50 protein-coding genes (2 of these 50 only partly in view) are annotated in these 57,671 nt (G+C 72.6%); 18 read left to right on the top strand and 32 right to left on the bottom strand.

From position 1 onward, the window contains the following. On the top strand, window positions 1-475 hold the 3' portion of the coding sequence (locus tag C8K30_RS07275; RefSeq protein WP_108492219.1) for an ATP-binding protein. 935 nt of this gene lie to the left of the window's left edge; only the last 475 of its 1,410 coding nucleotides appear in the window; the start codon falls outside the window, past its left edge; its stop codon occupies window positions 473-475. After that, entirely contained in the window at window positions 472-1,167 is a 696-nt protein-coding gene (locus C8K30_RS07270; protein ID WP_108492218.1) for a response regulator transcription factor, read from the top strand. Before C8K30_RS07275 ends, C8K30_RS07270 begins: the two co-directional genes overlap by 4 nt. Before the next feature lie 437 nt (window positions 1,168-1,604). Here C8K30_RS07270 and cobA read toward each other — a convergent pair whose 3' ends face one another. The 3 genes from cobA to C8K30_RS07250 form a co-directional block, all read right to left on the bottom strand. Further along, window positions 1,605-2,867 carry a uroporphyrinogen-III C-methyltransferase gene (gene cobA, locus C8K30_RS07265; protein WP_108492217.1) on the bottom strand — a complete coding sequence of 421 codons (1,263 nt, stop codon included), beginning with the start codon at window positions 2,865-2,867 and terminating at the stop codon, window positions 1,605-1,607. 168 nt (window positions 2,868-3,035) lie between these two features. Next, window positions 3,036-3,896, bottom strand: coding sequence for a phosphoadenylyl-sulfate reductase (locus C8K30_RS07255; RefSeq protein ID WP_108492215.1), 861 nt, complete (start codon window positions 3,894-3,896; stop codon window positions 3,036-3,038). Continuing rightward, complete coding sequence (locus tag C8K30_RS07250; protein ID WP_108492214.1) at window positions 3,893-5,638, bottom strand: nitrite/sulfite reductase; 1,746 nt, start codon at window positions 5,636-5,638, stop codon at window positions 3,893-3,895. Before C8K30_RS07250 ends, C8K30_RS07255 begins: the two co-directional genes overlap by 4 nt. Window positions 5,639-6,242: 604 nt before the next feature. On the opposite strand from C8K30_RS07250, the gene C8K30_RS07245 reads away from it, so the two are divergent. After that, window positions 6,243-6,596 (top strand): hypothetical protein, encoded by a 354-nt coding sequence (locus tag C8K30_RS07245; RefSeq protein ID WP_108492213.1) that lies wholly within the window; start codon window positions 6,243-6,245, stop codon window positions 6,594-6,596. Between the two features lie 27 nt (window positions 6,597-6,623). On the opposite strand, the gene C8K30_RS07240 is transcribed toward C8K30_RS07245, so the two are convergent. Further along, window positions 6,624-7,466, bottom strand: a complete 843-nt coding sequence (locus C8K30_RS07240; protein ID WP_158280954.1) for an arylamine N-acetyltransferase — start codon at window positions 7,464-7,466, stop codon at window positions 6,624-6,626. A gap of 92 nt (window positions 7,467-7,558) precedes the next feature. Here C8K30_RS07240 and C8K30_RS07235 point away from each other — a divergent pair, with 92 nt between their 5' ends. Then, window positions 7,559-8,041, top strand: coding sequence for a DUF456 domain-containing protein (locus tag C8K30_RS07235; protein WP_108492211.1), 483 nt, complete (start codon window positions 7,559-7,561; stop codon window positions 8,039-8,041). 29 nt (window positions 8,042-8,070) lie between these two features. On the opposite strand, the gene C8K30_RS07230 is transcribed toward C8K30_RS07235, so the two are convergent. Next, on the bottom strand, window positions 8,071-8,625 hold the full coding sequence (locus C8K30_RS07230; RefSeq protein WP_108492572.1) for a PaaI family thioesterase: 555 nt from the start codon (window positions 8,623-8,625) through the stop codon (window positions 8,071-8,073). A gap of 24 nt (window positions 8,626-8,649) precedes the next feature. Here C8K30_RS07230 and C8K30_RS07225 point away from each other — a divergent pair, with 24 nt between their 5' ends. The 3 genes from C8K30_RS07225 to C8K30_RS07215 all read left to right on the top strand — a co-directional run bounded on the left by C8K30_RS07225 (window position 8,650) and on the right by C8K30_RS07215 (window position 12,122). Then, on the top strand, window positions 8,650-10,707 hold the full coding sequence (locus C8K30_RS07225; RefSeq protein ID WP_108492210.1) for a S9 family peptidase: 2,058 nt from the start codon (window positions 8,650-8,652) through the stop codon (window positions 10,705-10,707). Window positions 10,708-10,720: 13 nt separating this feature from the next. After that, window positions 10,721-11,194, top strand: a complete 474-nt coding sequence (locus C8K30_RS07220) for a GNAT family N-acetyltransferase (protein ID WP_108492209.1) — start codon at window positions 10,721-10,723, stop codon at window positions 11,192-11,194. 118 nt (window positions 11,195-11,312) lie between these two features. Beyond that, a complete protein-coding gene (locus C8K30_RS07215; RefSeq protein WP_108492208.1) occupies window positions 11,313-12,122 on the top strand; it encodes a class I SAM-dependent methyltransferase in 810 nt (269 codons plus the stop codon). 75 nt (window positions 12,123-12,197) lie between these two features. Here the strand turns inward: C8K30_RS07215 and C8K30_RS07210 are convergent, their stop codons facing one another. The 6 genes from C8K30_RS07210 to C8K30_RS07185 all read right to left on the bottom strand — a co-directional run bounded on the left by C8K30_RS07210 (window position 12,198) and on the right by C8K30_RS07185 (window position 19,200). After that, window positions 12,198-13,652 carry a sugar transferase gene (locus tag C8K30_RS07210; RefSeq protein WP_108492207.1) on the bottom strand — a complete coding sequence of 485 codons (1,455 nt, stop codon included), beginning with the start codon at window positions 13,650-13,652 and terminating at the stop codon, window positions 12,198-12,200. A 441-nt stretch (window positions 13,653-14,093) separates the two neighbouring features. Further along, window positions 14,094-14,726 carry an acyltransferase gene (locus tag C8K30_RS07205; RefSeq protein WP_233257037.1) on the bottom strand — a complete coding sequence of 211 codons (633 nt, stop codon included), beginning with the start codon at window positions 14,724-14,726 and terminating at the stop codon, window positions 14,094-14,096. Window positions 14,727-14,754: 28 nt separating this feature from the next. Beyond that, a complete protein-coding gene (locus tag C8K30_RS07200) occupies window positions 14,755-15,057 on the bottom strand; it encodes an acyl carrier protein (RefSeq protein ID WP_108492205.1) in 303 nt (100 codons plus the stop codon). Between the two features lie 68 nt (window positions 15,058-15,125). Beyond that, window positions 15,126-16,388 (bottom strand): pyridoxal-dependent decarboxylase, exosortase A system-associated, encoded by a 1,263-nt coding sequence (locus C8K30_RS07195; RefSeq protein ID WP_199230388.1) that lies wholly within the window; start codon window positions 16,386-16,388, stop codon window positions 15,126-15,128. Further along, the gene (locus C8K30_RS07190; protein WP_233257036.1) at window positions 16,385-17,998 is read right to left on the bottom strand and encodes an acyl-CoA ligase (AMP-forming), exosortase A system-associated; all 1,614 of its coding nucleotides are present in this window, start codon (window positions 17,996-17,998) and stop codon (window positions 16,385-16,387) included. The genes C8K30_RS07195 and C8K30_RS07190 overlap by 4 nt, the downstream gene beginning before the upstream one ends. A gap of 251 nt (window positions 17,999-18,249) precedes the next feature. After that, window positions 18,250-19,200 (bottom strand): hypothetical protein, encoded by a 951-nt coding sequence (locus C8K30_RS07185; protein ID WP_199230387.1) that lies wholly within the window; start codon window positions 19,198-19,200, stop codon window positions 18,250-18,252. Window positions 19,201-19,434: 234 nt separating this feature from the next. Between C8K30_RS07185 and C8K30_RS07180 the strand changes: the two genes are divergently transcribed. Further along, entirely contained in the window at window positions 19,435-20,208 is a 774-nt protein-coding gene (locus C8K30_RS07180; protein ID WP_199230386.1) for a hypothetical protein, read from the top strand. Window positions 20,209-20,613: 405 nt separating this feature from the next. Here C8K30_RS07180 and C8K30_RS07170 read toward each other — a convergent pair whose 3' ends face one another. From C8K30_RS07170 to C8K30_RS07150, 5 genes are all read right to left on the bottom strand, one after another. Then, window positions 20,614-21,429, bottom strand: coding sequence for a glycosyltransferase family 2 protein (locus C8K30_RS07170; protein WP_199230385.1), 816 nt, complete (start codon window positions 21,427-21,429; stop codon window positions 20,614-20,616). A 104-nt stretch (window positions 21,430-21,533) separates the two neighbouring features. Then, the gene (locus tag C8K30_RS07165) at window positions 21,534-22,475 is read right to left on the bottom strand and encodes a glycosyltransferase family 2 protein (protein WP_108492201.1); all 942 of its coding nucleotides are present in this window, start codon (window positions 22,473-22,475) and stop codon (window positions 21,534-21,536) included. After that, on the bottom strand, window positions 22,475-23,128 hold the full coding sequence (locus C8K30_RS07160) for a polysaccharide deacetylase family protein (protein WP_108492200.1): 654 nt from the start codon (window positions 23,126-23,128) through the stop codon (window positions 22,475-22,477). The genes C8K30_RS07165 and C8K30_RS07160 overlap by 1 nt, the downstream gene beginning before the upstream one ends. 50 nt (window positions 23,129-23,178) lie before the next feature. Continuing rightward, window positions 23,179-24,513, bottom strand: a complete 1,335-nt coding sequence (locus C8K30_RS07155; RefSeq protein ID WP_108492199.1) for an O-antigen ligase — start codon at window positions 24,511-24,513, stop codon at window positions 23,179-23,181. Then, entirely contained in the window at window positions 24,510-25,331 is an 822-nt protein-coding gene (locus C8K30_RS07150; protein ID WP_132231255.1) for a hypothetical protein, read from the bottom strand. Before C8K30_RS07150 ends, C8K30_RS07155 begins: the two co-directional genes overlap by 4 nt. A gap of 124 nt (window positions 25,332-25,455) precedes the next feature. On the opposite strand from C8K30_RS07150, the gene C8K30_RS07145 reads away from it, so the two are divergent. Next, window positions 25,456-26,160, top strand: coding sequence for a hypothetical protein (locus C8K30_RS07145; protein WP_233257035.1), 705 nt, complete (start codon window positions 25,456-25,458; stop codon window positions 26,158-26,160). 3 nt (window positions 26,161-26,163) lie between these two features. On the opposite strand, the gene C8K30_RS07140 is transcribed toward C8K30_RS07145, so the two are convergent. The 10 genes from C8K30_RS07140 to C8K30_RS07095 form a co-directional block, all read right to left on the bottom strand. Further along, window positions 26,164-27,381, bottom strand: coding sequence for a glycosyl transferase group 1 (locus tag C8K30_RS07140; protein ID WP_108492197.1), 1,218 nt, complete (start codon window positions 27,379-27,381; stop codon window positions 26,164-26,166). 16 nt (window positions 27,382-27,397) lie between these two features. After that, window positions 27,398-28,657 (bottom strand): glycosyltransferase, encoded by a 1,260-nt coding sequence (locus tag C8K30_RS07135; protein WP_108492196.1) that lies wholly within the window; start codon window positions 28,655-28,657, stop codon window positions 27,398-27,400. After that, entirely contained in the window at window positions 28,654-29,835 is a 1,182-nt protein-coding gene (locus tag C8K30_RS07130; RefSeq protein ID WP_108492195.1) for a DegT/DnrJ/EryC1/StrS aminotransferase family protein, read from the bottom strand. Before C8K30_RS07130 ends, C8K30_RS07135 begins: the two co-directional genes overlap by 4 nt. Next, window positions 29,832-31,319 carry an oligosaccharide flippase family protein gene (locus C8K30_RS07125; protein WP_158280953.1) on the bottom strand — a complete coding sequence of 496 codons (1,488 nt, stop codon included), beginning with the start codon at window positions 31,317-31,319 and terminating at the stop codon, window positions 29,832-29,834. Before C8K30_RS07125 ends, C8K30_RS07130 begins: the two co-directional genes overlap by 4 nt. Continuing rightward, complete coding sequence (locus C8K30_RS07120) at window positions 31,312-32,490, bottom strand: glycosyltransferase family 4 protein (RefSeq protein ID WP_108492193.1); 1,179 nt, start codon at window positions 32,488-32,490, stop codon at window positions 31,312-31,314. Before C8K30_RS07120 ends, C8K30_RS07125 begins: the two co-directional genes overlap by 8 nt. After that, entirely contained in the window at window positions 32,487-33,167 is a 681-nt protein-coding gene (locus tag C8K30_RS07115; RefSeq protein ID WP_108492192.1) for a NeuD/PglB/VioB family sugar acetyltransferase, read from the bottom strand. The genes C8K30_RS07120 and C8K30_RS07115 overlap by 4 nt, the downstream gene beginning before the upstream one ends. Before the next feature lies 1 nt (window position 33,168). Then, a complete protein-coding gene (locus C8K30_RS07110; protein WP_108492568.1) occupies window positions 33,169-34,284 on the bottom strand; it encodes a DegT/DnrJ/EryC1/StrS aminotransferase family protein in 1,116 nt (371 codons plus the stop codon). A gap of 80 nt (window positions 34,285-34,364) precedes the next feature. Further along, window positions 34,365-35,450 (bottom strand): dTDP-glucose 4,6-dehydratase, encoded by a 1,086-nt coding sequence (locus C8K30_RS07105; RefSeq protein ID WP_108492191.1) that lies wholly within the window; start codon window positions 35,448-35,450, stop codon window positions 34,365-34,367. After that, a complete protein-coding gene (locus C8K30_RS07100; protein ID WP_108492190.1) occupies window positions 35,447-36,562 on the bottom strand; it encodes a Gfo/Idh/MocA family protein in 1,116 nt (371 codons plus the stop codon). The genes C8K30_RS07105 and C8K30_RS07100 overlap by 4 nt, the downstream gene beginning before the upstream one ends. A gap of 189 nt (window positions 36,563-36,751) precedes the next feature. Next, the gene (locus C8K30_RS07095; protein ID WP_233257034.1) at window positions 36,752-37,972 is read right to left on the bottom strand and encodes a glycosyltransferase family 4 protein; all 1,221 of its coding nucleotides are present in this window, start codon (window positions 37,970-37,972) and stop codon (window positions 36,752-36,754) included. A gap of 308 nt (window positions 37,973-38,280) precedes the next feature. Between C8K30_RS07095 and C8K30_RS07090 the strand changes: the two genes are divergently transcribed. From C8K30_RS07090 to C8K30_RS07080, 3 genes are all read left to right on the top strand, one after another. Continuing rightward, complete coding sequence (locus C8K30_RS07090; protein WP_108492188.1) at window positions 38,281-40,998, top strand: UvrD-helicase domain-containing protein; 2,718 nt, start codon at window positions 38,281-38,283, stop codon at window positions 40,996-40,998. A gap of 334 nt (window positions 40,999-41,332) precedes the next feature. Next, the gene (locus C8K30_RS07085; protein ID WP_108492187.1) at window positions 41,333-43,282 is read left to right on the top strand and encodes an acyltransferase family protein; all 1,950 of its coding nucleotides are present in this window, start codon (window positions 41,333-41,335) and stop codon (window positions 43,280-43,282) included. Between the two features lie 77 nt (window positions 43,283-43,359). Continuing rightward, entirely contained in the window at window positions 43,360-44,706 is a 1,347-nt protein-coding gene (locus C8K30_RS07080) for a hypothetical protein (RefSeq protein WP_108492186.1), read from the top strand. Here the strand turns inward: C8K30_RS07080 and C8K30_RS07075 are convergent. The 6 genes from C8K30_RS07075 to C8K30_RS07050 form a co-directional block, all read right to left on the bottom strand. Continuing rightward, window positions 44,682-45,416 (bottom strand): hypothetical protein, encoded by a 735-nt coding sequence (locus C8K30_RS07075; RefSeq protein WP_108492185.1) that lies wholly within the window; start codon window positions 45,414-45,416, stop codon window positions 44,682-44,684. The two genes, C8K30_RS07080 and C8K30_RS07075, sit on opposite strands and share 25 nt — an antisense overlap. Beyond that, complete coding sequence (locus C8K30_RS07070; protein WP_108492184.1) at window positions 45,413-46,033, bottom strand: hypothetical protein; 621 nt, start codon at window positions 46,031-46,033, stop codon at window positions 45,413-45,415. The genes C8K30_RS07075 and C8K30_RS07070 overlap by 4 nt, the downstream gene beginning before the upstream one ends. Next, window positions 46,030-46,842, bottom strand: coding sequence for a hypothetical protein (locus C8K30_RS07065; protein WP_108492183.1), 813 nt, complete (start codon window positions 46,840-46,842; stop codon window positions 46,030-46,032). The genes C8K30_RS07070 and C8K30_RS07065 overlap by 4 nt, the downstream gene beginning before the upstream one ends. 165 nt (window positions 46,843-47,007) lie before the next feature. Beyond that, a complete protein-coding gene (locus tag C8K30_RS07060) occupies window positions 47,008-50,772 on the bottom strand; it encodes a S8 family serine peptidase (protein ID WP_108492182.1) in 3,765 nt (1,254 codons plus the stop codon). Between the two features lie 167 nt (window positions 50,773-50,939). Continuing rightward, on the bottom strand, window positions 50,940-51,482 hold the full coding sequence (locus C8K30_RS07055; RefSeq protein WP_108492181.1) for a Clp protease N-terminal domain-containing protein: 543 nt from the start codon (window positions 51,480-51,482) through the stop codon (window positions 50,940-50,942). Next, window positions 51,482-51,691 carry a helix-turn-helix domain-containing protein gene (locus tag C8K30_RS07050; protein WP_108492180.1) on the bottom strand — a complete coding sequence of 70 codons (210 nt, stop codon included), beginning with the start codon at window positions 51,689-51,691 and terminating at the stop codon, window positions 51,482-51,484. The genes C8K30_RS07055 and C8K30_RS07050 overlap by 1 nt, the downstream gene beginning before the upstream one ends. 54 nt (window positions 51,692-51,745) lie before the next feature. Between C8K30_RS07050 and C8K30_RS07045 the strand changes: the two genes are divergently transcribed. The 6 genes from C8K30_RS07045 to C8K30_RS07020 form a co-directional block, all read left to right on the top strand. Beyond that, window positions 51,746-51,970: a hypothetical protein gene (locus C8K30_RS07045; RefSeq protein ID WP_108492179.1), complete on the top strand. Its 225-nt coding sequence runs from the start codon at window positions 51,746-51,748 to the stop codon at window positions 51,968-51,970. A 192-nt stretch (window positions 51,971-52,162) separates the two neighbouring features. After that, a complete protein-coding gene (gene sucC, locus C8K30_RS07040; RefSeq protein ID WP_108492178.1) occupies window positions 52,163-53,329 on the top strand; it encodes an ADP-forming succinate--CoA ligase subunit beta in 1,167 nt (388 codons plus the stop codon). A 37-nt stretch (window positions 53,330-53,366) separates the two neighbouring features. After that, a complete protein-coding gene (gene sucD / locus C8K30_RS07035) occupies window positions 53,367-54,263 on the top strand; it encodes a succinate--CoA ligase subunit alpha (RefSeq protein ID WP_108492177.1) in 897 nt (298 codons plus the stop codon). Between the two features lie 290 nt (window positions 54,264-54,553). Then, window positions 54,554-56,173 carry a DUF6350 family protein gene (locus C8K30_RS07030; RefSeq protein ID WP_199230384.1) on the top strand — a complete coding sequence of 540 codons (1,620 nt, stop codon included), beginning with the start codon at window positions 54,554-54,556 and terminating at the stop codon, window positions 56,171-56,173. 10 nt (window positions 56,174-56,183) lie between these two features. After that, window positions 56,184-56,828, top strand: a complete 645-nt coding sequence (gene purN, locus C8K30_RS07025; RefSeq protein WP_108492176.1) for a phosphoribosylglycinamide formyltransferase — start codon at window positions 56,184-56,186, stop codon at window positions 56,826-56,828. 119 nt (window positions 56,829-56,947) lie between these two features. Next, a protein-coding gene (locus C8K30_RS07020) for an ATP-binding protein (protein ID WP_108492175.1) crosses the window boundary here: on the top strand, window positions 56,948-57,671 show its 5' portion. 1,025 nt of this gene lie beyond the right edge of the window; the window shows 724 of its 1,749 coding nt (coding positions 1-724); its start codon is at window positions 56,948-56,950; the stop codon falls past the right edge of the window.

Below are 57,671 nucleotides of genomic sequence, written 5' to 3'. Positions count from 1 at the left end.
TGCCGAGCTGAAGGAGCTGGTCGCCGAGATCGAGGACGCCGTCGCGCCGCTCACCGTCGAGACGGTGGTGGTGGGCGACTGCCCGCCCACCGAGTACACGGCCGCGCTGCTGCAGGCCGCGCGCGAGGCCCTGCTCAACGCCTTCAAGCACGGGCGGCCGCCGGTCTCGGTCTACCTCGAGGTCACCGACGCGGTGGCCGAGGTGTTCGTCCGCGACCGGGGCGACGGGTTCGACCTCGACGAGATCGCGCTGGACCGGTTCGGCGTCCGGGAGTCGATCCTCGGCCGGGTCCGCCGGCGCGGCGGCACCGCCGAGGTCGTCAGCCGCGAGGGCTGGGGCACCGAGGTCCGGCTCCGGATGCCGCTGGAGAAGACGTCGGCGAACGGCGAGAAGAAGAACGACAAGAACGGCAGGGCGCGGGCCGCTACGGCTCCCAGCGCTGTGCCCACCACAGCGGAAGGCGCGACAAGATGACTACCCAGGCGACGGCGTCGGGCGGCGGGATGGTTTCCCTCCCGGTACCCGTGGTGCTCGTGGACGACCACCATCTGTTCCGCACGGGCGTGCGCGCCTCCCTGGACGACCGGGTGACGGTGGTGGGCGAGGCGTCCGATGTCGACACCGCGGTGGCGCAGGTGCACGAGCACCGCCCGCCCGTGGTGCTGCTCGACGTGCACCTGCCCGGCGGCAACGGCGGCGGTGGCGCGGAGGTTGTGCAGCGCTGCGCCGACCTGCTGGGCGAGGGCGTGCGGTTCCTCGCTCTCTCCGTGTCCGACGCCGCGGAGGACGTCGTCTCCGTGATCCGGGCCGGGGCGCGCGGCTACGTCACGAAGAACATCGCGCCGTCGGAGCTGTCGTCGGCGGTGGTGCAGGTGGCCGGGGGCGACGCCGTCTTCTCGCCGCGGCTGGCCGGGTTCGTGCTGGACGCGTTCGGCGCGTCCGCGAACGACATAGCCGTGGCCGACGACGAGCTCGACCGCCTCTCGAAGCGCGAGCAGGAGGTCATGCGGCTCATCGCGCGCGGGTATTCGTACCGGGAGGTCGCGAGCGAGCTGTTCATCTCGATCAAGACCGTGGAGACCCACGTGTCCGCGGTGCTGCGGAAGCTGCAGCTGTCGTCGCGGTACGAGCTGACGCGGTGGGCGGTGGCTCGTCGGCTTCTTTGAGCCGGGGTTGGGCGGGGGCTCCGTCGGCGCTGTTGCTGGGTAGCTGGCCGCGAGTTCGGTCGGCTGCTCGGTCGGCAAGTTTATCCACTGGTGAGGGCGTCCAATATGAATCTGATCCCGCTTGTCGTCGGCTCAGCGCTGGTCCTGGTCGGGGTGCTGGGACTTCGGCGCCCGGACGATTGGGGCGAGCGTTACCAGAGGTATTTCGACACCATGCCGCGGTACTACCGGAGTTCAAACGCGTGGAGTGGCACTCCACGAGAGCTGGCGATTCGGCTCTCAGTCACGTGGACAGTTGCCGGTGCATTATTTGCGGGAGCGGCGATCGCTTTGTTGTTCTGGCCGAGGTAGCGCGCCGTGCCGGTTCCGAGGAAATACGTTGAGTGCTGGGTTGTCCGCCAGGTTGGTGGCCTTCGCGCCGGCGGACTACCCAGCACTCAACGAGCTTGTTGGGCCCAGGCGGGCGAGAGGCGGACTACCGCGCCGACCACGATCACCGCGGGCGGTCGGACTCCGACTTCGGCGGCGTGCTCCGCGATGGTTGCAAGCGTGCCTACGGTGACGCGCTGGCCGGTGCCGTAGCCGTCCTCCACCACGGCGGCCGGGGTGTCGGCGGGGCGGTCGTCCGTGATGAGGGCCTCGGCCGCATCGGCCAGGTGGGTGACGCCCATGAGCAGCACGAGCGTGTGGTCAGGCCCACCCGGCACCTCAGCGGCGCCGTCGTGCCCGGTCAGGACGCTGAAGCCGCGCGCGACGCCGCGGTGGGTCACCGGGATGCCCACTGCCGCCGGAACGGACACAGCGCTGGTCACGCCCGGCACTACCTCGACCTCGATGCCAGCCACGCGGCAGGCCGCGAGCTCCTCGCCGCCGCGGCCGAGCACGTACGGGTCGCCGCCCTTGAGGCGCACGACGTCGCGCCCCGCCTGGGCGTGCTGGATCAGCAGCGCGTTGATCTCGTGCTGCGGCACCGGGTGGTTGCCGCTGGTCTTGCCGACGTCGATGACCTCGACCTCGGGCGCGAGCTCTTCGAGCAGGGCGCGCGGGCCGAGCCGGTCCACGATCACGACGTCGGCCTGTGCCAGGACCGCGCGGCCGCGGGCCGTGATGAGCCCCGGGTCGCCGGGGCCGCCGCCGACGAGCCAGACGCGGCCGAGGGGACGCTCTAACTCGCGGTGTCGGCGCAGCGGCAGGGCGCCCGACTGGAGCTGGGCCGCGACGGCGTCCCGGATTGCCTGCGCGCGGCGCGGATCCCGGCCGGCGGTCACCGAGACGGTCACCTCGCCGCCGTCGGTCAAAGGGGTGCGCGCTACCGCAGGGACCCACGCGGTGCCCACGGTCGCGTCACCAGCGCTGACGCAGAAGATCCGGGAGCGCTCGGCGTCGTCGGCCACCTGGCGGTCCGCCTCGGCCGAACCCGTCGCGGTGTGCGCGAGCCACGCACCCTCGAGGTCTCCCGTCCGGTACTCGCGCCGGACCCACTGCACGCTCGCCGGCTGCGGTTCATCCGAGGGCCCGAGGGTCTCGGACGCGACGGAGATCCCATGCTCGGCGAGGGCAGAGTGCGGCGCGACGACGCGCACCCGCGCGCCCGCCTCGACGAGCGACCGGACACGGCGCGCGGCGACGGGCCCGCCGCCGACCACGACGACGAGTCTCCCGGCAACCTTGAGCCCCAGCGGGTAGATCTCGTGGGTCATGAGCCCGCCCTCCCGGTCAGCGCCGCCGTCGGCGAACGAAGGTCCGCTTCCAGCAAGCACTTACGCATGCTCTGCGGCCCGAAAGCATGCGTAAGCGCTTGGTCGAAGCGGACCTCGCCGCTCCGGCCGTCTCGCCCGACCTGCCAGTCCAGGCCAACCCGTTCGGCGTCAGACATGGAGGCCGCACTCGTCCTTGTCGAGCCCGGCCCAGCGGCCCGAGCGCGCGTCCTCGCCCGGCAGCGGCCGCGCGGTGCACGGCTCGCAGCCGACCGACGGGTAGCCGTCGGCGAGCAGCGGGTTCACCACGAGGCCGTGCCGGCCGGCGTACTCCGCGACCTGATCATCGGTCCACGCGGCGATCGGGTTGATCTTCACCACGCCGTTGCGCTCGTCCCAGCTCACGAGCGGCGCGTTGGCGCGCGCCGCCGTCTCCTCGCGGCGCACGCCGGTGGCCCACGCCTCGTAGCCCTCCAGCGCCTTCTTCATGGGCGCGACCTTGCGCATCGCGCAGCATGCCTCGGGGTCGCGGTCGTGCAGCTTCGGCCCGTACTTGGCGTCCTGCTCGGCCACGGTCAGCTCAGGGCGCACGTCCACGACGTTCACGTCGAGCTCGATCTCGACAGCGCCACGCGTGCCGAGCGTCTCCGCGAAGTGGTAGCCGGTGTCGCCGAACAGGACGTCCACGAACGGGAACTGCTCGGACACGAGGTGCGACAGGACGGTGTCCTGCATCGAGGAGGCCACCGCCAGGTACGGCCCGAACTCGCGCACGGCCCACGCGATGACGGCGTGGGCGTCCGCCTCGGGGCTCTCGGACGACGCGTTGAGCTGCGCCTGCCCGCGCTCCACCACGGCGCGCAGCTCCTCGGCGGTCCGACGGCGGCGCTTGGCCCGGGCGGCCGGACGCATGGCACGGATGCTCTCGCGGGCGGCGGCGCGGGCGCGCACCCGCGCCAGGCGCGGGTTCACCCCCTGGCCCGGCCCGGAGAGCGAAAGAGAGGACGTCGGAGCTTCGGACAGAGCGGTCATCGCAGAGCCTCCTCGTCGGCGCGGTGTGCCCACTGGGCGAACGTCTCTTCACCGTCGTGGTCCGCGTCGTACCGGCGCACGACCCGCTCCACGTAGTCGCCGATCCCGTCGGCGGTCACCTTGAGCCCGCGCACCGTGCGCCCGAGCCCGGCGTCGTCCCGGTCCGGAGCCGTGAGGCCGCCGCCGAGGTGCACCTGGAAGCCGGGCACCTGGTTGCCGTCGTCGTCCATCACGAGCTGGCCCTTGAGGCCGATGTCGGCCGTCTGGATGCGCGCGCACGAGTTGGGGCAGCCGTTGACGTGCAGGCTCAGGGGCTTGAGGTTGTTCAGGTCCCCCAGCCGCTCCTCGAGCTGCGTGATCGCCGCTGCCGACGTCGCCTTGGTCTCGACGATCGCGAGCTTGCAGTACTCGATGCCGGTGCAGGCGATCGTGTTCCGGCGGAAGATGCTCGGCCGGGCCTGCAGGCCGAGCTCGTCCAGGCCGGCGACGAGCGGCTCCACCTCGTCCTTCGGGACGTCCAGGACCAGCAGCTTCTGCTGCGGCGTCAGGCGGACGCGGCGGCTGCCGTGCGCCTCGGCGAGGTCCGCGAGCTTCGCGAGCGTCTCGCCCGAGACGCGGCCCACGGTGGGCGCGGCGCCGATGTAGAAGAGGCCGTCGTGCTGCTCGTGGATCCCCACGTGGTCACCACGCTCGTCCGGGCCCAGCTCGGTGGGCGACGGCGGCGCGACGCCGTCGGGCAGCTTGCGGCCCAGGTACTCCTCCTCCAGGACCTGGCGGAACTTCTCGACACCCCAGTCGGCGAGCAGGAACTTCAGGCGCGCCTTGTTGCGCAGCCGGCGGTAGCCGTAGTCGCGGAAGATGCGGATCACACCGTGCCAGACGTCGGGCGCCTCCGCGGCCGTGACGAACACGCCCAGCCGCTCCGCGAGGCGCGGCGCCGTGGACAGCCCGCCGCCCACCCAGACGTCGTAGCCGATCCCCAGCTCCGGGTGGTCGACGCCGACGAACGAGATGTCGTTGATCTGGTGCACCACGTCCAGGCTCGGGTGGCCCGTGATGGCCGACTTGAACTTGCGCGGCAGGTTCGCCAGCGCCGGGTCCCCGATGAACCGCTCCTGGATCTCCTCGATCACCGGCGTCGGGTCGATCAGCTCGTCCTTCGCGACGCCCGCCACCGGGCTGCCGAGGATGACGCGCGGGACGTCGCCGCAGGCCTCCGTGGTGCTCAGCCCGACGGACTCCAGCCGGCGCCAGATCTCCGGCACCGCCCCGACCTCGATCCAGTGCAGCTGGATGTTCTGCCGGTCGGTGATGTCCGCCGACCCCCGGCCGAACTCGGTGCTGATGCCCGCGATGGTGCGCAGCTGCTCGGTGCTCAGCGCTCCGCCGTCGATCCGGACCCGCAGCATGAAGAACTCGTCCTCGAGCTCGTGCGGCTCCAGCGTGGCGGTCTTGCCGCCGTCGATCCCGGGCTTGCGCTGCGTGTACAGGCCCCACCAGCGGAACCGGCCGTGCAGGTCGTCGTCGGTGATGGAGGAGAAGCCCTCCTTGGCGTAGACCTGCTCGATGCGGTCGCGCACGGCCAGCGGGTCGGACTCCTGCTTGAACTCCTCGTTGTGGTTCAGCGGGGCGGTGCCGTCGACCTTCCACTGGCCGTTCGGGCGGGCGGGCCGCTTCGACGTCGTGGGTGTGCGACGGGCTGGTGCTTGGGTCTCGGGCGGGGTGGGGGCCGTGCTCACCATGGGCGGGGTCCTGTTCGTGCGGGGCGCGCGGGCGTGGAGCTAGCTGGGGGAGTTGTGCGCGTCGTACGGGCGCAGGAGGCCGGTTCCCGTGGATGACCAGGGACTCAGCGCTTCGGGCCGGCGGCGCGCGCTGACCTTGCAGGGGCGAAGGAGCGCGTCAGAGCTGACAGCTGCGACAGCCGTCGCAGGCACGTGTCGGCATGGCACACATTCGCATCTCGTGACGAGTGGTCACGAGGAGGATGCGCGCTGCCTTGGTCATGGCGACGACGTTAACCGCCGCTGATAGAGCGCGGAAGAGGTCGTCCACATAGTGGATGTCTATCGGCCACATCGATGTTGCCTATGTATTTCCCGACCAAACCAGTAGGAATTGGCGACGAGCGCCGTTGTCCAGCTCTCGCATGCCGCGCCCAGCAGGTTGCCCTGCAGCCCCCCTCGAGGTCGGCCGTTGGCATCGAGATCGGCACAGGCCTGGACCGATCTCGATGCCAACTGCCGACCTCATGGGAAGCTGTTCAATGCCTCGTGGCACATGTCACTACCGCGTCGGACGCGCGTTTTTCGGGGTCTGCGAACCCCCGCCGCGGATAGGCTGCCGGGCATGGAGTTTCTCTACAACGTCTTCGTGTTCCTGCACTTCGCGAGCTGGGCCCTCGTGTTCGGCGGCTCGATCGCGTCGATGCGCACCAAGGCCCTGTACAAGGGCGTCTCGCACGGCGCTATGGGCGCCGTGGTCGCCGGCGTGATCATGGTCGGCATCGCGGAGATGGGCGGCCTCTGGGACGACGGCGGTCCGTCGATGGCGAAGATCGGCGTCAAGCTGGTCATCGCGCTCGCCGTGGCCGTGCTGGCCGTGCTCGCCGTCCGCAAGGGCGAGGACGTGTCCCCGGGCCTCAAGGGTTCCGTGCTGGGCCTGACCCTGGTGAACATCCTGGTCGCGGTGTTCTGGAACTGATCGCCTGACGGCTGACGCGCCTCACCGCTACCTGGTCGCCATCCACTCCCGGTGGGCGGCCAGGCTGCGGACGAACAGGCCGCGCAGCGCGACGTCGTCAATGCCTTGCAGTGCGACACCCAGCGTCCGGAGTGCGTCCCGCCAGTCGTCATACGCCGTCAGCTCGACCTTCTCCGTGCGCGACCCGGTCCGGGTGAACAGGCAGCCTCGCAGGGTCTCCGCGGCGTCGGGCAGGCGTCGCTGGACGACCAGCTTGCGGGCATACGCCCCGCTGGCCGGATGGGTGAGACGGCGGTGCGCGGCCGTCTCCTGCTCCGGCGTCAGCTCCTCGTCGAAGAGGTCCACGGCACCGAAGCTGCCCTTGGCGTCGTGGTGGAACGTCCAGCCGCCGTCGCGCAGCTCGAGCCGATAGGTGAACGGGCCCTGCCGGTGCTCGCCCGCGATCAGCGGGAGCGGTTCGTGGAGGCCGTCACCGCAGCCGACGTCGGGCCACCAGAGGCCGTCGGGGTTGTCGTCGGTGGGGAGCCCCCGGACGTACAGCGCCAGATGCCCGACGTGCACGTCCCGCCGCTCGGCGTCGGTGTCCCAGTTGTGTCCCCACGCGGGCACGACGTCGTAGCCGAGTGCCCGCAGCGCCACGGTCATGATCCCGTTGTGGTGGAAGCAGTAGCCGGCGTTTCCGCCCGCCGCCACCCGGACCAGCGTCGCCTCCGCGTCGATGGCCGGCGGGCTACCGAGCATGGTGTGCAGGTTCTCGTACGGGATCCGCTCGGCATGCCGCCGGTGGATCTCGAACATGGTCGCGATGGTCGCCGGAGGCCGCTCGTCGAGGCCGAGTCGGGCCAGGTAGCCGGCCACTTCACGCGTCATGCCGAGCAGGGTAGACATGTTTCGCTCTGTCCGTTTTGATCGAGCAGCCGGGTTTGATCGAGCAGCCGCCGCGCGACCGCTAAGGTTCGGCCGTGGACGTTTGGGCAGAAGTACTCGTCGGTGTGGCAATCCTGGCTGGACTGGTCGGCATCGTCGTTCAGGTGTTGCCGGGCGCGGTGCTCGTGCTGGGTGGCATTCTCGTGTGGGCAATCTTTACCGGCGGGGTCGAGGCGTGGGTCGTGTTCAGCATCGCCGCTGTCGCGATAGCGGTCGCCGAGGTCGCCCAGTGGATCCTGGCCGGCAAGCACATGCGCAAGGCCGAGGTGCCGGTGCTGACGCTCGCCGTCGGCGGCATCGCGGGCATCATCGGGTTCTTCGTGGTCCCCGTGATCGGCCTGTTCCTGTTCTTCGTCGCCGCGATCTTCCTGCTGGAGTGGGCGCGCCGCAGGGACGTGTCGGCGGCCTGGGGCGCCACCAAGGCGGCCGTCCAGGCGACCCTGATCACGATCGGCGTTCAGCTTGCGGGCTCATTGATCGCCGCGGGCGCCTGGGTGGTTGGCCTCTTCCTCACCTGAGGTGTGTGAGCTGGAAGCGGACCTTCCTCTCACACGCGCGGGGCCGGGAGGTCGAACACCAGCAGCGTGCTCGACGCCGTGGCCACCACTGCGCCGCTCGCGTCCCGCACCACGCCCTCGGTGAACCCGACGCGGGAACCGGCCTTGGTCACCGTGCCCTCGGCGGTGAGCGCGCCGCCGTCGCCGCGCACGGCCTTGAGGTAGCTCACCTTGATCTCGACCGACGTGTAGCCCTTGCCCTGGGGCAGCACCGACTGCATGGCGCAGCCGCACACCGTGTCCAGCAGCGTGCACACGACGCCGCCGTGCACCGTGCCGATCGGGTTGTACGCGGACTCGTCCGGCGTGCACGTGAACGTGACGCGGCCCTCCTCCACGTCGACGATGTCGAGGCCGAAGTGCTCGGTGATCGGCGGCGGGGGAAGGACGCCGTCCCGGATCTGGCCGAGGAACTCGATGCCGGACATCAGCGGGACCTGGGCCGCGATCTGCATGGGGTCGTACCAGGTCAGCTCGCGGGTGCGCGGCTCGCCCCAGGCCGCGGGAGCGCTCGCCGAGGCGTCGGACTCTTGTGTTTCGGACATGGTGGCAAGGGTAATGTCCGGCTCATGCAGGCAGCCGACCTCCCCCTGATCCGCACCGTCTCCCGGCCCGCCGTCCACCCGGACGGAACCTGGGCAGTCGTGGCCGTGACCCGCCCCGACCTCGACGCCGACGCCGCAGTGGGCCAGCTCTGGCGGGTGCCCCTGGTCTCGACGGGCTCGGCCGGCTCGGCCGGCTCGGCCGGCTCGGCCGGCGGCGCAGGCTCGACCGGGGACACGCCCCGCCGGATCACCCGCGGCTTCCGCGACACCGAGCCGCGCTTCTCTCCCGACGGCGCCCTGGTCGCCTTCCTGCGGGCGGAGCCGCAGGCCGCCGCGCAGCTCTGGGTGCTGCCGACCGACGGCGGCGAGGCCGTGCAGGTGACGGACCGCAAGCTCGGCGTGACCGACTTCCGCTGGTCGCCCGACGGCAAGCGCCTCGCGTTCCTGAGCCGCGAGCCCGCGCCGGGCCGGTACGGCTCGGTGGAGGGCATCGCGCCCGGCGCGGAGGGGCCGCGCCGCATCACCGAGTGGAGCTGGACGCGCAACGGCCTGGGCTACCACCGCGACCGCCCGCAGCACGCGTTCCTCGTCGACGTGCCCGAGGTCGACGCCGAGCCCGTGGTCCAGCCCGTCCCGACCGCGCAGGGCCCGGCCGAGCCCCGGCCCACGGTGCCGGAGCCGCGGCGGGTGACCACTGACGACGTCGACCACAGCGGCATCGCCTTCACGCCCGACGGCGGCTCGATCGCCGTGCTCGCCGAGCGCGAGCAGGGCGCGGGGCAGGCGTTCCGCAGCATCCTGCGTGTGCTGCCGCTGGGTGCCGGTGCGGCCGGCGGCGGTTCCGAGGTCGAGCTCGGCGAGCTCGGCCCGCAGGCGATCGCGTTCGGTCCGGGCGGGGAGCTGTACGTGCTCGCGCAGGACCTCGGCCCCGAGGGCAAGGACTTCGTGGCCCGCAACGCCGCGCTGTACGTGGTGTCCGCATGGGCCGACCCCGAGCCGCGTCGGCTCACGGACCCCGAGACGCAGGAGCTCGGCGGTGAACCCCTGCCGCTGGCGGACGGCGGCGTGCTGCTCGCCCTCGCGAGCCGGGGCACCCAGCAGCTGGTCCGGATCGCCGACGACGGGGTCACAACCCAGCTGACCAGCGGCGACGTCGTCGTATCGGGGTTCGACGTCGGGGGTGGCACGGTCGCCGTCGCGTACGGGGACCCGGGCAGCTACGGCGAGCTGGCGGTCGTGGACCTGACCGGTGCCGGGGGCGGCGAGCCGCGGCGTCGGACGGACTTCTCCGCGCCGCTGCGTGCGGCCGGCGTCGTCACCCCCACCGAGCTGACCGTGACCGGGCGCGACGGGTATCCCGTGCACGGCTGGGTCGCGGTGCCCGAGGGCACCGGCACGCACCCGACCCTCCTGATGATCCACGGCGGCCCCTACGCGTCCTACGACGTGGGGCTGTTCGACGAGACGCAGGTGCTGGTCGACGCCGGGTATGCCGTCGTGTACTGCAACCCGCGCGGCTCGGCCGGTTACGGGCAGGCGCACGGCCGGACGATCCGGCAGGCCATGGGCACCGTCGACCTGAACGACGTGCTGGACTTCCTGGACGGGGCGGTCGCCGCGGACGGACGGCTGGACGGGTCCCGCGTGGGCGTTCTGGGCGGCTCGTACGGCGGGTACCTCACGGCCTGGACCATCGCGCACGACCACCGGTTCGCCGGCGCGATAGTGGAGCGCGGGTTCCTCGACCCGGACGCGTTCTTCGGGACCAGCGACATCGGCTCGTTCTTCGGCCTGGAGTACGTGGGCGAGAAGCCGGAGCGGGTGGTCGCGCAGTCGCCGCAGGCCGTCGCCGGGCAGGTGACCACGCCCACGCTCGTGCTGCACTCCGAGCTGGACCTGCGCTGCCCGCTGTCCCAGGCGGAGCGCTACTACTCGACGCTCAAGCAGCACGGCGTCGAGACGGAGCTGGTGGTCTTCCCGGGGGAGAACCACGAGCTGTCCCGGTCCGGGCGCCCGCGGCACCGGCAGCAGCGCTTCGAGGTGATCCTCGACTGGTGGAAGCGGCACCTGCCGGTCGGGTGAGAGCATCTACCCCGTGCAGATCATTACCACCCCGCTCGCCCAGCTCGACGTCACCATCGCCTATGGGGTCTGGAAGCTGCGCCAGGACGTGTTCGTCGTCGAGCAGGACTGCCCTTACGAGGACCTCGACGGGCGCGACCTCGAGCCCACCACCATGCAGCTGGTGATGCTCGGGGAGGCGGCGCCCGACTCCGTGTCCGACGGCGGGACCCGCGTGCTCGGCACCGCACGCGTGCTCGACGACGGCGACGTCTGGCGCATCGGCCGCGTGGCCCTGGTCAAGGGGGCGCGGGGCAAGGGCCTGTCCGACGAGATCATGCGCGCGGCGCTGAAGTACGTCGACGACGCGGGTGACGACCGCGACGTCCTGCTCGACGCCCAGTCACCGCTGACGCGCTGGTACGGCAAGCACGGGTTCGCGGCGGACGGCGACGAGTTCCTGGAGGACGGCATCCCGCACACGCCGATGCGGCTGGTACGGGGCTGACCTGCGGTCTTGGTTGTGGGCGTGACCGTTGCGACAACGTGTCCGTCATAGGCGCAACGGTCGCGCCCACAACAAAAGAGGTGGGTCTGGCTCCGTCGTCGGGCATAGCGTCGGGGCCGTGACCGACGACGCGCACCCCAGTGCCCACCCTGCCGACGACCCCGCCGACGGGCAGTTCCCCGAGAGCGTGGCCGCCGGCTACGACGGACCGGGCGGCGCGAACGCTCCGGAGGTCGTGACGCCCGCCGTCGACCTGCTGGAGGAGCTCGCCGACGGCGGTCCCGTGCTGGAGCTCGCCGTCGGCACCGGCCGCATCGCGGCGCCGCTGGCCGCTCGCGGCGTCCAGGTCGGCGGCATCGAGCTCAGCCGGGCCATGGCCGCGCGGATCGCCGGCAAGCCCGGCGGGCAGGACGTCGGCGTGACGATCGGCGACATGACGTCCACCCGGTTCGACGGGTTCGGCGACGCCGTCGTGCCGGGCGACTTCTCGCTGGCCTACCTCGTGTTCAACACGATCAGCAACGTCACCACCCAGGACGGGCAGGTCGACGTCTTCCGCAACGCGGCGGCGCACCTGCGGCCCGGCGGGCTGTTCCTCATCGAGGTCGGCGTGCCGGACCTGCGGCGCCTCCCGCCGGGCCAGGACACGGTCCCGTTCACGGTCGCGCCGGGTGCGGCGGGCGGCGGCTACGTGGGCTTCGACCGGTACGACGTCGTGACGCAGCTGTTCTCGTCGAACCACGTGACCGTGACCACGGACGGCGCGGGACGGTTCCGGTCGGTCCCGTTCCGGTACGCCTGGCCCGCCGAGATGGACCTCATGGCGCGGATCGCCGGGCTGCGGCTCCGGGACCGCTGGGCGGGCTGGGACCGGTCGCCGTTCACCGCCGACTCGACGGCCCACGTGTCGGTCTGGCAGAAGCCCTGACTGGTCTCGTGGTTGTGGGCGCGACCGTTGCGACTTCGTGCCCGGTTTAGGCGCAACGGTCGCGCCCACAACGAATCAGTAGGCGCCGCGGCCCGAGACGACCGCGCGGGCGGTCTGGCCAAGGATGGCCAGGTCCTGCAGCGGCGTCCAGTTCTCGGCGTAGTAGACGTCGAGCCGCACCGCCTCCTCCCAGGGCAGGTCGGACCGGCCGGAGACCTGCCACATCCCCGTCATGCCCGGCTTGACCAGGAGCCTGCGCCGCATGCGCTCCTCGTACTTCGCCACCTCGTGCGGGAGCGCCGGCCGCGGGCCCACGAGGCTCATCTGCCCGCTCAGCACGTTGAAGAGCTGCGGCAGCTCGTCGAGGGAGTACCGGCGCAGGATCCGGCCCACGCCGGTGATGCGCGGGTCGGTGCGCATCTTGAACAGCGGGCCCGCCGCGTCGTTCCCGGCGGCGAGCGTCGTCACCTCCCGGTCGGCGCCGACCCGCATGGTGCGGAACTTGATCATCCGGAAGATCTTGCCGTTGCGCCCCACGCGCTCCGACAGGTAGAACAGCCCGCCCTTGCTGGTCAGTGCCACGGCGAGCCCCACGCCCACCAGCGCCGGCGACGCGAGCAGCGTCAGCACGGCGGCGAGCAGCCAGTCCATGGTTTGTTTCACGCGGAACTTGGGCCCCTTGAACTCGGGCGCCGCCACGTGCAGCAGCGAGATGCCCGACGCGGGGGAGACGCTGACGCGGGCGGGCGCGACGTCGGCCAGCTCCGCGGTGAGCATGAGGTCGACGCCGACCCGTTCGAGCTGCCAGCCGAGCTGACGCACGACGTCGGTCGTGATGCTGTCGGACGCGCTCACCGCTACGGCGCTCGCGCGGACGAGCGCCGCCGCCTCGCCGACCCGGGACAGGTCGCCCAGCACGGGCACGCCGCCGACCTCGTCGCCGGGCAGCCCGTCCCAGGGCCGCGGCGTGCCGGACGGCGTCCCATCCGCCGAGGTCTCGTCGGACGGCAGGCAGGCGCCCACCACCACGTACCCCTGCTGGGGTGAGCCGTTGAGCCTCCTGATCACGCGCTCGGCCTGTTCGCGGTGCCCGACCACCAGGACGGGCGTCATGCAGCCCCTGCCCCGCCGCCGGGTGCGCGCCACCCACTGGCGCCAGGTGTAGCGGGACCCGATCAGCCCGGCGAGCCCGAGCGGCAGCGCGACGGCCTGCGCGAGCACGTCCCGGGCCTCGACGAACGTGGTGAGCCACGCCAGGAGCACGAGCACGCTCACCGACGTCCACGTGGCGCCGAAGATCCGCAGGTACTCCGTGTGGTCCCGGCCCACGACGCGCAGGTCGTACGAGCTGCGCAGGGCCAGCGCCGCGATCCAGACCGCCGCCACCATGGCAGGCACGGCGATCGACCGGAGCGGCCCCGGGTGCCCGGGCGCACCGAACAGCAGGGTCGCGTCCAGGACGTAGGCGACGACGGCGGAGCCGACCACGACCGCCGCGTCCGTCAACCGCAGCCGCAGGCGATACTGCATCTGCCATTGCGGGTGGGCGCGTGTGGCGCGGGGATCGTGAAAACCGCGCGACGCGTGATTCTTCACCCATTGCTCGGTCGTCTGAGGGCGAATTTCGAAACCGCCGTCTACCGTCTGGCTCGCCACGTCGAATCCTTTCTTCCCTCGGATCAAGGACAAGTTTTGGAGCGCATTCGAGCGCGGCGCGTGGAGCGCCTGTGGAGCCGGGGGTTAGTAGTCCGGGCCTGGTAAAGACAGCTTCGGGAGCGGTGTCTGCGTCCGGTTCTCTTGGTATTTCCTCATTCGATAATAAGAGGGCTGCGGCGCCCTGTCGCCTTATCGAGGCCGTTTCACCCGAGGCTTCACCCGTTTCGAAGAATGGGCGAAAAAAGGCCTGGAACAGGTGCGTGTGCTCTTTTCATCCACCCGTTACGAATCTGGAAAGAAATGCCGGATGAGCGTTCATTCGCGAAAAGAGACGCTCTTGTCCGCTTCGCGCAGGACCCCGTCCGCCTCGGTGAACTCGTCCCCGGTCGCGGGACACCGCCAGCCCTCCGGGCCGGTGCGTTCCAGCGGTACGCCGGCGCGGCCCACCCAGCGGATGCGGCGCGCGGGCACGCCGGCGACGAGCGCGAAGTCCGGCACGTCGGTGGTCACGACCGCCCCGGCCGCCACGGTGGCCCACCGGCCGATGGTCACCGGCGCCACGCACACGGCCCGGGCGCCGATCGCGGCTCCGGTCCGGATGGTGACGCCTACGGCCTGCCAGTCGTCGGTGGTCTTGACCGCGCCGTCCGGGGTGATCGCGCGCGGATACAGGTCGTTGGTCAGCACGACGGCCGGGCCCACGAACACGCCGTCCTCCAGCACGGCCGGCTCGTAGACCAGGGCGTAGTTCTGCAGCTTGCAGCCGTCGCCGACCCGCACGCCCGGCCCGACGTACGCGCCGCGCCCCACCGTGCAGCCGGCGCCGACGACGGCGTCCTCCCGCACCTGGGCGAGGTGCCAGATGGTGGTGCCGACGCCGATCGTGGCGCGCTCGTCGACGTCGGCCGAGCCGAGGATCCGAGCCGGTGCCGTGCTGTCCGTTGCCACCCTGCTGTCCGTACTCATGGCGCGCCCGTCACCGGGCCCGGTCGCGGACGAACGCGTGCAGGGTGCCGGCGGTCTCCAGCAGCCCCCCGGTGAGCTCGTCGTCGTCCACCGTTATCGCGAACCGGTCCTCGAGCGTCGTCACGAGCTCCAGGACGGCCAGCGAGTCCAGCTCCGGCAGGTCGCCGAAGAGGGGCGTGCCGGCGTCGAACGCGCCCACGCGGTCCTCGATCCCGAGGACCTTGCCGAGCACCTCGAGCACGTCGGCGAGCGTCACGTCGCCTGCAGTCCCACTGGACGGGCCGGCTGGGCCCTGTGTCACGTCGCTGCTCATCGTTTCTCCCCTGTCGGATGGTCGGTTCTCGGATGCTGCCGGGTGGAGGTCAGGCGGATGTCAGGTGGTCAGACCAGCACTTCGGCGGGTGCCGGGTGGCCGAGGAACGCGGTAGGGCTCGCGGTCAGGCCGTAGGCCCCGGCCTGGAGCACCACGACGAGGTCGCCGGGCTCTGCGCGGGGCAGCGGGACGTCGTCGGCCAGCAGGTCGAGGGGTGTGCACAGGCAGCCGACGACTGTCGCCTGCTCGGTGTCGCGCACCGCCATGTGGTCGCCGACGAGCACCGGGTAGTTGCGCCGGATCACCTGCCCGAGGTTTCCCGACGCGGCGAGCTGGTGGTGCATGCCGCCGTCGACCACCAGGTAGGTGCGCCCGCGCGAGACCTTGCGGTCGATCACGCGGGTCACGTAGTAGCCGGCCTCGCCGACGAGGTACCGGCCCAGCTCGATGTGGACGTCGGCGTCGGGCAGCGCCGGGGCTATTCGCTCGGCGACCACCGCCGCGAGGCTCTCGCCCACGCGGCCCAGGTCGACGGGCCGGTCCTTCGGGAAGTACGGGATGCCGAGGCCGCCGCCCAGGTTCACGTATCGCACCGGGCCGGGTACGTGATCGGCGAGCGTGACCACGAGGTCGGCCGTGGCGCGCTGGGCGTCGGCGATCCGCTCGGCGTCGAGGTTCTGCGACCCGGCGAAGACGTGGAAGCCGGTCATGTCCACGCCGGTCGCCGTCAGGTAACGGAGCAGGTCGGGGACCTGTTCGGCGTCGACGCCGAACTGCTGCGGGCCGCCCGACATGCGCATTCCCGAGCCGCGCACGGCGAAGTCCGGGTTGACGCGGACCGCCACCCGCGGGACGACGCCGAGGCCTTCCCCGGCGGCGACGACCCGGTGTGCCTCGGTCTGCGACTCGAGCTCGATCAGCACGCCTGCCGCGACCGCCGAGCGGATCTCCTCCGGCGTCTTGCCGGGACCCGCGAAGCTGATCCGGTCCGGTGTCGTCCCGGTGTCCAGGGCGGTGTGCATCTCCCGGGCGGAGGCGACGTCGAGCGCGTCGACGAGCCCGGCCAGGTGCTGCACGACGGCGGGCATCGGGTTGGCCTTGACGGCGTACCCGAGACGCACCGCGTCGCCGAACGCGGCCCGGACCTCGCCGACCCGGTCGCTGATGCGCTGCCGGTCGTAGGCGAAGAACGGCGTGGACCCCACGCGGGCCGCCAGGCGTGTCAGCGGCACGCCGCCCACTACCACCTCGTCGCCCGCCACCGGCACGGCCGCAACGGCCGGGTGCGGGGCGACAGCCTCGACCGGTGCGACCAGCGGCTGCGCGGTCACTTGGTCACCTGCGCGGTGACACGGGCGCGGACCGTGGGACGGTCGAGCTTGCCGTTCGGGGTGCGGGGCAGCGTGTCGACCAGCCGGACCTCCGCCGGCAGCATGAACGTGGGGAGCGACTGCCGCATCTCCTTGACCAGCCGGTCCGTGTCGACGGGCTCCGGTGCCGCGGCGACGAGCACGATCCGCTGGCCCAGGCGGGCGTCGGGCACGCCGAGGGCGACGACCTCGCGGACCAGACCGGTGCCGAGGGCCGCCTCCTCCACCTCGGTGGGGCTGACCCGGTACCCGGAGGTCTTGATCATCTCGTCCGCGCGGCCGACGAAGTAGAGGTATCCCTCGGCGTCCTGCACCACAGTGTCGCCGGACCACACGGCCGGCTCGGGGGCTGCCCGCCAGGGCTCGTCGTACCCGGGCACGGGGCGGAACCGCGCCGCCGTGCGCTCCGGGTCGTTCCAGTAGCCGAGCGCGACGAGGCTGCCGCGGTGCACCAGCTCGCCCGGCTCCCCGGGGCCGCACCGGGTGCCGTCCGAGCGCAGCACCAGGACCTCCGCGTTCGGGATCGCCCGGCCGATCGAGTCGGGCCGGAGATCCACCTGGGCGGGGTCGAGGTAGGTGGAGCGGAACGCCTCCGTGAGGCCGTACATCAGGTACGGCTTCACCGAGGCGGGGAACAGCTCGCGCAGCTCGACCAGGAGCGACCGGGGCATGCGCCCGCCCGTGTTCGCGAAGTACCGCAGCGCCTGCCGGGCGCGCTGCGGCCAGTCCACCGTCGCCAGCTGCGTCCACAGGGGCGGTACACCGGTGATGCCGGTGACGCCGTACTTCTCGCAGACGGCGGGGACGTCGCGGGGGAGCAGGTAGTCCAGCAGCACCACGTGGGCGCCGACGGCGAACGCGGTGGTCAGCTGGCTCAGGCCCGCGTCGAAGCTCAGGGGCAGCACGGCCAGCAGGACGTCGTCGGCCGTGTTGCCCAGGTAGCCGGAGACGCTGGTGGCGCCAACGACCAGGTTGCGGTGCGACAGGACTACACCCTTGGGCGCGCCGGTGCTGCCGGAGGTGTACAGGATCGCCGCGATATCCGTGTCGGGGCCCGACGGCGGTGCCTCGGCGGGTGGGGCGTCGACGGGGGGCGCGTCGCCGTCGGGCGCTGTGGCCCAGGAGCGGATGGTGAGGCCGTCCGGCTCCGCGCCCGAGCCCGCCGGGGCCGCGCCGTCGGGCTGGTCCACGAGCAGCACAGTGGTGAGCCCGGTGTCCCCGAGATGGTCGCGCACGGCGGCCAGCCGACCGGCCGAGGTGACCAGCACCCGGGCGCCCGAGTCGCGGACGACGTGGGCGACCTGCTTGCCCTTGAGCAGCGGGTTGACGGGGACGAAGACGGCGCCGGCCACCGAGGTGCCCCAGAGTGCCGCCACCGTCTCGAACCGCTTCTCCAGATAGACCGCCACGCGGTCGTGGCGAGCCACGCCGAGCCCGGCGAGATGGGACCCGGCCTCCTGAACGGCGTGCCACAGCTGTGCGTAGGTAAGGGTCGCGTCTCGGGCGGACAGTGCCGGGGCACCGGGGCGGATCCGCGCCTGCTGCTCCAGGAGCTGATGGATGGCGGTCACATGAATCACGGTAGAGCGAGCGCTGCCATTTCCGTCAGGCGGGCGCCGGGTGAATCAGGCCGAAAAGCGGGTGAACCGCGAAAAGGGTGAAAATGGATCGCTGGCCGGCATTGTTGGCGAGATGCGAATAGCTCGGGGTGAAACGCCAGAGGTGAATCTATGGAGAAGCGTTTGAATATAGCCCTGCCAAGAGGGTGATATGTGTCGTGAATTGTGCCTCAGGGCACTGGTTTCACCTTGCGGAGCGCATTTCACCACGGCACCTGGGTCAGCTCGCTGTACAGGTACGTGACCGATTCCGGCGGCTCCCCCGTGCGGCTCAGGTACATGGCCGGCCGCTGCGCGGACAGTGGCACTGAGTGCCATGGACCGGGGCCGGAGACGCGGGTCTGCACCAGGGTGAACGGCAGCCCGTGTGCGAGCAGGATGTGCCGGTACACCGCGGGTGCGGTGGCGCGGAACAGGTCGCGGTCGCTCACGTGCAGGACGGACGCGAACAGGCGGAGCCCCTTACGCCGGACCGCGCGGAACACCACCCAGCACGGTCGCCCGTCGACCACGGCCACCACGTGCCGCGCGGCAGGGGAGTCTGCGTGGTCGCGGTACGCGGCCAGGTCGGCGCCCGAGAGCACGGCCTCGATGTCTGCGCGCCCGGTCAGGAGGCGCACGCGCCGCCGTGTGGGCAGGGGGAGGTTGACCACCAGCGCGCCCGCCGTGTCGACGTGACGGAAGCCGAGCCGCTCGTTCAGGGGCACCACGGTGCCGCTCGGGGAGAGATCGGTCAGCTCGCGGTCGCGCTGGGCGAGCATCGCGCGCACCAGCCGCAGCGAGTGGTGGCGGAACTCGTCCAGGACGCACCACGCCGCGAGGTTGCACACCGCGCGCTGCCGGTCGTCCGCCGTCCGGGTCTCGGAGTAGAACGCGGCGTACACGCCGACGACCAGGCCGTCGGACTCGAGCAGGAACCCGTGGTCGGGGTGGCTCGTGGTCCACGTGGGGCGCAGCGAATGTGCCCATTGTCCGGGCGTGAGGCTGTTGTCGAGGTGGACGCTGAGAAATTCACCCACACGGGAAAGATCGTCCGTGGTGATCGGGAGGGTGAGAACATTCTGGGCGACCGGCACACCAGCAATTATCCCGCCGGTGCGCACTACCGGGAACGGCAGGAAGAGGGTGAAAGCGTGGCCTGCGGCGAAAATCATCCTGTCGTTGTTAGCCTTTTTCCGGTTGTCCGGTACTGAACGGCGTGCCAGCATGCCGGTGGAGGCGCTTCTATGTGGAAATTCCCTCGTCGTGCTGTGCTCGCCGGGATCGGTGTGCTCGTCGTCGCCGGGACGGTCGCGGCCTCGCAGCCTGCGCCGGCACCGGTGGCACAGGCGGCACCGCCCGCGTCTGCGGGGACGACGTCGACCGGGCCGCCTACCACGTTCCCCACCGTGAGGAGCGCGGGCCTCCCGCCCGGCTGGTCGCCGAAGAAGACCCACACCGGGGACCTCTGGATCCGCAAGGCGGGGACGGTGGTCAAGGACCTGCGGATCCGGAACGGCGTCGTCTACGTCGCCGCGCGGAACGTGACGCTGCGGCGGGTGCAGGCTGTCAACGCCGTGGTGATCAACGACGTGAACGGCAAGTGCGGGTCCGGGCTGCTGATCGAGCGCTCGACGTTCGTGAGCACCGGCCGCTCCGGTGAGACCGACCTGCCCGTCATCGGCAACGGGGGGTTCACCGTCCGCGACGTCAAGATCGACGGTGTCCCCGAGGGGATCCGGGTCGGGTCCAAGCACTGCGGCGGCGTGACCGTCGCCGACAGCTTCATCCGGATCGAACCGCCCCATGCGTGCCGGGACTGGCACGGCGACGGCATCCAGGGGTACAACGGCGGCCGGCTCGTGGTGCGCATGACGACCATCACGCTGCGCGAACGCGCCAACTGCCCCGGGAACGCCCCGTTCTTCTACCCGGACGGCCAGGGCAACACGTCGCTGTCGATCGATGGCCTGCTCGTCCGCGGTGGCGGCTACCCGTTCCGGGCGGGCACCCACGGGACGGTGCGCAACCTCCAGGTGGTCAAGGGCAGCTGGGGCTACGCCGCGGTCGAGGTCAGCTGTCCCGACGTCGCCGTCCGACGGTCCCATGTGGTGACCGTGACGGGCTCCGGTCGGACGAAGTCGGTGGGGGCGCTCGATCCGTGTCGCGGGGGCGGGTCCTAGCGGTTTGGTCGGGTCTCGGGTCTCGGGTCTCGGGTCTCGGGTCTCGGGTCTCGGGTCTCGGGTCTCGGGTCTCGAGTCCCGGGTCTTGGGTCTTGGGTCTTGGGTCTGGGGTCTGGGGTCTGGGGTCTCCGGTATCGGGTCTCGGGTCTCGGCCGGGCAAGCGTGCTGTGATCGGCCGCCACTGCGGTTCGCATGTCGAACCGAAACCTGCGCTCGCTCTGACGCGCCGAACCGAAACCTGCCTGTGCTCTCGTTTGCCGAACCGAAACGACACGCCGATGGCTGATGACACTTCGGCGTGTCGTTTCGGTTCGGCGGGTCCGACCGTCATCAACTTGCGGTTCGCGGTGATGGACAGGGACACGACGTTTAGGTTCGATGACGACCCGACGAGGTGACCACTGGTCACACCCGGGAGCTCGCGTCCCGCTCCCACGTGGTGAAGTCACCCTGGCGGACGGCGGTGCGGGCCCGGAACCGCCCGGCCAGCACGACGCCGAGGAAGAACGGGACCCGCAGCGCCAGCCCCGGCCGCTCTCGCACTACCAGCCAGAGGTCGCCGGGGGTCGTGCGCGCCTCGGGCGTGCGCAGGCCGGCCCGGTCCGCCTGGACGTTGCCGGTCGTCACGCGCGCACGGCGTCGGACGAGGTCACGCAGGGTGCGCGCCGGGTGCACGACGACCGCGACGTCGTCCACGATCGTGCGCTCGGCGGGCGCGAACGCCTCCGAGAGCACCAGGTCGTCGGCCATCATCTCGGGCAGCGCCCCGATCCGGCGCACGCCGTCCTCGGACATGGCCAGGACCCCGCGCCCGAACAGGCCCGAACGCACCGTCGGCAGTGCCTCCCACACGTCGTAGTACCAGCGGGCCGGAAGCGAGACCCCCGTGCGGGGCATGGTCCGCCGGGCGGCTGCGACGACCGCGCCACCCGGGCCGACGGCGGCCGCGAGCCGGGCCACGCCGTCGGCGGTGATCTCCACGTCGGCGTCGAGGTAGACCCGCGGGAACGCCTGGGCCACCTCGTCGGCGGCGCGCAGCGCGCGCGCCTTGGAGGGCTCGGGCAGGTCGAGCACCGTGACCGGGTACCGCGCGGCAACGGACGCAGTCCCGTCCGTGCACCCGTTGCACGCGACGACGACCTCCAGCTGCCCCGGGACGGCGCACAGGGCGTCGAGGAGGCGGCCGATCGTGCGTTCCTCGTCATGGGCCGGAACGATCACCGAGGCGACGGGCCGTCCGGGCGACGCCGGCTTCCCAGGCGATGCCGGCTCCCCGGACGATGCCGGTTCCCCGGGCGTTCCCGGCTCCCCTGACGCGAGGTGCCTCATCGCGGCAGCACCGCGTCGCTCGCGCCGAGCACCGCCGGGCGGAGGGCGGGGCGGACCAGCGCGCGCAGCGTGGGCCACGACGCGCGGTGGCCCAGGACGGCGCGGCGCAGCTCGATGAGCAGGGTTCCCGCGAAGTACACCCAGGCGGCCGGGGTCCCGCTGCGCCGTCGGACCAGCCGGACCCGGTTCAGCATCTGCATCGTGTGGGTCTCGTGGCTGGTGCCCGACCCGCCGCCGATGTGCATACCGCCGGCCAGCGGCGTGTACACGGTGGCCCAGCCCGCGTCCCGGGCCCGGAGCGCGAAGTCCGTCTCCTCCGAGTACAGGAAGTACGACTCGTCGAACCCGCCCAGCGTGTCGAAGCACTCCCGGGAGAGCAGCCAGATCGACCCGACCGCCCAGTCGACGGCGCGCTCGGCGGTGTAGGCGCGCGGGTCGTCGATCCGTTCGGCGAACCACGGGATGCGGGTGAAGCTCAGCCCGCCGACGCGAGCGACTGTCGGCGTGCGGCGCAGCGTCGGCGACAACCGACCGTCGGCCTCCCGCGTACGGGGCGCGACGATGCCGACGCCCGGCCGGCGCAGCACGCGCAGCATCCGGGGCACTGCCTCCGGGTCGAGCAGGGCGTCGGGGTTGAGCACCAGGATCGTCCCGGCCCGGGGTGCATGCCGCACTGCGCGGTTCATGCCGGCGCCGTACCCGTCGTTCACGCTCTCGACGACTGTGCAGTCGTCCCTGGCGCGCAGCAGCGCCACCGTCTCGTCCGTCGAGCCGTTGTCGACCACGACGGCCCGGTACGTGACGTCCCCGAACGCCGCGGGCAGGCTGTCCAGCAGGTCGCCGACGTGGCGTGCGCTGTTGTACGTGACGACGACGGCGGCGACCTCGGGGTCGGTGCCGAGGCCGCCGGGACCATCGACGGCACTCGGACCCGCCATCAGCGCAGCCCCTTGACGAACGTCCGCGCCGAGTCCGCGAGCCGCGCGGGATAACGGTCGCCGTGCTGGAGCCAGCCGCCGACGTCGTCGGCCGTGTCGCCGGAACGGAGGCTGAACCGGGCCTGTCGCCAGGTGCCCGGCCGGGCCAGTGCCCGGTCGCTGGTGTAGACGCGGGTGTAGCGCAGCCGGCGCAGCGCGGCCAGGGTCGCGCGGTCGTACCGGCCGAGCGGGCACGCCGCCGTGCTCACCGGCTCGCCCAGGACCTCCTCCAGCCAGCTGCGGGCGACCACGAGCTCCTCGTGCTGGTCCGCCTGGCTCAGCCTGCGCCAGACCCGGTGGTGCAGGCCGTGCGACCCGACGCCCATCCCGGCCAGGCGCAGCCGCCGTACGTCGGCGGCCGCCAGCGAGCCGGGGCGCCCGAGGCGGCCCGCGATGACGAAGAACTCGGCGACCCGCCCCCGGTCGACCAGCTCCGGCAGGGCCACCGTGACGTCGGAGTCGTTGCCGTCGTCGAAGGTCAGCCGCACGTCCGGACGGTCGGCGACCCGGTCCAGGACCCGACGGAACGTGTCGCCCCCGATCCAGTACGCAGCCTCCTCGGCCGGGACGCCGGCAGGTGGCGTTCCGATCCCGTGAAAGCAGAGATTGATCATTTCTTTATCGTGGACGACTACTCGCGGCCGGGGAATGCGGACGCGGGTGATTATCCGGGTGATTCCCGGGAAGCTGCCCTGAGCGTGTGGTCGCGCAGCGCGCCGGAGAGCCCGATCAGGAGGAACAGCGTGCCCATCGTCATCGGGAACGCGAAGGCGTCGAAGAACAACAGGCTGACGAATCCCGACGAGACCGATGCGGCCAGGGCCGTCGCGAGGCTGCGCGTCCGGTCGTCCTCGCTGGTCGACTGCACGTGCAGCAGGACGCGGAGCGTGGCCAGCCAGAGCCCGACGAACAGCGCCGTGCCCACCACGCCCACCGTCACCAGGAGCAGCAGGTACTGGTTGTCGAAGATCCGGTACGTGGGCAGGAACGTGCCCAGGCCGCGGCCGAACAGCGGGTCGCGGGCGATGAACTCGCCGGCGGCGTCGAACGAGCTGGTCCGGGAGGCGACGCTCGGGTCCTGGTCGGCGTCGGTGAACAGGCCGAGCATCGATGCCGCGAGCCCGGGCGCGGCGACGAGCATGGCGACGGTGCCCACCGCGCCGATGGCCAGCAGCGCCCGCCGCCGGGGGCCGGGCCAGCCGATGACGAGCACGGCGACGGCGATCGCGACCCCGACATAGGTGGAGCGGGACCCGGTCAGCGGGATCAGCACCAGCAGGGCCACGGCGGGCGCCCAGCGCAGGAGGCGGGGGCGTTCGGTGTGCTGGAACGCGACGTGCAGGGCCGGCGGCAGCAGCATCGCCACGAGCACGCCGTACTCGATCGGGTGGGTCGCCGTACCAGGGGGCCGGTACCTGCCGTTGCGCTCCGTGAACTCGAACGGGCCGGTAGGGGTCAGGCCGGGCACGGTGATCTGGTCCACGAAGAGCTCGCCGAGCGCGAACTGCGCGATGCCGAGCACCGCCAGCGCGCCGCCCGCCAGCGCCAGCCGCCACACGAGCACGTCGAGCCGCTCCGGCGAGGTGACCCCGTCGTGCGCCAGGAGCAGCGTGCCGGACCAGGCGAGCAGCGCCAGAAGGGCAACGTCCGCGGGGCTGATCTCGCCGGACACGATGGGCCGCGACATCGCGATGACGTACGTGACACCGGCGCTGAACACGAACGCGCCCAGCGCTATGCGGATCGAACGGGGCCGTCCAGGCGAGGTCCGGGTCGCGGCCACCCCCATGAGCACCCACAGCACCAGGCCCGCGAGCCCGAACACCATCGACGGCGCCCCTGCGCTGCCCAGCGGCTGGAACACCAGCCGGGACGGGACGGCGAACAGCAGCACCAGGTAGATCGACAGCCACGTGACCGCGTCGAACTGCACACCGCGCCGCACCCCGGCCCCCGGCGCGGCATGACGCACCGACACGGGCGGCCGGGCGTGCGTCACCGGGAGTCCGCGGTGGATGCCTTGGCCGGCGCGTCGTCCGGGTGGCGCTCGCGGGCGTCCGGGGGCGGGTTGCGCAACGGCGGGGTGGTGATCGGCGGGAACCGCACGGTCTGCACGGGGACCCGTTGCCCGACCTGCTGCCCGACCGGGGGCCCGACGGGCGGGCCGATGAGCGGCGGGCCGATGACCGGGGGACCGGTGACCGGAGCCTGCTTCCGTGCGCGGCGGCTGCGCCGGATCCCGTCGAGTCCCACGGCGGCGATGCCGGTGAGCACCAGGCCACCGCTCACCGCGGCGATGAGCAGGCGGACCATGTCGCTCGAGTCGGTCTTGGTCCGTTCGTCCTTCGCGAGCACCAGCGTGGACATGATGGAGCTCTTCGGGACGTCCACCTCGTCCTGGAGGCGCTGCAGCTCGACGGGTATCGACGCGGTGAGCTGGTCCAGCGTCTTGAGAGTGGCCTGCGGGGTCGCGTCCGTCACGTCGATGGCGATCACCGGCCCGCGCGTGGACTCCTCGATGGCGACCACGTACTCGGCGTCGGGCGACCCGGACGCGAACCTGTCGTGGGCGACGTCGCTCTCGTAGTACGCGACGACCACGCGGGCCGGGAGGTCGAGACCGCCGAGCGCCAGGAACGGGTTGCCGCCCTCGCCCACGAGCTGCTCGGAGGGCACCAGCACGACCAGGGCGCGCGCGGTGTACACAGGTGGGGACACGACGGTGACCCCCCAGGCCAGCGCCGCGGTCGCGAGCAGCCCGGTCACCAGTACCAACCACTGGCGGCCCAGAGCTGCGATCACGTCAAGGAATGACATTTGTTCACCCTTTCCGGGCGTATCACGCCGCGCTCGACAAAGGTATCGTGCCGAGGGCGGGAAAAGAATGAGTCGCGGAATTCCCGCGCAAATTTCGCCCGCTCCGAGAATTTCCGGAGGGCCGATGACGCTGTGGGATCTGGTCCGTCTGGCGCTGCGGCGCTGGCCCGTCCTGGTAGTGGGCGCCGTCGTGACGCTCGGCCTCGCCTACGCCACCACGCTGGACGACGGCGTCTACTTCAGCCGCACGCAGGTGGTCTTCCTGGCGCCGTCGAGCCAGGCCTACCCGAACGCGCTGCGCACCACCTCCGAGGACCTGATCATCACGGCCGGCGTGGTCGCCAAGGCGGTCGCCGGGCCCGGCAAGGTCACCAAGTACGCCTCCCCGGACGCGACGCTCGTCGGTGAGGGGGTACGCGACGGCTGGTCGGTCCGGCTGCCGGACACGGGCGGTCAGTGGGCCACCCACTTCGCCGAGCAGGTCCTGTACGTCGAGGTGGTGGCGGCCACCCCCGAGGAGGTCGCGGACCGGCAGAACGCGATAGTCGCGCGGATCGCCACCGAGCTGAGCCGGCTGCAGCGCGACGCCGGGGTGGCGCCCGTCAACCGCATCAGCGTGACGGTCGCCCCGGAGTCGACGGTCGTCCACCAGGTGCAGGGGTCGCGGGCCCGGAGCGTGGGGATGACCGGCGTGCTCGGCGTCTGCGCCACGTTCGCCGTCATGGTGCTGCTCGAGGCGCGCTCCCGGCGGCCGGGCCGCGCGCCCGACACCGAGTCCGACACCGCGCAGGCGACCGCACCGGACACCGAGCCGGCAAGAGCGGCCTGACCGTCACACCCGGGCTGTGCCACGGACCTCGTCCTCCACGATCCGGGCGACCAGCTCCTGCGCAGGAGCCCACGACCGGCCGACGACGCTCGCGGCGGCCTTCTCGGCGTACGTCGCGACGTCCGGTCGCTCGACGGCGGCGACGAGCTCGGCGGCGATGCCCGCCGCCGTCGGCTCGGCCCACGCGACGTACTGGTTGGACAGGTCCGCGCGGGCCAGCGGCGAGTCGTTGACGACGGGTACGACGCCGGCCGCGAGCATCTCCTCCGCCACGAGCGAGATGTTGGTGAACGACATCGCGATGCCCGCTGTGACGCGCCCGTAGAGGGTGTTGAGCTCCGCGGGCGTGAGGCGGCCGTGGAACGTCACCGGGACCGGCAGATCCGTCGGCTGCGAGCCGTAGACGTGGATCTCCTGGTCCGGGTGCGCGCGGTGAAAGCGCTCCAGCGCCAGGGCGGCCAGCAGGTAGCCCCGGCGGCCGACGTCGGGCTTCGCGTAGAGCACCACCCCGGACCGGGGCGTCTCCTCCCGGGGGAGGTGGTAGGTGCGGGTGTCGCACCCGAACGGGACGACGTCGCTGTCCTGCCCCAGCTCGGACCGGAGGCAGCCGGCCACCATGTCGCCGAGCGCGATGCGGCGGAACGGGAACCGGTACGTCATGGCCGCCAGCTCGTACTCCGACCCGCGCGGGTAGAAGTACGGCTCGTAGTCCTGCACGAAGTACAGCCGGTGGGCGGGCTTGCGGCAGTGGGCCAGGACGACGTGGGCGGACTCCCACGACGACGCCACCACCGCGTCGACGCCGCTGATGCCCGCGCGCGCGTCCCTGACCTCGGCGCGCACACCGGGCCAGCCGCTCCGCAGCTCCTCGGTCCGCTGGGCGATGTCCAGGCCGTGCCGGTCGTACAGGAACACGACGCACCGGTGTCCCCGCGCCTCGAGCCCCTCGACCATGCGGAACAGGGTGGTGTGCCCGCCCGAGCCCGCGGCGGGCGGGGACGTCACCCACCCCACGGTCAGCGGCCGGTCCACCAGCGTGGAGACCGGCACGGGCAGCGCGACCGGGACCCGGCCGGCGATGTCCGCGGCGTCGAGCTGGAAGCTCAGCGAGCGGGCGTCGGTGGCCCGGTAGGCGCGGGCGGCGGCGCGCTGCGCCACCCCGCGGACGCCCGCACGGCGCAGGCGGCGGATCTTCGCGGTAGCTCTGGTCAGCCGGTTCATCGGCAGGTCTCCTCGGTCACAGGCCGGACGTAGCCCAGCGCAGGTACATCAGCTCGGTGCGGGCGCGGCGGGCCACCCGGCGGGCGACGGCGCCCGGTCCGGGTCGGCGGCCCTGCCCGGCGCGGTCCGCCCGCTCCCTCTGCCTCGCCCGCTTGACGACGCGCGCGGTCAACGGCCACGAGCGGGACGGCGGCCAGACGTCGGCCGCAAGCGCCAGATAGACCGCTGCCGAGTGGTCCCCGGACGAGCTGCTCGAGGGCGGCTCCCGCCGGTCGGCGGCCGCCGCCGCGTACCGCAGCGCGTCCCGGGCCAGCGCGGCGCGCGCCCGGTCGTGCAGCGCTCGCGCGTCGGGGAGCCGGTCGCCGACGTTGGCGAACAGCCGGTCGTACGCGTCCGCGCGCGCCCGCAGGTCCAGCAGCGCGCCGGACCCCTCGTTCACGCTCAGGCTGCCCGCGTGCTCGCGGTGCAGCGCCTGGTCGGCGCCGCCCACGTAGGCGACGTCGCCGACGGCGGCGAGCCGCAGCCACATCTCCACGTCCATCGTGAACCGCAGCCGCGGGTCCAGCGGCCCGACGTCCTTGAGCAGGTCGGCGCGCATGACCACCTCGGGGGAGGTGATGCAGCTGACGCCGGTCCGGCACCGCTCGGCCAGCCACTCGCGCCCGTCCCAGACGGTCCAGGTCAGGTCGCCGAGCGCCGGCTCCGGCGTCGTCCCGTCGTCGAAGTGGTGCGGGTGGCCGTAGACCAGCCCGACCTCCGGGTGCTGCTCCAGCACTGCCGCCGCGCGCGCGAGCGCGCCGGGCGGCAGCAGGTCGTCAGCGTCCAGCCGCACGACGAGCTCGCCCGTGCTGCGCTCCCAGCCCCGGTTGAAGGACTCGACCTGGCCCGCGTTCCGCGGGTTCGCGACGACGTGCACGCCCGGGTGCCGGGCGGCCAGCTCACGTGCCACGACCAGGCTGTCGTCGGTCGAGGCGTCGTCGACGATGATCACCTCGACGTCAACGCCCGCCTGGGTGACGAGGCTGCCGACGGTCTGCGGCAGGAACCGGCCGTAGTTGAAGCACGGCACCACCACCGAGACGCGAGGCCGGGACTCCGGGGCCGACGGCGGCCGCCGTCGGACCACGCGCGCGGGCAGCGGGGACCGGACGCCCCGGCCGAGCACCTGGACGAGCCGGCCCGCGCCCGGCCTGCCCGTCGTCCTACCGCCTGTCGCGTGCCGGTCCACCCAGCCGCGCCACGCGGCGGCCGCCCGGTCGAGCGCCCCGGTGCTCATCCCGCCACCGCCCGGCGTGCGGGCCGTCCGGTGACGGCGTCCCGCAGCACGCCGACGACGCGCTCCTGCTGGGCCCCGGTGAGGCCCGGGAACATCGGCAGCGAGAGGATCTGGTCGGTGTGCGCCTCGGCCCGCGGGGCGGTGCCGGGGCCGAAGCCCAGGTGAGCCGTCGCGGGCAGCAGGTGGATCGGGGCCGGGTAGTGGATGCCGTGCCCGATCCCGGCGGCCCCGAGCGCCTCCGACACCGCCGCCCGGTCCGGCACCCGCACCACGTACAGGTGCCACACGTGCGCGGCCCCCGGCAGCTCGCGCGGCGCCACGACCTCGGGGACGTCCCCGAGCGCGTCCGCGAGGAGGGCCGCGTACCGGGCCGCGGCGGCCGACCGCTGCGCGTTCCAGGCGTCGAGCCTGGTCAGCTTCACGGACAGGACGGCGGCCTGCAGCGCGTCCAGGCGCGAGTTGGCCCCGACCTCCAGGTGCTCGTACCGGTTGACGCCGCCGTGGTTGCGCAGGCGGCGCGCCCGCTCGGCGACGTCGTCGACGGACGTCAGCACCGCGCCGCCGTCGCCGAACGCGCCCAGGTTCTTGCCCGGGTAGAAGCTCGTGGCGGCGACGTCGCCCGCCCCGCCCGAGCGGAACCCGTCCCGGCTCGCGCCCTGGGACTGGGCCGCGTCCTCGACGAGGAGGACGTCGGGGCCCACCACCTCGCGCAGCCGCGCCACAGGCGCCATCTGCCCGTACAGGTGGACGGCGACGACCGCTCGGGTGCGCGCCGTGAGCCGGCCCGCGACGTCCCGCGGGTCCAGCAGGAAGTCGTCGTCGACGTCGGCGGGCACCAGCGTGGCGCCGGACCGCAGGACCGCCTCCGCCGTCGCGAAGAACGTGTTGGCCGGGACGATCACCTCGTCGCCCGGGCCGATCCCCGCCGCCTGGAAGGCGATCTCCAGGGCATCCGTCCCGTTGCCGACGCCGACGGCGTGCCGCGCCCCGGAGTAGGCGGCGAACTCGCGCTCGAACTGCTCGACGTCGGGTCCGAGCACGAACCCGGACGTGCGCAGGATCCGGTCCCAGCGCTCGCGGACGTCGTGGGTGACCTCGTCGGTCTGTGCCTGCAGGTCCACGAAGGGCACCGGCTGCCGCAGAGGCGCCGGGGGAGTCGTGGTCACGGTCTCGGTCATCGGGACGTTCCTCTCGGTAGGTCAGCGGGAACGGCGGGTGCCGGCTGTTCGTCGTCCGGCCCGTCGAGGGTGGTGCGGGCGGCGCGCCAGCGCGGCAGCACCCACGCGAGCGTTGCGGCGAGGTAGACGACGAGGGTGGTCGCGCCGCCGAGGAGGCCGCCCAGCAGCGGGTCGCCGACCCGGCCCGCGATGGCCATACCCGCGACGACGGCGCCCGCCGCGGCGAGCCCGGGCACGGCGAGCGCGCGGGCCAGGGCGCCGACCTCGTCCCGCGACCGGCGGAGCAGCACGAGGTAGGCCGGGATCAGCACGGCGATCGCCACGACTGCCTGCGCCACGCCGACGCCCGTGCTCCCGCCGGCCCGGGCGCCCACCACTACCGCGGGGACCAGGGCCACCAGCCAGACGATCTGCACCACGAGGACGCCCCGCGACCGGCCGAGCGCGTACAGGTAGCCGGCCAGGACGTCCGCGACGACCCGCACCGCGCCGACCACGGCGAGCGGCACCAGGATCTGCGCGGCCGGCTCCCAGCGGGACCCGTAGACCAGCACGACCACCGGGTGAGCCAGCGCGGCGAGCATCGCCGCCGCCCCGGCGACGGCCCACCACACCGGCCCGAGCAGCGGGACGAGCGCCGCCCGGGCGCGCTCGCGGACCTGGGAGAAGGCGGGCAGCGTCACCGACCGCAGCGCCTGGCCCACCAGGGTCATGGGCCACATCGAGATGTTCGCGGCCAGCACGTAGTAGCCCAGCTCGACGGCGCCGGCGGTGTTGCCGAGCACCACGCGGTCGACCGACAGCAGCACCCAGGACAGCAGGTTCGCCGCCGCGACGGGCAGGCCGAACGCCAGCACGGACCGCGCGACCGTCCGGTCCCAGGAGAACCGCAGCCACGTCCGCGTGAGCCAGAACTGCATGGCGACGCCGCACGCCTGGCCGGCCACCCGGCCCACGGCCAGGCCGATCAATCCGTGGCCGAGCGCCGCCAGGACGAGGGTCACCGCGGCGCCCACGCCGAAGTCGACGGCGTTGGAGCGGAACAGCCCGCGCTGGTCGAGCCGCCGCTGGAGGGTGGCGAACGGGACCACGCCCAGCCCCGCGAGCAGGAACGTCACGGAGAGGATCGCTATCGGCCCGGCCGCGCCGGAGCCGCCCATCGCCGTCGCGAGCGCGGGGGCGGACAACGCGGCGGCCACGGTGAGGAAGCCCCCGGTCACCACACCGAGCACCGCCACCGGACCGGTGCGGCGCGCGAAGTCGGGGCTGCGGACCAGGTCGGCGCTCAGGCCGAGGTCCGCCACGGCCATGACGACGCTCTGCACCGTCAGGGCGATCGCGTACAGGCCGAACTCCTCCGGCGACACGATACGGGCGATGACGATCCCCAGGCCCAGGTTCCCCAGCCGCACCACCAGGGTGCCGGTGGTGCTCCAGCGGAGGGCACGCGCGACCTGACCGCTCAGGGTCGACACGTCAGCCACGAGGTCGCCTCTCCCGCAACCGGCCGCGCACGGTGTCCCGTACGACGACGGCGGCCGTCCGGCCGAGGGACAGGGCCGAGCGGCGGCCGTCCACAGCGGCGTCGCGGTAGATCTGCTCCAGCTGCCCGGCCGACGCCGCCAGCGAGAAGCGGTCGGCGACGAGCCGCTGACCGAACGTGCCGAGGGTCGCGCGCAGGCCGGGCCGGCGGACCAGCGGCTCCAGCGCGTCCGCCAGCGCCGCCACGCCCCGGCCGTCGGACCCGTACCAGCCCTGTTCGAGGAACCTCGGGAGGCTCTCCTCGTCGAGGCGGCGCCAGAAGCCGCGCTCGCCCTGGACCACCACCGGCTTCCCGAACGCCATCCCCTTGAGCGCGGAGCTGCCCATCCCCAGCACGACGTCGGCGGCGTCGTAGGCGGGGCGCGGGTCGTCCAGGGCACCCGCCACGACGACCGCGCGCCGCCCGACCGCGGCGTTGATCGCCTCGGCGCGCGCCGCGACGTCGTCGGACCGCGGGCCGTCGCCCACGACGAGCAGGCACAGCGCGCTGCTCCAGCCGCCGCGCTCGACCAGGGCCATCGCCTCGAGGACGCCGGCGGTCTTGTCGAGGTCGTCGGTGAGGCGGCAGACCACGGCGAGGACGACGTCGTCGGGGCGGAATCCCCACCGTGCCCGCACGGCGGTGCCGCCGGCGCTCCGCGGGAAGTTCGTGGTCGTGTCGACCGGCGGCTCCATGAGCCGCACGTTCCGGTAGATCGTGGCTGCCTCCTGCTCGAGCCGGCGGGTGCCCACGATCAGCGGCAGGTGCCGCGGGATGTAGCCGGAGACGTACATCGACAGGGTCGTCACGACGGCCGGGGTGCCCAGCAGCATGTGCGGGCCGAGCGCGACGTCGATCGCGGGGCCCCACTCGTAGGCGTGCACGACGTCGGCGCGCAGGCGGCGCACTGCCGAGACCGCGTGCGCCATGTTCTTGGGCGACGGCCAGACCAGGTGGGTCGGGAGCGTCACCATGTCCAGCCCGAACCGGCGCGCGACGTCCCACATGGCGCCACCGGGGGGCGCGAGGACGACGACGTCGTGCCCGCGGGCCGCCGTCTCGCGGGCGAGCTCCAGGGCGTTGAGCTGGCTGCCGCCGATCTCCATGTGGTGCACGTACACGACGACCTTCATCGTGGGCTCCTCGTGGCGGGCTTCCGGGCTTCGGGCTCAGCTGCGGCAGGCTTCGAAGCGATCCGGCGGGCCGGCACGCCCGCCCAGGTCTCGCCGTCCGGCACGTCGGTGAGCACCACCGCGCCCATGCCCACGGTGGCGCCGGCGCCGATCCGCACGCCCGGGTGCACCGCTGCGTTCATCCCGAGGTACGCGGCCCGGCCGACCCGCACGCCCCCACCGAGCGACACCCCGGCGGCGAGCGTGGCGAAGTCGGCCACCACGCAGTCATGGGTCACCGTCACGCCGGGCATCGCGACCACGTGCGCGCCGAGCAGCGCGTCGGCGGTGATCGTGACGCCGGCCAGCAGGATCGACCCGACGCCGACGGGGCACCCTGCGGGATTGCGTACCGACGGGTCCACCACCGTCGCGAACCGCGTCCCGGGATCGAGCCGCTCGTGCACGGCGGCGCGGGCCCCGCTCGGTCCGATGCACAGCAGCAGGAGCGCGCGGGAGTGGGCCGCGGCGGAGGCCACCGGGCCTAGTACCGGCACCCCGCCGATCACGGGCGCCAGGTCGGCGTGCCGGTCGTCGAGGATGCCGCGCACGTCGTACCCGGCGGTGATGGGCAGCACCTCCCGGGCCAGCCCGCTCGCGCCGACCAGCAGCAGCGACCCGCCCCCTGTCGCCGCCACGTCATAGCCCCCCGTGGTCGCGGAGCACCTGGACCACGCGGTCCAGCTCGGCGTCCGTCATCTGGTGGAACAGGGGCAGGATCAGCGTGCTGCTCGTGAGCCGCTCGGTCACCGGCAGCGGGACGTGGTCCCGGCCGGCGTGCGCCGGCTGCCGGTGCGCCGCCATGATGCCGCGCCGTGCGGAGATCCCTGCCGAGGCGAGCGCCAGGAGCAGCCCCTCCCGGTCCGTCCCGTACGAGGGCAGCACCTCCAGCCACAGCGACTGCACGTTGCTCGTGCCCCAGGCGGGGTCCTCGACGAGGCGCAGTCCGGGCACGCCGGCCAGCTCGTCGCGGTAGCGGGCGGCGAGCTGCCGCCGTCGGGCGACGATCTCGGGGAGGCGGCCGAGCTGCACCAGGCCGACGGCGGCCTGGAGGTCCGTCATGCGGAAGTTGAACCCGACCTCGCCGTACTCCTCCGGCGGCGACACGAGGGAGGCGTGCCGGTCCGCGGCCGAGACGCTCATCGCGTGCTCCCGCAGGCGTCGCGCGCGGGCTGCCCACTCCGGGCGGCTCGTGGTGAGCATCCCGCCCTCGCCGGTGGTGAGGATCTTGCGGGGGTGGAAGGACCAGGCGGTGATCTCGGCGCCCGCGCCGACCGGGCGGCCGTGATAGGTCGATCCGGCGCCGCACGCGGCGTCCTCGATCACCACTATGCCGAGCGGGTCGCACAGCGCGCGGATCGGGGCGAGGTCCACGGGCATGCCTGCCTGGTCCACCGCGATGACCGCGCGCGTGGCGGGTGTGAGGGCCGCTGCCACCGTCTCGGCGGTGATGTTGCCGGTGGCGAGGTCGACGTCCGCGAACACCGGCCACGCGCCCACGTACGTCGGGGCGTTCGCCGTGGCGACGAAGGAGAAGGACGGCACGACGACGTCGTCCCCCGGGCGGATGCCCGCGACGACCAGGGCGAGGTGCAGCGCCGTCGTGCAGCTCGACGTCGCGACCGCGCGGCGCGTCCGCATCGCGTCGGCGAACGCGGTCTCGAACGCCGCGACGCGGGGGCCCTGGGCGACCCAGCCGGACTCGATCACCTCGGTCACCGCCGCGATCTCGGCCGCGCCGAGCCACGGCTTCATGACGTCCACGCGGTGTTCGTCCGCGCGAGGTTCGTCCGCGCGGAGTCCGTCCGCGCGGTGCAGGCCGGTCTCCGAGGTGGTCATACGACCACCCCCGCGCCTGCGGTCGCGCCTGACGTCGCGTCCGCCGTCGTGCCCGACGGCGCCACCCAGTTGCGGTCCTCGATCCGGTCGAGCATCGCCTCCGGGCTCTCCGGCCGGCCGCGGAACCAGTCGACCAGCTCGGCGACGCCCTGCTCGAAGGTCGTCCGGGGCGTGAACCCGGTCAGCTCGCGGACCAGGGTGTTGTCCACGAGCAGGCGGCGCACGTCGCCGGGCCGGGCCTCCAGGCGTACCGGGTCGAGGTCGGGCCGGCCGGCGAGGCGGGCGACGGTGGTCACCAGTTCGTTGATGGTCAGCTCGGCACCCGAGCCGACGTTGACGGTGCGGCCGACGGCGGCGTCGCACTCCGCGATCTCGGCCAGGCCTCGCGCCGTGTCGGTGACGTGCAGGAAGTCGCGCGTCTGCTCGCCGTCGCCGTAGACGAAGGCGGGCAGGCCGCACAGGGCGCGCACGATCGTGCGGGGCAGCACCTCGCCGCTGTCGCCCTCGAAGTGGCTGCGCGGGCCGTAGGTGTTGAACGGCCGCACGACGACCACCGGCATGCCGTGGGTGCGGAACGCGGCCCGCGCGTAGGCCTCACCGGCGAGCTTCGACCCGCCGTAGACCGTCTCCGGCCAGGTCGGGTGCTTCTCGTCCATGGGTGCGTACTGCGCGGTGCCGAACACCTCGCTCGAGCTCACGTGGACGAACCGGCCCACGCCCGCGGCGCGCGCCCGTTCGAGCAGCTCCAGCGTCGCGGTCGCGTTGACCTCGTGGTTCTCGCGCGGGTCGTGCAGGCTGTGCCGCACCCCGAGGCAGGCCAGGTGGAAGACGACGTCCGCCCCGTCGACCAGGTCCAGCGCGGTCTCGCTCCGGACGTCCTCGGCGACGAGCCGGACCCGCGCGTCGCCCGCGCCGTCGTCGGGCAGGTGGTGTGCCAGGTTCTCCCGCCGCCCGTTGACCAGGGAGTCGACGACGGTGACCGTCGCGGCACCCCTGCGCTGCACCAGCTCGTCCACGAGATGGCTGCCGATGAACCCCGCGCCGCCCGTGACCAGGACGTTCGCCCCGCGCAGCGTGCTCATGCCGCACCGCTTCCCGCGAGCTTGCCGGTCAGCTCCCGCGGGATTGCCGCGCCGGCTCCCACCGGGGACACGTCGGCTCCCAGCGGGGAGAGGCCGCCGCCCGTGGCGAGGCTGCGGTCGGCGGCCTCCAGCACGTCGAGGACACGAACTCCAGCGGTGCCGTCGGTCAGGGGCGCGCGCTCCCCGCGGATCGCCGCGGCCAGCTCGCTCACCATGGACCCGAGCGCCTCGCGCTCCTCCAGCGCGGGCGACCAGGTGTCGCCGAGGCGGTAGGAGATCGCCGCCGCCCGGCGTTCCAGGCTGTCGAACGCCTGGGTCTCGAGGTCGACGCCGCGGTCGTAGACGCTGATGCGCTGCTGGGGGTTCAGGTCGTCCCACACGAGCGTGCGGCGCGACCCCCCGATGGTCATCCGCCGCACCTTGGTGGGGCTGAGCCAGTTCACGTGCACGCTCGCCACCGCGCCGCCCGGAAGGCGCAGCACCAGGTACCCGACGCTGGACTTGCCCGCGCCGATCGGGTCGGCGCCGTGGGCGGCCACCGACTCCGGCCGCAGCCCGTCCGGCAGCACGAAGTCGATGACCGACAGGTCGTGCGGCGCCAGGTCCCAGAACACGTCGACGTCGGGCTGGACCAGGCCGAGGTTGATCCGCACCGAGTCGATGTACAGGATCTCGCCCAGGTCGCCGTTCGCCACGAGCTCGCGGATCTTCCGGGCAGCGGGCGTGTAGCAGTAGGTGTGGTCGGTCATCAGCACCAGGCCCCTGGCCCGCGCCTCGGCGACCATCTCCTGCGCGGCCGCCGCATGGTCGGCGATCGGCTTCTCGACGACCACGTGCTTGCCGGCCCGCAGCGCGGCCAGGGCTATCGCGTGGTGCGTCCGGGCGGGGGTGGCGATGGCCACGGCGTCGATGTCGTCCCGGTCGAGCAGCGTGGCCAGCGACGTCTCGACGTCGGCCCGGCCGTTCGCGCGGGCGACCCGGGCCGCACGGTCCGCGTCGAGGTCGCACACGGCGGCCAGCTCCCACTGCTCCGACCCGGCGAAGTTGCGCGCCAGGTTCGGGCCCCAGTAGCCGGCGCCCACGACTGCCGCCCGCAGGCATTTCTGGTCCATGCTGCCTTCTTCCGGTTGTCAGCTCGGATCGGCCCGTGTACTTCCCTTTCGGGCTCCGATCAATGTACGTCGCGCCTCAACGGCAAACTGGCTGATGCGTTGCTATTCACCCTGCGGTCGAACTCAATTCACCCGTGGGGTGAAAAACAATGCACGAGGGGCTGGATGAAATTCGGCGGCCAGCACCTGTCAGAGCTTCTCGGGTAATGCATCGGCGCGGCCCGTGAGGCGGTCGAACACGCCCACGTAGGTCTCGGCCTGACGGCGCCAGGACAGCTCGCCGACGATCCGCGCGCGCCCGATGCGGCCCATCTCGCGGGCGCGGTCCGGGTCGTCGAGGATCTCGAGGATCGCGTCGCCCAGCGCGGCGGGATCGGTCCCGGCCACGTACCGCCCGGCGTCGCCCGCGCTGCGCTGGGTCTCGGTCAGGTCCGTCGCCACGACGGGCAGCTCGTGCGCCATGTACTCGAGCGTCTTGTTCATGGTGGAGCGGTCGTTGAACTCGTTGGGCGGGTCGGGCGTGACCCCCAGGTCCGCGCTGGACAGCCACCGGCCGATCGCCACGTGGTCCACCTTCCCGGTGAACTGGACCCAGGGGTCCAGACCGCGACGCGTGCAGTCCGCGCGCAGGTCCTCCAGCGCGTCCCCGAACCCCAGCAGCGCGAAGCGCACGTCGGTGCGCCCGCAGTGGTGCACCACGTGCTCGGCGGCGGCGAGCAGCCGGTCGACGCCGTCCTGCGTGCCCATGATCCCGACGTAGGCCACGAGGTGCTTCGCCTGGTCACGGGCACCGGGTTCCAGATCACCGCGCCGCATGCGGCCGGCGTCGGGGGTGCTCATCACTACCGAGCTGCGGCGCGGATCGACACGCCCGCGGCCCTGCGCGATCTGCTGGTAGGAGCCGTTGGTGGAGATCACGTGGTCCGCGCTGCGGTACGTCGCGCGCTCCAGCAGCAGCAGCGCCCGGTACAGCAGGCCCCGCCGGCCGAACTTCGCGATGTACACCTCGGGGCACAGGTCGTGCTGGTCGTAGACGAAGCGCACGCCGCGCCGCAGCCGCCACAGCACGGCGAGCAGCCAGTACGTGTCGGGCGGGTTGCACGCCTGGATCACCTGGAACGGGGCGTCGCGGTGCACGCGCCCCGAGGCACGCGCCGTGCGCCACCAGCACACGACGAACTCGCGTACGTAGCCCGCCAGGCCGCGCGACTCCGGTGGGGGCGCGTAGGAGTGGACGGTGGTCTCGTCGATCTGGAACCGGGCCGGTTCGTCCGGGTTCTCCTGCGGGCAGACGACGCTCACCCGGTAGCCGGCGTCCGTCAGGGCGCGGCACTCGGACCGCACCCTGCGGTCGATCCGGAACGGCAGGTTCTGGATGATCACCAGAACGTGTGGGGCGGCGGAATGCATGATGGAAGTGTTGCTTCCGGAACTGCCCGGTAGAAACCCGTCGAGCGGGTGAACACGGGGTTTCACCCGAGGCGATATTCCGGCCCCCGGACCGTAAATCACCCGAGCGTCACCCTGTTTCCGGGTGATATTTATTCGCCCAGTCCACGCGTGCGGAAAGATGCCCTGGGAAACGTATCCCCGATATTTCATCCAGTCTTTCGTGAGGCATTTCATCCACGGTCTTGTGCGGCACTGCCGGTTGTGGCCCGCCGGTCGCCCGCGTGGCCCGGCGATCGTGTCAGTGGTGGCACCTAGGCTTAGGGGCGATGACTTCCCTCTTCGACAGCCTCTCCCTGCCCGGCCTCGACCCCGCGTCGCCCGGCACCATGTCGCGCCTGCCGAGCACGGCGCCGCGGTGGGACGACGAGACGGGCGACGGCGACCCGGGCGAGGCGGCTCTTCCCGCCGAGCCCGACTGGCTGGCGGGCCTGCCGCACGAGTCCGAGGCGCCGCGCGCCCGCGGCGCCTACGCGCACCTCGACCCGGACGAGCTGCTGGACGGGCTGAACCCGCAGCAGCGGGCCGCCGTAGTGCACGAGGGCGGGCAGCTGCTCATCGTGGCCGGTGCCGGGTCGGGCAAGACGCGCGTGCTGACGCACCGCATCGCGTATCTGCTGGCCACGGGCCGGGCACGGGCAGGCGAGATCCTCGCGATCACGTTCACCAACAAGGCTGCTGCCGAGATGCGCGAGCGTGTCGAGGGCCTGGTGGGCCCGGCCGCGAACCGCATGTGGGTGTCCACGTTCCACTCGGCGTGCGTGCGGATCCTGCGCCGCGAGGCCACGACGCTTGGGCTGCGGTCGAGCTTCAGTATCTACGACGCCGCGGACAGCCAGCGCCTCATCACGCTGGTGACGCGCGAGCTCAACCTCGACCCCAAGAAGTACCCGGCGCGCGGGCTGTCGAACAAGATCAGCGACCTGAAGAACGAGCTGATCGACCCCGAGACCTATGCCCGGCAGACCGGGGCGAACGCCACGGAGGAGGCGCTCGCCGAGGCCGCGTCGACGGCGGCCGGCGGCATCCGCCGGCCGTGGGGCGGGCAGTCGGCGGAGGAGCGCAACACGACGGCGCCGAAGTTCGACCAGGTCCTGGCCGACGTCTACACCCGCTACCAGGTGCGTCTCGCGCAGGCGAACGCCCTGGACTTCGACGACATCATCATGACCACGGTGAACCTGCTCCAGGCGTTCCCGAACGTCGCCGAGCACTACCGCCGCCGGTTCCGGCACATCATGGTGGACGAGTACCAGGACACCAACCACGCGCAGTACACGCTGGTCCGGGAGCTGGCGGGGGTCGGCACCTCCGACGACTCCGGGCTGGACCCGGCCGAGCTCACCGTCGTGGGCGACTCCGACCAGTCCATCTACGCCTTCCGCGGCGCCACGATCCGCAACATCCTCGAGTTCGAGAAGGACTACCCGAACGCCACCACGATCCTGCTGGAGCAGAACTACCGCTCCACGCAGAACATCCTGAGCGCCGCCAACGCGGTGATCTCCCGCAACGCCGGCCGCACGCCCAAGCGCCTGTGGACCGACTCGGGGGCCGGCGCCAAGATCGTGGGCTACGTGGCGGACGACGAGCACCAGGAAGCCCGGTTCGTCGCCGACGAGATCGACAAGCTGGGCGACGCCGAGAGCGTGCGCCCGGGCGACGTCGCGATCTTCTACCGGACCAACGCGCAGTCGCGCGCGCTCGAGGAGGTGCTGGTCCGCGTCGGCCTGCCGTACAAGGTGGTCGGCGGCACGCGGTTCTACGAGCGACGCGAGGTCAAGGACGCCGTCGCCTACCTGCGCGCGCTGGCCAACGAGGACGACGACGTGAACCTGCGCCGTGTCCTCAACGTGCCCAAGCGCGGTCTCGGGGACCGCGCGGAGTCCCTCGTGGCGACGTTCGCCGAGCGGGAGCGCATCTCGTTCGGTGCTGCCCTGGAGCGCGCCGACGAGATCCCCGGCATGACCAACCGCTCGCTCAAGCCGCTGCTCGCCTTCCGCGACATGATGCGGGAGCTGCGCGCCCTGGTCGACCAGGGCGCGAGGCCCGCCGAGGTCCTGGGCGCGGTCCTCGACCGCACCGGCTACCTCGCGGAGCTGCGCGCGAGCGAGGACCCGCAGGACGAGGGGCGGGTCGAGAACCTGGCCGAGCTGCACGCGGTCGCCGCCGACTTCGGCGAGACCGATCCCGAGGGCTCGCTGACGGACTTCCTGGAGCGGGTCTCGCTGGTCGCGGACAGCGACCAGATCCCCGACGAGGACGTGGCCGACGGGGCCGCGGAGGAGGCGCCCAAGAAGGACCAGGGCGTCGTCACCCTCATGACCCTGCACACCGCCAAGGGTCTGGAGTTCCCGGTCGTCTTCCTCACCGGCATGGAAGACGGCACGTTCCCCCACATGCGCTCGCTGCACGACGACGACGAGCTCGCCGAGGAACGCCGGCTCGCCTACGTGGGCATCACCCGGGCGCGCGAGCGGCTGTACGTCACGCGGTCGTCGGTACGGGCGGCCTTCGGCATGGCGAACGAGTTCCCGGAGAGCCGGTTCCTCCAGGAGGTTCCCGAGGAGCTGTGGGACTGGCGGCGCCGGGAGTCGTCGACGGCGGCGATCCGCGCCGGCCGGGGCGGCTGGAGCGGCGGTTACGGGTCAGGAGGCTACGGCTCCGGCGGACGCGGCTCGGGCACGGGCTCGACGTGGTCCCAGGGCCGGTCGGGGACCTCGCGCACGGGCACGGCGCCGTCGTCGGGCAGCGGGCAGAGCAAACCGTTCGCGCCGGAGAAGAAGGCGGGCGCGAAGGGCGGGTTCGGTGGGATCAACGTCCAGAAGGACGTCCCGAACCTCGAGATCGGCGACCGCGTCACGCACGACTCCTACGGGCTCGGCACGGTCGTGGACGTCGAGGCCAACGCCGTCGTCAAGATCGACTTCGGCACCAACGGCACCAAGCGCATCGCCCTGAAGTACACGGCGATCACGAAGCTCTGACGGGACCGTCCCCGGAGCAATGACCGGACCTGTCCAGGGAACCGCTGCCCACCCGCGACGCCGAGCCGCAAGTTAGCCGTCGACCCCGCGAGCCTTGCGGCGCCGAACCGCACGTTGGTAGTGGGTTGGTGGGCCGAGCCGCAAGGTGTGCGTCTATGCGAGTGCCGATGGACGTGTTCGTCGCGGCTCGGCGCCCTGGGGTGGCTGGATGGACGGGCAGGTTGCGGTTCGGCGGCCGGAGGCGGAGCGATGGACGGGCAAGTTGCGGTTCGGTGGGGGCTGACTTCACATTTCGGGCTTCTTCGCCTCGGCGAGGTTCGGTACCGTCCGCCCTATGGTCCTGACTGACGACGCCCGGCTCGCCCCGGTCGTCGGAGCAGCCGAAGCACCGGTCCCTGTCCCGGAGCCGGGTTCGGCGATCGCGCACGGCCCACGGATCCCGGGTCTCGACGGGCTGCGCGCGGTCGCCGTGCTCGCCGTCGTGGCGTTCCACCTCGCTCCCGCCTGGGTCCCGGGTGGGTTTCTCGGCGTCGACGTGTTCTTCGTGATCAGCGGGTTCCTCATCACCACGCTGCTGCTGCGCGAGGTCGCGAGCACGAGCTGGATCCGGCTGCCGAGGTTCTGGGTACGGAGGGCGCGTCGCCTCCTGCCCGCGCTCGTGCTGGTGCAGGTCGTGAGCATCCCGGTGGCGCGGCTGGTCGAGCCGGACCTCACCGTCGGGATCGGGCGCCAGCTGCTGGGCGCGCTGACGTTCAGCACCAACTGGGTCGAGATCGCGGCGGGCACCGACTACTTCGACGAGTCCCAGCCGGAGCTGCTGCGCATCCTGTGGTCGCTCGCGATCGAGGAGCAGTTCTACCTGGCCTGGCCGGTGCTGCTGGTGGTCGTGCTGATCGCCGTGCGCTCGGCGGCCTGGCGGGTGCGGTTGGTCGCGGCCGCGGCGCTCGTGTCCGTGCTGGCCATGACGCTCCTTTTCATGCCGATGCACGGCACGGGCGTGGACCCGACCCGCGTCTACTACGGCACCGACACCCATGCGTTCGGGCTCCTGCTGGGCGCGGCTCTGACGCTGCGCTGGGCCAAGGCCTCGCCCGTGCTGCAGGGCGTGCGGGCCCGCGTGGTGCCGCCGCTTGCGCTGGCCGGGCTGGTCGCGCTGTTCGTGCTGCTGCGCAGCGACTCGCCGCTCACCTACCCGCTCGGGCTGCTGGCCGCGTCCCTGCTGGCCCTCGCCCTGGTCCTGGCGTGCGACGCGGCACGCACCGAGCCCACCTGGTTCACTGCCGCGCTGGAGACGCGTGTCCTGCGCTGGGTGGGGGAGCGGTCGTACGGGATCTACCTGTGGCACTGGCCGGTCGCCTGCATCGTCACGGCGGCCGTGGGGGCGCAGCCGGGCACCGTGTGGTGGGGTGTCGGCACCGGCCTCACGGTGCTGCTCACCGTGGTGCTCGCGGCGGCGTCCTACCGGTGGGTGGAGACGCCGGTGCGGCGCCTCGGGTTCCGCGGCGCGGGCCGGGCGCTGCTCGCCGCGGTGCGCACCACCGCCGTCGTGCCCAAGGGGGCCGTGGTGGTAGCGGTGCTCGCCCTGGTCGGGACGGGGGCGGCGGTCACGTCGGCCCCGAGCCGGACGGCGACCGAGCTCGCCATCGCCGCCGGGGTCCAGGCCGCGGCAGGGCAGGCGGCGGCGCAGGCCGCCGCCGGACCGAACACCGCGACCCCCGCGGCCGACGGCGCCGGCGAAGCCGCCCCGACGTCGCGCGCCGGCGGGCCGGCGTCGGACCGCCTGCCCTTCGGGGCGCGGCAGGGCGCCCAGGTCTCTGCCTTCGGCGACTCCGTGCTGGCGGCCGCCGCGCCGGCGATCCTCGCCCGCTACCCGCGCGCCCAGGTCGAGGGCGTGGTGAGCACGGACTGGCTCGACGCCGAGCGGATGATCCGCACGGCCAAGCGCGAGGGCCGCCTGCGCCAGACGGTGCTGCTGAACTTCGGCACCAACGCGGGCTTCCAGCTCGAGGGCTCGGCCGCCGCCGCGCGGCACGTGCTCGACATGATCGGGCCCGACCGCCGCGTGGTGCTCGTCAACAGCGTCGGGATCAGCTACTGGGTGCCGGACGCGAACAAGACCCTCGACCAGGTCGCCGCGGGCCGCGAGAACGTCGCGGTCGCCGACTGGCACACACTGGTCGACGAGCACCCCGGCCTGCTGCACGCCGACGCCACGCACCCGAACCTGGACGGCGTCGAGGCCTACACCGACCTGGTCGAGGAGTCGTTCGCGGCGCTGGAGTGACTCTGCAGTGACGCAGGGGTACGCCGGAATGACACGGCTTGGCGCACCCTGCCCGCTTTAGGCCACTATGTGTCGCCATGAGGATCCTGGTCTCCGCAGGTCGCCTGTTCGTGGCGCACTGGCCCGCGCTCCTGACGCTCGGCCTGCTCGGCGTCGCCGTCCGGAACGGCGCGATGTGGGGCGCGGTCGAGCTGAGCCAGTGGAACTCGTTCGTGGCGCAGCTCCTGCTGATCCTGAGCCCGCTCGGGTACCTCGTGCCGGTGGTCGGGATGCTGTGGGTCTGCCGGCACAGCCTGCCGAGCCTGGGCGGCGCCGGCCTCGGCCGCCGGGAGCGCGCGGCGCAGGCGGCGATCCCCGGCATGCTGCCCACCCGCCGGGCCCCGATGATGCCCTCGGAGCGGCGCGAGCGTCGCCTCATCGACATCGCGCTGTCCGTGCTGGTGCCGTTCCTGGTGGTCTACGAGGTCGAGGGCCTCATGGACGCCGACCAGATGAGGTTCACCAACGAGGCGGCGGCCGACGAGCTGTTCAACGACCTGTTCAGCGCGGAGGGCGTCGACTTCATGTCCCGCCTCGGCGTCTGGTCCGGCTGGACCGTCGTTGCCATCGTGGCCGGGGCCTTCGTGCTGCGCTGGTTGCTCGGCCGGCTCGAGGGCAAGCTCCAGTTCCTCGGCATCGCGGTGCTCGGCGGCTGCCTGGAGATCTACTGGACCAGCCAGGTCGCCAAGCAGGTCGAGTCCATCGAGCTGGGGCTCTGGCAGATCGCCGCCGACCGGGAGCTCGTGGCGGCCGCCGTCGGCACCGTCGGCGCGGCGCAGGAGAGCGTGGGGGAGGCCGGCAACGACGCCGCGACCTTCGTGGCCGACGGCTTCGTCACCGTCCTCGAGTCGCTCGACGTCGTCCTCGTCGCGCCCCTGGCCTGGCTCGCCATCGGCGCCGTGGTGCTGGGGCACAAGCTCATGGAGCCGCCGTCGAGCGAGCACCACTGGCTCGACCGGATGACCTGGATCCCCGCCGGGCTGCGGTCGCTCCTGGAGTCGCTCACCGAGGACCTGCGCGCCCGCTTCTCCGCCCTCTGGAACGGGCTGAAGATGATCGTGCACGGCGGCCTCGGCCCCATGCTGGTCTTCTGCCTCGGCTACCTCGTGGTCATGCGGGCCCCGCACGCCGTCGGCTGGCTCGTGCGGGCCGTCACCGGACCCGTCGAGACCAACGCCTGGCTCGCGTTCAGCCCGTTCGAGGCGGCAGCAGGGCTCGTGGTGTCCCTGGCGCTCGCGGCCGCGCTGATCGCGGCGACGGTCGAGGTGCTGGTCGAGCGCGGCCTCGCGGTCCGCGAGCTGGACGACGACGCCACCCCTGTGGCCGGGAACCGCGCGGTCCCGGCCCCGGTCCCCGCTCGTCAGGGCAGCTCGACCGTGAGGTAGTCCGGGCCGCCGAACGACAGCCGCGCCTCGGTGATCGTCGCGTCGGGGTCCACCAGCACGAACGAGCTCACGTCCCACTCGGGCTGCTCGCTCACGAACCCCTCCGCGTCCGGCAGGGAGCACCGGTTGGAGTTGCCCAACACGTCCGGCGACGACTCCCCGTACCGCGTGCCGTCGTCGGCCACGAGGGCGATCTGGCACAGCGAGAGGTCGGTCTGCGGCTCGGCCGCGAAGTGCAGCCGCACCTCGTACGCCACCGACCCCTCGGGGATCGGCACGGGCAGGCCATAGGTCGGTTCGGGCAGCTCGTCCACCTGCTCGACGCCGGTCACCGTCGCGTCGAGCTCGCGCACCACCCAGGTGTCCGCGCGCTCCGGCACGTCGTACCCCATGTCGAAGTACTCGTCCTCCAGGTGCGCCGTCTCGCCCAGCGCGACCCGCTGGGACTCGTAGTGCAGGCCGTCCGGCCACCAGTAGGCCCACACCCGGAACGACGACGCCCCCGTGGCCACCACGAGCGCGAGCGGCAGCAGCACCAGCCAGACGGCGTTGCGCCGCCACCAGCCCCGGGGCCGCCCGGCCCGCGGGACGTCGGGCGGTACGGAACCGGGCAGCAGGCCCGGCCGCAGGCTCGGCGCCCCGCCCGCCGGGACGCCCGGTCCGGGGTAGGGGCCCTGCCCCGGCACGGCCGGGGTCACCAGCGTCGTCATCCCGCACTACCTTCCGCACTGGCCGGGGCGTAGCCCGGCGCCTCCGTCTGCACCGTGTCGGTCGCCGCCCACAGCTCCTTCGCCTGCTGGGCGGAGATGCCCAGGTCGACGACGCCGGCGGCGTCGCGCCGCTGCTCGGCGTAGTCCTCGGTCTGGCCGCCGCGCGCGAGCCGCACCGTCGCCCCCGCGAGCGCGTCCTGCGGCACCTCGAAGCAGTAGGTGATGCGCCATGCGTAGCCCGGCTGGGCGTTGGTGGACCTGGAGCACTCGGCCTGGTCGGTGGGCCAGAACGTGCGGCCCTCGGCGTCGGTGATCTCTGCGCCGGCGAACAGGGTCGCGCCCTGGGTGGCCCGCCAGGTCACGTCCACGACGACGAACGTCCCGTTCGCCACGGCGGTCTCCGAGAAGCTCTCCACGGTGTCGGCGACGCGCACGTCGGTCACCGTGAGGTCCGCGTAGGTCAGGTCGAGCGTCTCGCCGACCGCGCCCTCGACGACGAACGGCGTCTCCACAACGGTCTCCTGCGGCACGGCGGTGACGAGCGCGCAGCCCGCGACCACCCCGCCGACGACCAGGGCCGAACCCTGCCACGTGATGCGGCGCCGTCCGTGCCTCACGCCTGATCCTCCTCGGTGCTCATGCCCCGGTTGTCCTTGACCCGGATCGGACCCTCGAAGGCGACGTCCGCGGGCAGCCAGTACCCGTTGTCGAGCGTCAGCCGGCTCTCCTCGATCCAGGACAGCTCCAGCATCTTCAGCGGGATCTCGTCGCCTTCCCACTCGCCGCTCTGCTCCCAGATCAGCGCGATCTGGTAGGTCACGCCCGGGTTGAGCACGCCGGTGCTGGTCGCGTCCTTGACGTTCAGGATGTTCGCGGACGGCAGCTCGGGCTCCTCGGCCTCGTCGCTGCCGGCGGACGGGTCGGCGCTCGGTTCGGCCGCCGGGTCCGTGGAGGTTGCGGCGCCGCCGTCGGCCCCGGGCTCGGTGCCCGTGCCCGGGTCGGTGCCCAGGTCCGTGTCGAGCCCGGCGAACGGATCCGCCGCCACGATGCCGACGCCCTCGGGGGCGGGGACTGCGCTGCCGAGCGTCGCGCTCAGCTCGGGCACGTCGCTGGTGTTCACGACGTCCGCCACCACGGCGAGCATGTGGTTCCCCGGCGCGGGCGCGAGGTAGCCGAGCTCGTCGGCCATCACGGCCCGCAGCACCGTGACGTCGAACGGGCCCACCTCGATCGCCGTCCCCGCCACGATCGGGTCGGCCTGCGCCTCGACCTTGTTCCACGCCCCGAACGGGGAGACGGCCACGAGGGCGGCGACGACGCCGGCGCCGACGCGCTGCATCGTCGACATGTCGTCGGCGACGGCCGAGACGACGCGGCGGCCGACCCGGAACGCGATGTCGGGTCCGCCGGTACGGGCATGCTTCATGGCGCACGATCGTAGCGGTGCATCCCGGACCAACCGGGCGAAAGTCCACGACCGCGACAGGCCGGGGACGGGCACTCTTTCGAGGCCGGGGTTTCTCCGCTTTCAGCAGGCTGAAAGCGGAGAAACCCCGGCCTCGAAGAGGAGCCGATCAGTGGCGGACAGGCGTCAGCGCAGCCCGAACGCCCTGGTCAGCGTCTGCGACACCCGGTTGCCGTCGGCGTCCTCGACGACGGTCCGCAGGGTCGCGAACTGCGCGCCCCGCGGCGCCGAAAGCCGGGCCGACCAGGCGTCCGGCCCGTGCGACTGTCGGTCCCGCGTCAGGTCGAGCCGCCGCCACGTGGCGCCGTCGTCGTACGACACCTCGACCGCGGGCCGCCCGACCCGGGCCTCGATGCCGGGCAGGTGCGACGGCGTCACCGTGAGCCTGGCCGTGCGCGACGCACGTCCCGCCAGGTCGGTGTCCACGCCGTAGTCGAGCTGGATCAGCGGCAGCGGCTCGACGGCGTCCGGCCCGCTCGCCTCCGACGTGAAGTCCCACTCGGTGTGCGTGTGCGTCGAGTACGGCCCCGCCCAGTCGGCGCGGTCGTTGTCGGCCACCACACGGTACGGCAGGCGCTCGGCGGGCAGCCCGGCGTTCACCGGCAGGAACTCGGCGTTGCCCCACAGGAGCTCGGTGTCGCCCTGGTAGAGCGTCGCCCGGTTACGGACGTCGAAGTTCCCGCCGCCGGTGCTGCCGACGTGCCCGCTGCCCGAGTCGCCCCAGCCCGGCACCGGCACGTACATCTGGTCCAGGTAGCGGATCGGCTGGGAGCCCAGCCCCATCCGCGGGCGCAGGACCGGCCCGAACCACGTCACGTCGCTGGTCGTGCGGGCCCCGTACCGGAGCACGTCGATCGACGACTGCCCCATCTCGCCCGAGATGTACGCGCTCTGCGTCCAGGGGACGTCGGCGGTGACCCAGTCGGTCCGCTCGCCCTGTGCGGGTGCGACGAGCTGGTTGCCCGCCGTCCACCCGTGCCAGACGTCGAACCGGGCCTCCATCGCGGGACCCTGCCGGTAGTTGCGGAACGACGTGTCGACCCGCGCCAGGTCGCGCCTCGTCGAGGTCCACGCGGGCCGGGCCGGGATGGCCCCGGTCCAGTGGTGGACGACGTCGTACACGTAGTCGGTAGTCGGGTGCGACGTGACCGTTACCTCGGGCCTGCGGTGGTCCAGCGACCCGAGCAGCTCGGCGCCCTGTCCGGACGTGAGCGTGGCGACCGTGAGCGGCGCGGGCTCACCCGGGATCCACGGGGACTCGTCCCACGGCGCCAGCCGCCCGTCGCCGTCGTGCACCACGAGCAGGAGGCGTGCCCCGGCGTCGGCCGCTGCCCGCGCCAGCGCCGCGATCTCGTCCGTGTCGGCGGCGTGCGCGATGACGGCGGCGTCCCTCAGGCCCGGCCCGTGGCCGTTCCCGGCCGAACCGTGCAGTGCCAGGTCCGACAGGCCCTCGACCTCCACGACCCGCAGGGTGCGGGTACCCGCCGTCAGCGGCGTGGTGCCGCGCTTGACCCGCAGGTCGTCGAGCCCGCCGCGGCCCTCCAGGATCGTCAGCGCCGGCTGCTCCAGGCGGAACTGCGCCCCGAACTCGAACAGGCCGTCGGTGACCTTCTTCCCGGTGGGCAGCGCCCACAGGCTGTCGTACTCGCCCGCCGGGAACATGGAGCTCGCCGTGTAGCCGCCGTTCGGGAACTGCCGGATCACGTCCAGGCGCATCGCCGCCGGGTCGGTGTCCTGCGGTACCTCCGCCCGCACCTGGACCGCCTTGCGGGCATCCAGCACCACCGACCGGTCCTGGCTCAGGTCCACGTCCACGAAGCTCAGGAGCGCGGTGCCGAGCGAGCCCGGCCCGTTCGCGCCCTCGACGTCGACCGACAGCCAGCCGCTGTAGCTGCCCACCGGCATCCGCAGCACGGCGGTGCCGTCCTCGTCGAGGTCGGCCCCGGCGAAGATCTCGTCCGACGTGACCAGCAGCTTGCCCGTCGCGGGGCGGCCGTCGTCACCCTTGACGGTGACGGTCAGCTCCTGGCGCTGGCCCTCGCGGGTCGCGCCAGTCAGGGTGCGGGCCCGCACCGTCCCGGCGTCGTCCGTCGCGACGACCGTGGCGCTGAGGTCCGCGTCCGCGGGCAGCAGCGAGAGGTCGGCCGTGAGCGTCACCGCCGCCGTGCCGTGCGCGGGGACGGTGACCGAGCTCGACGACAGCGCGAGGAAGCCCGCCGGGACCGTGCCGTCCACGGCGAGGTCCAGCTCGACCGGAGCGTCGCCCAGGTTCGTGTACGTGATCGGCTTCGACAGCTCGTCCGGGCCGGACCCGAAGGTGTGGAAGCCGAACCCGGCGCTCGCGGTGCCGAAGACCGAGGCGTCAACGGCTGCCGCCGCGTCGACCCGGCCGCTGCCCGCCTCGTAGGCGGTGTAGGCGGGGGTCGGCACGGCCGTGCTGACGATCGCCTCCTTGATCTGCTGCGCCGTCCAGCCCGGGTGAGCCGCCGCGACGAGGGCCGCGGTGCCCGCGACATGCGGGGTCGCCATCGAGGTGCCGCTCATGGTCGTGTACATGCCGGAGCCGCGCACGAGCTGTGAACGGGCCGCGAGGACGTCGACGCCGGGCGCGGTGACCTCGGGCTTGATCCCGCCGTCGAGCGCGGGGCCGGTGCTGGAGAAGCCGGCCAGCGTGTCGGTCGCGTCGACCGCGCCGACGGTGAGGGCCGAGTCCGCCAGGGCGGGGGTGCTGATGGTGCGCGGGCCGCCGTTGCCCGCGGCGGTCACGAACAGCGCGCCGGTCTCGGCGGTGAGCTCGTCGACGGCCTGGGCCATCGGGTCGTCCGCCCCGGCGGGCTCGCCGCCGAGGCTCATGCTGACGACGCGGGCGTCCTGGTCGCGGGCCGCCCACTCCATGCCCGCGATGATCCAGGACTCCAGGCCCTGGCCGTTGCTGTCGAGCACCTTGCCGACGTGCAGCCGGGCGCCGGGGGCGACGCCCCGTTCGAGCCCGTCGGACGCCGCGCCGGTGCCCGCGATCGTCGAGGCGACGTGCGTGCCGTGCCCGATGTAGTCCTCCACGTAGTCCTCGGTGGGGACGAACGTGGCCGACGCCGCGATCTGGTCGGCCAGGTCGGGGTGCGTGGGGTCGATGCCGGTGTCGAGCACGGCGACGTCCACACCCGCGCCGGTGTTGCCGTCGGCCCACACCTCTGGCGCGCCGATCTGGGCGGTCGACTCGGCGAGGTCTGCGGTGACCGGGCCGTCGAGCCAGACCTTCTCGATACCGCCGGCGAAAGCTGGGGTGTCCCCGGCGGCGCGGGCGGTGGCCGCCGCACCGCCGTCGGTCAGTGCGGTCCAGAACGTGACCGCATCGGAGCGGTCCTGCGCGACGGCGGCGCCGTCCACGCTCGGCAGCGCGCGGACGACGTCGGACCCGTCGAGCGGCGCCGTGCCGCGCGACCGGGCTGCGGCCTCCGTGTAGCGGACGATCAGCGGCAGCGTGTCCGCGCTCGCGTCGTCGTAGCCGTCGGCCAGGAGCCGCGTGACGTTGAACAGGCGGTCGTCGAGCGTGCCGGCCGTGACGTAGGGCAGCGCGGCGTCCGGGTAGACGTACGTGCTGCCACGGCGCTCGGTGCGGTGGTAGGACGACGTCGTCCCGCCTGGGCCTGTCACCGTGGTGACGGTCGTGCCGTCCGCCGCCGTCGTTACCGTGACCATGTCGCCGGTGATCAGGGTGACGCTGCGCGAGCCCGCCGCCGACGGCGGGAGCGCGGTGGCAGTGCCGCCCGGCGGGACCGGGCCGCCGGGGCTCGCGGGCGCCGCGGCGGACGCCGACGCAGCCCCGACCGTCAGGGCTGCCGCCACGCCGGCGGCGACCAGCGCCCTGGCGCGGGTGGAGAAGTTGAACACAGGTGTCCCTTTCGAGAGAGGTGTGCCCTTTCCTATCCGCCGCTGGCGGAGCGCTGGGTTTCACCTGTGTAACGACGGGGCCGTTTCGTGGCCTACTCCGGACAGTTGGCAGAGTCCGGACACGCCCCGCGCCCGATGAGGGGCGCGGGGCGTGCGGTAGACGCGGTTCAGGCTGCCTTGCCGGACCTCTCCGCGAGGTGCCGGACCTGGTCGAGGTCCGCTCCGCCGTCGGACAGGATGCGGCGGGCCGGGGAGTCCGCGCGTGTCATGCCGAGCAGCAGGTGGCCGCCGCTGATCTCCTTGGAGCCCAGCCGGATCGCCTCGCGGAGCGCGAGCTCCAGCGACTTCTTCGCGTCGGCGGTGAACGGGATGTGCTTGCGGCGCCCGCGCAGCACGCGGCCCGCCCGGGCCAGCGCGCCCTCGCCGAACGTGGCCTCGGTGCGCCGCGTTACCTCGTCGAGGTCGATGCCGACGGCGGCCAGCGCGGCCGGGTCCAACGCGTCGCCGTCGGTGATGCTCGCCCGGGCGCGCTCGACGAGGCCGGGCACGTCGAGGCCGCTGTCCGCCAGGGCGGTGCGGGCCGGGCCGTCCTGCTCGGCGAGGGCGACCAGCACGTGGCGGGTGTCGATCTGGTCGCTGTGCGCCTCCCGGGCGACGAGCTGAGCCTCGACGACGGCGGACCGGGCGTCCTTCGTGAACCTCTCGAACATCAGATCCTCCTGTTGTGCTTCTTGTGGACCGCCTGCCGGGAGACGCCGAGCGCGTCGGCGATCTCCTGCCACGACCAGCCGAGGCGCCGGGCGCGCTCCACCTGGAGCGTCTCGAGACGGTCGGCCAGCTCGCGCATGGCTCGGACGGCGCGCAGCCCCTCCCGGGGGTCGTCCCCGGCGGCGGACGCGGCGAGTGCTTGCTGGGTCATGTGTCAACCATGGTTGACGAACCCGACGTTGTCAACCCAGGTTGACGCTCTCTGATGTGGGCGCGGATGAACGGCTGCCGGACGGGACCGAGCCTCGAGCCGGTCACCGAGCACGTCACCAGCGAGACATACACCACATGCCGCGGGCAGGCCGACGTCGTCGTCCGCAAGGTAACCGGGGGCACCCACAGCTGGTCCGGCGGCAACGACGACACCGCCACGCAGGAAGTTTCCGCGACAGGGCTGATCCGGGAGTTCTTCACGCACTATCGCAGGTGACCGCGCCCCGCACGTCGGACGGGCTCCCAAACCCCGGAATATCGCCGATTCTTTACACGCCCAGCGTTCGGAAGCATGAGCGATCCAGGGCTACCCTGTACCGGGATGTCTTGACGTCGAGACATCGCTTCAGCCGGGCTCCGGGCGACAACGACGTCCGAGGGCCGCATCCCGATGGAAGGACGCAGCAGGGTGGACCTGTTCGAATACCAGGCGCGCGACATCTTCGAGAAGCACGGCGTGCCCGTGCTGGGTGGGGTTGTCGCGACGACCCCCGAAGAGGCTCGCGAAGGCGCCGAGAAGCTGGGCGGCGGAACTGTCGTCGTGAAGGCCCAGGTCAAGACCGGCGGTCGCGGCAAGGCGGGCGGCGTCAAGCTGGCGCACTCGCCGGAAGAGGCCGCCGAGAAGGCCGGCGAGATCCTCGGCATGGACATCAAGGGTCACACCGTGCACCGCGTGATGATCGCCCAGGGTGCCAAGATCGCCGAGGAGTTCTACTTCTCCGTGCTCCTGGACCGGTCCAACCGCAACTACCTCGCCATGTGCTCCGTCGAGGGCGGCATGGAGATCGAGCAGCTCGCCGTCGAGCGCCCCGAGGCGCTCGCCCGCATCGCCGTCGACCCGGCCGTCGGCATCGACGAGGCCAAGGCCGCCGAGATCGTGAACGCCGCCGGCTTCGCCGACGACATCAAGGGCAAGGTCGCCGAGGTCATCCGCGGCCTGTGGACCGTGTTCAAGGCTGAGGACGCCACGCTGGTCGAGGTGAACCCGCTGGTCAAGACGGAGGACGGCGAGATCGTCGCCCTCGACGGCAAGGTCACGCTCGACGAGAACGCCGGCTTCCGCCACCCGGAGCACGCCGACCTCGAGGACTCGGCCGCTGCCGACCCGCTCGAGGCGAAGGCCAAGGCGAACGACCTCAACTACGTCAAGCTCGACGGTGAGGTCGGCATCATCGGCAACGGCGCGGGCCTGGTCATGTCCACGCTCGACGTCGTCGCGTACGCCGGCGAGAAGCACGGCGGCGTGAAGCCCGCCAACTTCCTTGACATCGGCGGTGGCGCGAACGCACAGGTCATGGCGAACGGTCTCGACGTGATCCTGAACGACGAGCAGGTCAAGTCGGTGTTCGTGAACGTCTTCGGCGGCATCACCGCCTGCGACGAGGTCGCCAACGGCATCGTGGGCGCGCTCGACATCCTCGGCGACGAGGCGTCGAAGCCGCTGGTCGTCCGCCTCGACGGCAACAACGTCGAGCTCGGCCGCCAGATCCTGAACGAGCGCAACCACCCGCTCGTCACCCTTGCCGACACCATGGACGGCGGCGCCGACAAGGCTGCCGAGCTGGCCAACGCCTGATCGCCCGCGAGACTTCGAAAGCAGAGACCAGAAGACAATGTCGATCTACCTGAACCAGGACTCGAAGATCATCGTCCAGGGCATCACGGGTGGCATGGGTGCCAAGCACACCGCCCTGATGCTCGACTCCGGCGCGCAGATCGTCGGCGGCGTGAACGCCCGCAAGGCCGGCACGACGGTGACGCACAAGGACGCCTCGGGCGCCGACGTGACGCTCCCCGTGTACGGCACCGTCAAGGAGGCCATGGCCGAGACGGGCGCTGACGTCTCCGTCGTCTTCGTGCCCCCGGCCTTCACCAAGGACGCGGCCATCGAGGCCATCGACGCGGGCATCGGCCTGCTCGTGGTCATCACCGAGGGCGTGCCCGTGCAGGACACCGCCGAGGTGTGGGCCTACCTGCAGGGCAAGGAGACCCGGATGATCGGGCCGAACTGCCCCGGCATCATCACCCCGGGCGAGTCGCTGGCCGGCATCACCCCGCACACCATCACGGGCAAGGGCCCGGTCGGTCTCGTGTCGAAGTCGGGCACGCTGACCTACCAGATGATGTACGAGCTGAAGGACTTCGGCTTCTCGACCGCCATCGGCATCGGCGGCGACCCGATCGTCGGCACCACGCACATCGACGCGCTCGAGGCCTTCGAGAACGACCCGGAGACCAAGGCGATCGTGATGATCGGCGAGATCGGCGGCGACGCCGAGGAGCGTGCGGCCGAGTACATCAAGGCGCACGTCACCAAGCCGGTCGTCGGGTACGTCGCGGGCTTCACCGCCCCCGAGGGCAAGACGATGGGTCACGCCGGCGCGATCGTGTCCGGCTCGGCCGGTACCGCCGCCGCGAAGAAGGAGGCCCTGGAGGCCGTCGGCGTCAAGGTCGGCAAGACGCCGTCCGAGACCGCCGACCTCATGCGGGAGATCCTGCAGTCCCTCTGACACCTCCGTCGGGAGGTGGCCGTTCGGTCGGGCAACCGACCGAGCACATCGACTTCGGTCGGTTGTCTTGAGATCGGTCCAACAATGGACCGAGCTCAAGACAACCGACCGAAGTCGTCTGCGTGCGAGCCCCCTCAGCTTCGTCACCGGGTTCCGGTTCGCGAATCGCGCCTTCTACACCAGATCTCTCGCTGAGCACCATGCTCGGCAGTGATTTTTCCCGAAGTTCACCCGGGCCACGCCGAGGCAGGTCCCCCGGGTGACGGCTCCGGACGGGTGAGGATGGGTCTGTGAGCGCACCACCCCGCCCGAGCTCGGCCACCCGCACCTCCGGCGCCCGGACGGGCCGCCCGGCGGGCAGCCGGCCGTCCGCCCGCCGTGGCCGCCTGGTCGAGGAGCCGTCCGCCCCCGAGCAGGAGCCGCCCGCGCTCTCGCACATCGTCGCCGGCGTGCTCTCGGCGGCTCAGGCCCTGGTCCTGTCGCTCGCCGTCGTGGTGCTCCCCGCGGTGGTCGCCTACCTCGTGGGCACGGCCACCCTGGCTTCCGCCGCGGACGCCCCGGACGACGGCGCCCAGGTGCGCTCCGCCATCGACGTCGCGATGGGCATCTGGCTGCTCGGCCACGGCGTCCCGCTCACCGCCGACGCCGTGACCGTCTCCCTCGCGCCGCTCGGCATCTCGGCCCTCGCGCTCTTCGCCACGTACGCCTCGGCCAAGCGGTTCGCCACCACCTCGACCCGCGCCTGGGCCGCGGGTACGGTCACCTACGCCCTGTGCACGACGGCGGTGGCGGCCCTCGCGGGCAGCGCACCCGGCTGGTCGCTCGCCCTGGCGCCCCTGGCCGGCGCGGTCATGGGCGGGCTCGGCATGGCGCTGGGCATCCTGGCCCGCCCGGACGCGCCGACCGTGGCAGAGCTCGGGGAGCGATCCGAGGCGCTGGCCTACCGGCTCACCGGCGTCGACCTGGTCCCCGCGACGCTGCGGCTCGGGCTGCGGGGTGGCGCGGTCGTCGTCGCGCTGCTGGTCGGCGGGGCGGCGCTCCTCGTGGGCGCGTGGGCGGTGGCGGGGCGCGCGACGTCGTCGGACATCGTCACCGCTCTCGAACCGGGCTGGACCGGCGGGATCGTGTTCGCCGTCGCGCAGCTCGCGCTGCTGCCCAACCTCGTGCTGTGGGCGGTCTCCTGGCTCGCCGGGCCGGGCTTCGCCGTCGGCGAGGGGACCAGCTTCACGCCGTTCGGCACGGTCTCCGGGCCGCTGCCCGCGATCCCGCTCCTCGGGTCGCTGCCCGGGGAGGACTGGGCGAACCCGGTCAGCGCCTGGGCGCCCCTGCTCGTGGTCGCCTGCGGTGTGGCGGCGGGCCTGTTCGCATGGCGGCGGCTGGAGCCCTCGCTGGTCCGGTGGTCCGACGTCGGCTGGGTGCTCGGCGGGATAGTGGCCGCCCCCGGCATCCTCGTGCTGCTGGGCCAGTGGGTCGCGGCGGGTGCGGGTGGCCCGGGCCGTCTGTCCGACATCGGCGCGAACCCGCTCGTGACCGCAGGCCTGGTGTCCGCCGAGGTCGGCGGGGGAGCGGCGGCGGTACTGCTCAGCGCCAAGCTCGACGTGGTGGCGCGGCGCGGCGAGATCGGGGACGACCTGGTGGCGTGGCTGCGCCGTCCGGCCCCAATGCGGCCCGACGCCGACCTGGACGACCCGTCGCCGGACCTGGCGTCCGAGCTCGGGTTCGACGACGCCGCGGGCGTGCCCGACGACGAGCCGTCCGGAGGATCGAAGACGGCTGCCGATGCCGTGTCGGACGGGGCCGCCGATGCGGCGTCGGACGCCGGTCCGGATCCGGAGCTCGCCTACGAGCGAATCGACGAGTCGGTTGTCGAGCCGACCGACGACGCACGCGAGGACGGTCCGAGAAAGTAGGCTGAAGCCCGTGCAGACGCCCTCCGGTCACCCCGTCGAGTCCAGTTCCGCCAAGCGCCTGGTGGTGCTCGCCTCGGGCGGCGGATCCAACCTGGCGGCGCTCCTGGCAGCGCACGGTGATGCGGCCTACGGCGCGCGCGTGGTCGGCGTCGTGACGGACCGGCCGACGGCGGGCGCGCTGGACCTGGCCCACGACGCGGGGGTGGCGTCCGCCGTCGTCTCCATGAAGGACTTCGACGACCGCGCGGCCTGGAACGACGGCGTGCTCGAAGCCGTCTCGGTGTTCCAGCCCGACTACCTGGTCCTGGCGGGGTTCATGCGCATCCTCGCCCCGAGCGTCGTGCGCCGGTTCGAGGGGCGGATGATCAACACGCACCCGGCCCTCCTGCCGAGCTTCCCGGGCGCGCACGGCGTGCGCGACGCCCTCGCCCACGGCGTCAAGGTCACCGGCTGCACGGTGCACCTGGTGGACGACGGCGTGGACACCGGCCCGATCATCGCCCAGACGGCGGTGCCGGTCTTCGACAACGACGACGAGCCGACCCTGACCGAGCGGATCAAGGTCGCGGAGCGCGCGCTCCTCGTCGAGACCGTGGGCCGCATCGCCCGCGAGGGCCTGTCCCTGACGGGCCGCAAGGCCTCAATCGGGCGCTGAGCTCCTGGCGTAAGGCGCGACGGTACGCCGACGTCCCGGAATGTGTCGTCCGGTGCGCTCGGAGGCTCCAGGTACAATTAATTCGGGAATAAATTGTACCGCGGGCGTAGGCTCGCACCATGGCAACACTTTATGGTCCGGATCCCGTGGTGGAGGCACTGCAGGACGCGCTGGCGATTCTGGCGGACGGCGGCGCGGTGGTCGAGCATCAGCGGCTGGATCTCAAGGAAGAGGCGGGTCGACGTGGTCCGGGCGGTGTCGTTCTGCCTGGGTCGGCGCGCAACGACGTGGCGGCGCGAGCGCTGGCGGGAGAGTGCGCCTGTATGGCGAACACTCCTGGTGGTGGGGCACTGCTTGTCGGCGTCGCGGACGACTCCACGCTCATCGGGACCCAGCTCGACCCGGAGTGGCTGCGCGCCCGCATCTTCGAGCTGACGCAGCGGCGGATCACCGTCGACGTGAGAGACGTCTTCGTCCGGGGATCGCGACTTCTCGCGGTGCGGGTCGTGGAAGCGATCGAGCCTGTTCGATGGAACGACCGGATCAGCTGGCGGGTGGCAGACCGGTGCGTCGAGATCGACGCGGCAACGTGGCATGAGCGCCGCGCGCATGGGCTCCTGGTCGATTGGTCCGCACAGCCGAGCAACGTGCCGAGTGAGTCGGCACGTCCTACGGCGGTGGAGATCGTACGGACCTTCTTGCGTGAGTCGGTCGACTCGAGCGCGAACGACCTCGCCGAGGCGGCGACGCCTGACCTCCTTCGTCGCCTCAACGCCGTGACCGGAGACGGGTATCTCACGAACGCGGCGTTCCTTGTCTTCGTCGGAAGGGGCATTCCAGCGA

The organism is Promicromonospora sp. AC04 (assembly GCF_003058225.1).
Lineage (GTDB): Bacteria > Actinomycetota > Actinomycetes > Actinomycetales > Cellulomonadaceae > Promicromonospora.
Note: the sequence above shows the minus strand (reverse complement) of the source record. Positions and strands in the feature narration are given on the sequence as shown.

Coding starts and splice junctions, on each gene's coding strand:
- C8K30_RS07270 (WP_108492218.1), top strand. CDS start 472: ATGACTACCCAGGCGACGGCGTCGGGCGGCGGGATGGTTTCCCTCCCG.
- cobA (WP_108492217.1), bottom strand. CDS start 2,867: ATGACCCACGAGATCTACCCGCTGGGGCTCAAGGTTGCCGGGAGACTC.
- C8K30_RS07255 (WP_108492215.1), bottom strand. CDS start 3,896: ATGACCGCTCTGTCCGAAGCTCCGACGTCCTCTCTTTCGCTCTCCGGG.
- C8K30_RS07250 (WP_108492214.1), bottom strand. CDS start 5,638: ATGGTGAGCACGGCCCCCACCCCGCCCGAGACCCAAGCACCAGCCCGT.
- C8K30_RS07245 (WP_108492213.1), top strand. CDS start 6,243: ATGGAGTTTCTCTACAACGTCTTCGTGTTCCTGCACTTCGCGAGCTGG.
- C8K30_RS07240 (WP_158280954.1), bottom strand. CDS start 7,466: ATGACGCGTGAAGTGGCCGGCTACCTGGCCCGACTCGGCCTCGACGAG.
- C8K30_RS07230 (WP_108492572.1), bottom strand. CDS start 8,625: ATGTCCGAAACACAAGAGTCCGACGCCTCGGCGAGCGCTCCCGCGGCC.
- C8K30_RS07225 (WP_108492210.1), top strand. CDS start 8,650: ATGCAGGCAGCCGACCTCCCCCTGATCCGCACCGTCTCCCGGCCCGCC.
- C8K30_RS07210 (WP_108492207.1), bottom strand. CDS start 13,652: ATGCAGTATCGCCTGCGGCTGCGGTTGACGGACGCGGCGGTCGTGGTC.
- C8K30_RS07200 (WP_108492205.1), bottom strand. CDS start 15,057: ATGAGCAGCGACGTGACACAGGGCCCAGCCGGCCCGTCCAGTGGGACT.
- C8K30_RS07185 (WP_199230387.1), bottom strand. CDS start 19,200: ATGATTTTCGCCGCAGGCCACGCTTTCACCCTCTTCCTGCCGTTCCCG.
- C8K30_RS07165 (WP_108492201.1), bottom strand. CDS start 22,475: ATGGCGGGTCCGAGTGCCGTCGATGGTCCCGGCGGCCTCGGCACCGAC.
- C8K30_RS07160 (WP_108492200.1), bottom strand. CDS start 23,128: ATGATCAATCTCTGCTTTCACGGGATCGGAACGCCACCTGCCGGCGTC.
- C8K30_RS07150 (WP_132231255.1), bottom strand. CDS start 25,331: ATGTCATTCCTTGACGTGATCGCAGCTCTGGGCCGCCAGTGGTTGGTA.
- C8K30_RS07145 (WP_233257035.1), top strand. CDS start 25,456: ATGACGCTGTGGGATCTGGTCCGTCTGGCGCTGCGGCGCTGGCCCGTC.
- C8K30_RS07140 (WP_108492197.1), bottom strand. CDS start 27,381: ATGAACCGGCTGACCAGAGCTACCGCGAAGATCCGCCGCCTGCGCCGT.
- C8K30_RS07135 (WP_108492196.1), bottom strand. CDS start 28,657: ATGAGCACCGGGGCGCTCGACCGGGCGGCCGCCGCGTGGCGCGGCTGG.
- C8K30_RS07130 (WP_108492195.1), bottom strand. CDS start 29,835: ATGACCGAGACCGTGACCACGACTCCCCCGGCGCCTCTGCGGCAGCCG.
- C8K30_RS07120 (WP_108492193.1), bottom strand. CDS start 32,490: ATGAAGGTCGTCGTGTACGTGCACCACATGGAGATCGGCGGCAGCCAG.
- C8K30_RS07110 (WP_108492568.1), bottom strand. CDS start 34,284: ATGAAGCCGTGGCTCGGCGCGGCCGAGATCGCGGCGGTGACCGAGGTG.
- C8K30_RS07105 (WP_108492191.1), bottom strand. CDS start 35,450: ATGAGCACGCTGCGCGGGGCGAACGTCCTGGTCACGGGCGGCGCGGGG.
- C8K30_RS07100 (WP_108492190.1), bottom strand. CDS start 36,562: ATGGACCAGAAATGCCTGCGGGCGGCAGTCGTGGGCGCCGGCTACTGG.
- C8K30_RS07095 (WP_233257034.1), bottom strand. CDS start 37,972: ATGCATTCCGCCGCCCCACACGTTCTGGTGATCATCCAGAACCTGCCG.
- C8K30_RS07090 (WP_108492188.1), top strand. CDS start 38,281: ATGACTTCCCTCTTCGACAGCCTCTCCCTGCCCGGCCTCGACCCCGCG.
- C8K30_RS07085 (WP_108492187.1), top strand. CDS start 41,333: ATGGTCCTGACTGACGACGCCCGGCTCGCCCCGGTCGTCGGAGCAGCC.
- C8K30_RS07080 (WP_108492186.1), top strand. CDS start 43,360: ATGAGGATCCTGGTCTCCGCAGGTCGCCTGTTCGTGGCGCACTGGCCC.
- C8K30_RS07075 (WP_108492185.1), bottom strand. CDS start 45,416: ATGACGACGCTGGTGACCCCGGCCGTGCCGGGGCAGGGCCCCTACCCC.
- C8K30_RS07065 (WP_108492183.1), bottom strand. CDS start 46,842: ATGAAGCATGCCCGTACCGGCGGACCCGACATCGCGTTCCGGGTCGGC.
- C8K30_RS07055 (WP_108492181.1), bottom strand. CDS start 51,482: ATGTTCGAGAGGTTCACGAAGGACGCCCGGTCCGCCGTCGTCGAGGCT.
- C8K30_RS07050 (WP_108492180.1), bottom strand. CDS start 51,691: ATGACCCAGCAAGCACTCGCCGCGTCCGCCGCCGGGGACGACCCCCGG.
- C8K30_RS07045 (WP_108492179.1), top strand. CDS start 51,746: ATGTGGGCGCGGATGAACGGCTGCCGGACGGGACCGAGCCTCGAGCCG.
- sucD (WP_108492177.1), top strand. CDS start 53,367: ATGTCGATCTACCTGAACCAGGACTCGAAGATCATCGTCCAGGGCATC.